Here is a 56,104-nt window from a genome sequence, read left to right as displayed (position 1 = left end):
CGCCGCAGGGTTTCGGCGGCCTGCAGGTAGCCGCCGGGCTGGTCTTCCGGCGGCCAGTCGGTGGTGTCGCCGTTGCCGGCCAGTGCGACGGCCGCGCCGATGGAGTATTTCAGGTCCGGGTAGCCTTTGAAGCCGAGTTTCTGGCTGAACTTGACCACGCTGGACTGGCTGATGCCCAGGGCATTGGCCAGTTGCTGGGAGGAGTAGTCGCGCAGCAGGTGGGCGTTGTCGAGGATGAAGTCGGCGATGCGCCGTTCGATGGCCGACATCTGTTCGCGTTCTGAGCGGATTTTCAGCAGGGGTGGCATGGGCGGGCTGTCGGTTGTCCGGTGGCGACTCTAAGGGATTGTGGTGGTTTGTGGTGGGCTGGGTGGCGCGGGGGCACAGTTGCAGATGCTACTGCTGTTGCTCCAGCTCCCTCCCTTGCGCAACGCGCAGGGGAGGGCGGGGGAGGGGTGCAGTTGCTGTGGCATTTGCATCTGCTTCGGCTCTTGCTCCACCGGGTTCCCTTCCGCAGCGACGGAGCTGGCAGACAAGACCCCGAACGGGGCGACGCACACGGATGTGCGTCGTTTTTCGACGAGACAGGGATGTCTCGTCGAAAAATCCTGCCAGTGGAGTGAACCCACAATGCGCAGCATTGTGGGCGCGTAGGCAGGGTGTGCTTGACCAGCCATTCGGCTGTTGAAGAGCGCTTCTTTTGGTTAGCTTTTCTTTGCACAAGCAAAGAAAAGTAACTCGCTCCCCGTAGGGGAGAGAAAGCCCTTGCTCCTGATCTTGTGCTTTTCTTTGTGGAAAGTAGGGAGCAAAGGCAAGTGCAAAGGCTTTCGCCCCCCTTTGGGGCGCGAGCGCACCTTTCTTTGCTCGTGCAAAGAAACGTGGCCCAAAGAAAGCACGCCCTGCCTCCGCGCCCACGCCGCTGCGCGACATGGGTCCACTGCGCCGCCGGGATTTTTCGACGAGACATCCCTGTCTCGTCGAAAAACGACGTGCATCCATGCACGCCGCCCCTGCGGGGTCTTGTCCGTCGGCTCCGTCGCTGCGGAAGAGAACCCGGTGAGTCAAAGGCGGAAGCAACAGCAGAAGCAACAGCAGAAGCAACAGCAGAAGCTACAGCAGAAGCTACCCCTCCCCAGCCCGCCCGGCCCTCATGCACAGCCTTCGGGCGTTCATCGGACCGCACGCCAGTGGCGTGCAAACGGTCCTCTTCACCCCCTGCGCGTTGCGCAAGGGAGGGGGTGAAAGCGACAGCATTGCTGGGAGTATGAGTGCGAATCCGTGTCCGCGCTGCATTGCAAAACAAAACAGCACCTGCTTTGGCAGGTGCTGTTTCAGAGGTGCGGGCGTGCGTTGGGGCAGCGACAGCCACTGCATCTGCGCAGCGTGCTGTCGCCGGTGCGGTCACGGCTTGATCATCTCCAGCCCGCGTACCTCCACGATGCCCAAACCCGGTGCATCGGTGATGCTGATCTCCGATTCGTTGAAGATCACCCCGCCTTCTACCGGGTTGAACTGGCTCAGCGACGGGCCATCCAGATCCACCTTGCTGATCGCGCCGGACTTGGCCACCGCCAGGTGCACCGCCGCGGCCACGCTGATGCTGGACTCCAGCATGCAGCCGATCATGCACGGCACACCGTACAACGCGGCAATGTCGGCAATCTTGATCGCGTTGGAGATGCCGCCGGTCTTCATCAGCTTGATGTTGATGATGTCCGCTGCACCCTGCTGGATCAGGTCGAATACCTGGTGCGGGCTGAACACGCTTTCGTCCGCCATCACCGGCGTGTTGACCCGTTCGGTCACGTACTTCATGCCGGCGATGTCGGCGGCCTTCACCGGCTGCTCCAGCAGTTCCAGGATCACGCCGGAGTTTTCCAGCTCGCGCATCGCATAGACCGCCTGCTTGGCGGTCCAGCCCTGGTTGGCGTCCAGGCGCAGCAGGGCGCGGCCTTCGACGGCGGCGTGGATCGCCTTGACCCGCTCGATGTCCAGGCCGATGTCCTTGCCCACCTTGATCTTCAACGACTCAAAGCCGCGTTCCACCGCCGACAGCGAATCGGCCACCATCTTGTCGATGTAGTCCACGCTGATGGTGATGTCGGTGGTGATCACCGGGTCGCCGCCGCCGAGCATCTGGTACAGCGGTGCGCCGTGCAGCTGCGCCCACAGGTCGTAGACGGCGATTTCCACCGCTGCCTTGGCGCTGGTGTTGCGCTCCAGCGAGGACTGGATGAGCCCGCAGATGCGGTTGAGGTTGGCGATGTCTTCGCCAATCAAACGCGGTTTGATGAAGGTGTTGATGGCTTCAATGATCGAGCCGTGCGTGTCGCCGGTGATCACCGCTGTCGGCGGTGCTTCGCCGTAGCCGGTGTGGCCGCTGTCGGTGCGTATCAGCACCACCACGTCCTCCATGGTCTCCACGGTGCGCAGCGCGGTCTTGAACGGCGTTTTCAGGGGCACGCGGAGCATGCCCAGTTCGATGTCGGTGATCTTCATTTGGTGGCTTGTGGGCGGATGCGCTGGATGTTGGTCATGCGGTCGATGTAACGGTCGGTATCACTGGCCATCATCGGCTCCAGTGGCGTTACCGAGACACCATTGAGCGCGGCGTGCACACGCTTGCCGCCGGCGTCGAACCAGCTGCCGCCGGCGGTGTCATGGATCACCCAGGTCATGCCGTTGGCATCGCCGATGGCCATCATCACGTGGCCGGGGATATAGACCAGGTCGCCGACCTGCAGCTTGCCGATGGCGTCATCGCGCTGGGCCTTGCTGTCCTTGTCGCTGAAGGCGATGCGGTCCAGGGCCGGGCTCACCGCCTGCGCGCTGGTATTGCGCGGCAGCAGCACGCCGAAGCTGCGGTAGATCTCCGATACAAAGCCACTGCAGTCGCGGGTGTCGTAGGCGTGGCCCCAGCCGTAGCGCTCGCCGAGGAACTTGAAGGCCTGGGTGATGAGGTTGGCCTGGGTCAGCGGCAGGTAGTCGGCGGCGGTGTCCTGCGAGCGCGGCAACAGGGCCGGCACCAGCGCCAGGCTGCCGTCGTCGTTGCGCACCGGCAACTGGATGACATGGCTGGCGTGCGCCTGCTGGCCGTTGACCGGGGTCATTGCCGGCCAGTCGCTGAGTACCGGCACGCGCACGCCCATTTCCAGCTGCAGGTCCGACACGCGCGGTTCTTCCGGTGTGTATGCGGTGCGCGCGGTGGCGCCGGTGATCACCCGGTGCGCTGCTGCCTTGCCGTAGCCGAATACCTGCTCGGCGGTACCGACGCCGACGAAGCGTTTTTCCATCCACGCCGCATAGCGCTCGCTGCTGACGAACACCCACTTGCCGTCCGCGCTTTCATGCAGCACCGCCACCGCATCGCCCGGGAACAGTGCCGACTCCTGGAAGCGGTCGATGTCGGTGTCCCCCTGCGTGCTGAACACACGCAGCTCGGTGGGGAAGGCGCGCAACGCGGCGCGGTGCACCACCAGGCCGTACTGCAGGGGCCGGGTGGCGGGAATGCTGGCCAGCGCCAGGTTGTCGCTGATGGCCTTCAGCTGGGCAGCGCTGACCTGTTTGCCCTGCACGTCATACAGCGTGCGGGTGGGGGCGCGCGAGATGCCGTTGATCTGCTCCTGTACCAGGGCGCGGGGCAGGGTGGCCGGCAATGCACGCAGGTCGTGAATGGATTTGTCGAGCTGCCGCATGCGCGCGTTCTGCGCGTCGATGCCGGCACGGTCCAGGATCACCGCATCCGGGTTGGGCAGCTGCGCGATCCAGTGCTGCGCTGCGAGGAAACTGTCCTCCAGCCCGATGATGCCGGCATGGCTTGGTGGGACGCTGGTCACCGGCGGCGACAGCGCAAACACAGGCCCGCTGCACAGGGCCATGGCAAGAATCAGGGCCCGGGACAGCGGGGCAGAACGGCGGCGCTGGGACAGCGGCGGGATGGTGGTCATTGGAGCTCCCCTCTCAGATGCCATGGAATACTTATTCCTTTCGTCAGTGAAAGCAAGAATAAATTATTGACCCGCTACCGGGTGCGTGTTACACAGCGGTTACCCCACCCTGCACGTGGAAGTGTTGCCGTGGATTCAGCCGTTCGCCAAGTCCCCGTTTTGTCACGCCCCGCCCGCCGCTGGCTTGGCGGCATGCTGCTGTGCCTGGCCTCGGGCAGCAGCCTTGCCGCTGCCGTGGAGACGGTGGAGCAGGTCATCGGCCGCGTGGACGCCGGAGATTTTGCCGGTGCCCACGCCCAGCTTGAGCGTGCCCTGCAGCAACCGGGCATGGCCGATGCGCAGCGCCAGGCCTACCTGTTCGAGCAGGAGCGCATGCGCCGCATGCAGCTGGACTTCACCCTGGACCGCGCCCAGGCGATGGCGGCGGTGCGCCGCTACATTCCCGATCTGCGTGAGGACGAATTCGAGCGTTGGGACCAGGCCGGCCTGATCGAACACCTGGACATCGATGGCCAGCGGCGCTGGTTCAAGCGCGCACCGTCGAACCTGTTCCTGTTCAGTGACGAAGCCGCTGCCCGCCGTTCGCCGGACATCAAGCCCTCCGTGCAGGGGCCGTATGAAAGCCTGGCACCGCACCATGTGGAAGTGATTGATGCGGCGGCAGCCGGCGGTGGCAGCAGCCTGGTGCCGCGTCACCTGCGGGTCACGCAGTCGATCAAGGTCAAGGCCGATGCCGTGCCGGCCGGGGAAACCGTGCGCGCGTGGATTCCCTATCCGCGTGCCATTCCCGGCCAGCAGGACAACATCCGCTGGGTATCCAGCATGCCTGCCGGTGCACAGGTGGCACCGGAAGAAACGCTGCAGCGCACCGCCTACCTGGAGCGCAAGGCGGTTGCCGGCACCCCGACCGAATTTTCGGTGACCTATGAAGTGAGCGTGCATGCACGCCACATCGCCATCGACCCGGACAAGGTGCTGCCGACGCCCGCCGACCCGGCGCTGGCACCGTACCTGGCCGAGCGCGCGCCGCATGTGGTGTTCACCCCCGCCCTGCGTGAGTACTCGCGCAAGGTGGTGGGCAATGAAACCAACCCGTACCTGATCACCCGCAAGCTCTTCGCCGCGGTGGACCGCATTCCATGGGGCGGTGCACGCGAATATTCCACCATCAGCAACCTCTCCGATTACGCGCTGCACGCCGGTCACGCCGATTGCGGGCAGCAGACGTTGCTGTTGATCGCACTGCTGCGCTTGAACGGCATCCCGGCGCGTTGGCAGTCGGGCATGGTGTATTCGGACAACGCAGTGGGCTACAGCAACCTGCACGACTGGGGCGCGGTGTACCTGGCGCCCTACGGCTGGGTGCCGATGGATGTCACCACGGGCGCACTGGCCAGCGATGTGCCGGCACTGCGTGACTTTTACCTCGGTGGGCTGGATGCCTACCGCATCGCGTTCAACGATGACTACGCGCAACCACTGGTGCCGGCCAAGCAGCACTTCCGGTCGGAAACGGTGGATTCGCAACGCGGCGAAGTGGAGTGGGCAGGGGGCAACCTCTATTTCGACCAATGGGGCTACGACTTCCAGTGGCAGGTTCTGTCGCCGGCGAACAAATAACGAGCTGTATCGAGCGGTACTTCCAATATCTGCAGGAGAGAGCAGGGGATGAACAAGAGAATGTTGAAAAAGGCGGCGCTGTCCGTCGCATTGGGTGCGTGTCTGGGCATCATGGCGCCCAGCGTCATGGCGCAGAGCGCAACAGGTGCGATCGCAGGCCGTGCCACCAGCGGTGACCAGATCACCATCGTCAACAATGCAACCGGCCTGACCCGCACGGTCACGGTGGGCGCCGATGGTGCTTACCGCCTGAGCCAGCTGCCGGTGGGCGACTACAGCCTGCAGGTCAAGCGTGCCGGCGAATCCGACAAGGAACCGCTGGGCGTCAGCGTTTCACTCGGTGGCACCACCACCGTCAACCTGGGCGGGGGCACAGGTGGCGCGGTGACGTTGGATTCGGTGCAGGTGCGGGGCTCGCAGATCGTCAACCGGGTGGACGTCTATTCCACCGAGTCCTCGTTCAACGTCAACCGTGAAGAGCTGGCACGCATGCCGGTCGAGCAGTCGATGGATTCCGTTGCCCTGCTGGCGCCGGGCGTGGTCGGCGGCAATTCCAGCTTTGGCGGCATCAGCTTCGGTGGTTCTTCGGTGGCCGAGAACGCCATCTTCGTCAACGGCCTGAACGTCACCGACATCTACGACCGCCAGGGCTATTCGGCGCCGCCGTTTGCCTTCTTCAAGGAATTCCAGGTCAAGACCGGCGGCTATTCGGTGGAATTTGGCCGTTCCACCGGCGGTGTGATCAATGCTGTTACCCGCTCCGGCTCCAACGAGTTTGAAGGCGGCATGCAGGTTACCTTCGAGCCCAGCGCCTGGAAGTCGGCCGGCCGTGACCACTACCACCCGGGCAGCACCACCGATGGCCACTTCGCCAGCCGTGACAGCTCCTCGTTCACCAAGACCAATGTCTGGGGATCGGGCCCGATCATCAAGGACAAGCTGTTCTTGTTCGCGATGTACGAGAACCGCGATACCAACTCGCGCTATTCAAGTGGCCAGACCGCCTACAACTACGACGAGTCCAACGATGGCTTCTGGGGCGGCAAGCTGGATTGGAACATCACCGACAACCACACCCTGGAGCTGCTGGCCTTCTCCGATGATGGCGAGACCGAGACCGCCAAGCACAAGTACAACTGGGCCTCGGATGCAGTGGGAGACCTGACGGGCACCGGCACTGACGAAGGCGGCGGCACCAACTGGTCGGCTACCTATACGGGTCACTTTGGCCAGAATTTCACCGCCAAGGCGATGATCGGCCAGAACGAACGCAACGCCAATGAGCGCTCCGGTGGCGATGACGTATGTGATTTCATCACCAGCAACACCAGCGGCAAGAACAGCTACGCGCCTTACCTCAACGCGATGCCGAACAAGACGCTGGGCTGCTCGCCGAGCCGTAACGTCGTGGAGATGACCAATACCCGCGATGCGGCGCGCCTGGATTTTGAATGGGCCCTCGGCAACCACCTGATCCGCTTCGGTGCCGACCGCGAGGAGCTGACCACCGAGCAGATGTCGCGCTACTCCGGCAGCGGCACCATGTACACCGCCTACGTGCCGACCCCCGGCTCGGAAGTCTTCGGTGGCGCCGGTGTCTATATCCCGCCCAATGTCACGCAGATGCTGATGGCGCGCCGCAATGTGTCCGGCGGCAAGTTTGAAACCGTCGCGAACGCGTTTTACATCGAAGACCAGTGGAGCATCACCCCGAACCTGCTGGTCACCCTGGGCCTGCGTTCGGACAGCTTCAACAACAAGGTCGCCGACGGCAGCTCCTTCATCAAGCAGGACAACCTGATCGCGCCGCGTGTCGGGTTCTCCTGGGACATGAAGGGCGATGGCAGCACCAAGCTGTTCGGTAATGCCGGCCGCTACTACCTGCCGGTGTCCAACAACATCAACGTCAATTTTGCCGGTGGCCTGACCGACGAGTACCGCTACTACGCGCTGGATGGCTGGACCGAGCAGGTCAACCCGATCACCGGCAGCAAGTACATGGCACCGATCATCGGCCAGCAGATCGGGCCGACGGATACCAGCATGAACACCGGCTCGGGTGACCTGCGCCAGAGTGTTTCCAGGGACATCGACGCGGTATACCAGGACGAATTCATCCTGGGCTTCCAGGCGATGATCAACCCGGCATGGTCGTGGGGCGTGAATGCCACCTATCGCAAGATGGACCGTGCGATCGACGATATCCGCATCAACCACACGCCCTGCGGTCCGGTGGGCAAGAACCTGTGGGTCATCGGCAACGGCGGCGGTGACGTCACCATCTGGGGCGATCCCTCCATTGGCTGTGCCAACGAAGGTTGGATCACCATCGACACCTCCAAGGATGGTTACATCAAGGGTGGCAGCGGCGAAGTGGTGGGCTACAAGAAGCCCAAGCGCCGCTACAAGGCGGTGGAGTTCCAGATCGACCGCGCCTGGGACGACAAGTGGATGTTCAACGCGTCCTACCTGTGGTCCAAGAGCGAGGGCAACCTGGAAGGCCCGACCAACTCCGATACCAACTTCGGCTCGACCGGCATGGTGCAGTACTACGACCACCCGGCAGTGAACGAGCGCTATGGCGTGCTGTTCAATGACTTCCGTCATCAGTTCAAGTTCCGCGCCGGTTACCAGATCAACGAACAGTGGTCGGTGGGCTCGACCTTGCAGGTGCAGTCCGGTGGTCCGATCACCGCGTTCGGCGTGGTCTGGCCGGATGACAGCGTCGGCGCCGGTGGCTTTGCCTCGGAAGGCTCCGGTGGCGGTTCGGGTTGGCTGTGCGTTTCCAACTGCGACAAGCCGTGGAACGAGCGCGTGCTGGAGCCGACCGGACGTGGTGCGTTCGGTCGCCTGCCCTGGACCTGGAACATGGGGGCCAACGTGACCTGGCGTCTGCCGGTGGAGACGGTGGATCTGACGGCACGCCTGTCGGTCTACAACCTGTTCAACAGCCAGACGGTGATCAACGTGCACCAGCGCTACGAGGCAAACCCGGGCGAGAAGCGTGACACCTTCGGCACCGGCACGCGCTGGCAGTCGCCGCGTTACGCGCAGTTGGTCGTGACCTGGAACTTCTGATCGTGTGTTGAATGGACGGCCCGCTTCGGCGGGCCGTTCGCTTTTGTGGAGCGTGATGACGATGCGATTGAAATACCTGCTGGCCACCGCCGCCCTGTTGCTGGCAAACCCGGTGCTCGCTGCCGACGCCGACGATGCGCGAATGGACGCCTTGGTCGACCAGGCGGTGCAGCGCTACCAGCTGCCGGGGATCGCGGTGGGTGTGATCGCCGATGGCAAGGTGGTCCGTCGCATCAGCCGCGGTGAGTTGGCGGTGGGTGAGGGAACGCCGGTCAATGACGAGAGCCTGTTCAAGATTGCCTCCAACACCAAGGCGATGACCGCTGCGGTGCTTGCGCGGCTGGTGCAGGCGGGCACGTTGCGCTGGGATGATCCGGTGACCAGGCACCTGCCACAGTTCCGCATGTACGACCCGTGGGTGACGCGCAACATGCAGGTGCGTGACCTGTTGATCCACAACAGCGGTCTGGGATTGGGCGCCGGCGATCTGATGCTGTGGCCCGAACCGAATCACTTTGATCGCAACGACATCATCGCCGGGCTGGCACACCTGAAGCCGACCGGCAGCTTCCGTGCCGACTACGCCTACGACAACCTGCTGTATGTGGTGGCCGGTGAAGTGGCTGCCGCCGCGGCCGGCAAGCCGTATTCGGCGCTGGTGCGCCAGGAAATCTTCGAGCCGCTGGACATGCAGCGCTGCCAGGTGGGCGAATGGTCGCCGGCAGACGCTGGCAACATCGCCCGGCCGCACTACCGACAGGCCGGCAAGAACATTGCCGCCGCCCCGGACGCCGCGCGCGTGGATGATTTTCCGTCGATGGCCGCCGGCGGCATCCGCTGCAGCCTCAACGACATGCTGCGCTGGATGCAGGTGTTGCTCGATCCCGCGCAGGCCCCCGGCTGGCTCGACGCAACCCAGCGCCGCGCGCTGTGGACTGCGCACATGCCGATGCCGATCAGCCAACGCCTGCGCGAATGGGACAACGCGCATTTCCTTGCCTACGGTTACGGCTGGCGCCTGTCCGACATGGACGGACAGTGGAAGGTTGCGCACACCGGCACCTTGTCGGGCATGTACTCGTCGCTGGCCTTGCTACCCGACAGCCGCAACGGCGTGGTGATCCTGATCAATGGCGACGCCGAGGATGCACGCACCGCCCTGATGCAGGCCATGCTCAAGCGTTTCACTGCGCCAAAGGAAAATCACGATGTGCTGTATTACGCGCAGCGCATTGACGATGAAGCAGCGCAGCGTCGCTCCGCCGGCCATGTGCGTCCGGCCATGCCGGGCCGAACGCCGGTAACACTGGATGATGCTTCCGCTGCGCACGCCGGCATCTGGCGTGAAGCCTGGTTTGGCGAGGTGAGGCTGTGCCCGCAGGATGGTGCGCTGCGTTTCGCATCCACCAAGTCACCGCAGATGCGTGGACAAGTGATGCACAGCGCGCAGCGCTGGTTCGTCGCCTGGGACACGCAGGGCGGCGATGCCGAGGCCTGGCTGGAATTTTCCGGCGACGCGACGCACCCTGTCATGCGCATGCGCGCCATCGACCCGGAGATCGACTTCAGCTATGACTACCAGGATCTTGAATTCCAGCGTGTCGGCGATTGCCCGTAATACGCTGGCGGCCGTGACATTGGCAGTGGTTGCCGGCGCCGCGCCGGCGGTGGAGATATCGCCGGCCACCACGCCTGCCGATGCCAACATGGTGGATGTCACCACATTGGCACCGGGCTTTGCCTTGGACATGCGCTACGCCACCACGGACAACTTCACCGGGCGGGTGGTGCCCGGCTACGACGCGCCGCGCTGCTATCTGCTGCAGCCGGTGGCGCAGGCGCTGGCGCGGGTGCAGAACGGCCTGCGCGCACAGGGCTACAGCCTGCAGCTGTTTGACTGCTATCGCCCGGCACATTCGGTGAAATCGTTCGTGGCCTGGGCGCACGACCTGGGTGACCAGCAGGCCAAGGCGCGCTACTACCCGAATGTGGACAAGCGCCGCCTGCTGGATGGTTACATCGCCGAAACCTCGGGCCACAGCCGTGCGGCGACGGTGGACCTGGGGCTGCTGGATTGCCGTACCGGCACCTGTGTCGCGGTGGACATGGGGACCGGCTTCGACTTCTTCGACCCGGCCGCGCATACCGACAACCCGGACATCAGCCCGGAGCAGCGCAGTAACCGTCAACAGCTACTGGACGCCATGCAGGCCGAAGGCTTCGCCAACTATCCAATGGAATGGTGGCATTTCACCTTCAAGCCGGAACCGAGCCCGGATACGGCCTATGACTTCCCGGTGCGATGAGCGTGGCCGTGGCGGGTAGACTGCGCATCCCCGTCCTGCACACATCACACGCATGAATCTGGTTCTGCATTACGGCCTGCTGGGTTCACTGGAAGCGGCCCTGATTGCGCTGGCAATCGGCTTTGTGGTGTTCGCGTTGTGGTGGCAGGTGTGCAGGCGCACGGGCTTGTCCAACGGGCATGCCATTGCCTGGGCAAGCCTGGCCGCGGCAGCCATCGCCGCCGGCGTGGACACCTGGAACCTGTTCTATCTGGGAATGATGGGCCTGGAGTCGCCGTTGTACGTCCGCCTGGCGCTGGCCAGCATCCATGACCCGGACCAGTTGGGTACGCGCGTGGTGCTGGAGTTGATCGGTGTGGCGGTGGGTGTGGGCCTGGGTTGGTGGTTGTTCAGTTCGCGGCACGCGCCCGCTGACACCAACAACGGGCCATAAGCGCGGCCGTTGCCTGCTTGGGCACGATGGATGGAACACTCCAATCACTGTGTTACATCCGCTTCACGAGCGTCTAACCAGCGCGGTAACCGCATTTGTCCGCGCAGTGGTTAACACGGTGTTCCGGCGGGTTTTCAGGGGCAACACGGTTCAGTTGCCGCTTGTCAGGGTGGTGTCGTGCGGAGTTTCCGTACGTTTCCCCAAAAGACGAGGAACACCTGATGACCCTTCGTAATCGCACTTCGCTGTTCGCCCTGGTTGCCGTTGCAGGTTCGGTGCTGGCAATGCCGGCCATGGCCCAGGATGCACAGGATCAGGCGGCTGCCCAGGCGCAGCAGGAGCAGGCCAGCCAGGCCCAGGACGCAGCGGCCGCCAATGGCGGCGGGCAGACCTGGGACAGTGTGGACACCGATGGTGATGGCAGCATCAGCAAGGCCGAATCGCAGGCCAACGCCGGCCTGGCCCAGGTATTTGACGAGGCCGACGCCGACAAGGACGGCAAGCTGACCCAGGAGGAATACCGCGCCTACGCGGCCAAGCAGCAGAAGTAACGCGGTAGTTCTCGGCCGCTGACAGCCCCTCTGCCGCGTGCGGAAGAGGGGCTGGGCTGGGGGGAGTCGTTGGCCAACCGTAGGCTGGGATGAAATCCCGCAGAGCGGATCAAAGGCACCCCTCCCCAGCCCTCCCCTTGGCGTTGCCAAAGGGAGGGGGACAAGCGGCACAGCTCGGTTCTGCATGGATTACTCCCTCCCTTGCGCAACGCGCAGGGGAGGGTTGGGGAGGGGTCGCTTTTCAACCATGACCACCACCGCAAAAACCACTCCACAACAGGCACGCGTTATCCTGTGCGGCATGAACCCGAACACATCCCCTTCCGCCATCGGCCTGGTCGGCTTTGACGGCGATGACACGCTCTGGAAGAGCGAGGACTACTACCGCAAGGCCGAGCAGGAGTTCGAGGCCATCCTGGGCCACTACATCGACCTGCACGATGCGCAGACCGCGCAGCACCTGCTCAAGGTCGAGCGCCGCAACCTGGAAATCTTCGGCTACGGCGCCAAGGGCATGACCCTGTCGATGCTGGAGGCCGCCATCGAATTGACCGGCGAGAAGATCTCGGCGCATGACCTGCACCAGATCATCGAAATCGGCCGGCGCACCCTGCAGCACCCGGTGGACGTGATCGACGGCGTGCGCGAGGCGGTTGCGGCCATCGCGGCCGAGTACCCGGTGGTGCTGATCACCAAGGGCGACCTGTTCCACCAGGAGCAGAAGATCGAACGCTCGGGCCTGCGTGACCTGTTCCCGCGCATCGAGATCGTCTCGGAGAAGGATCCATCCACCTACGCGCGCGTACTGGCCGAGTTCAACCTGCCGGCCGAACGCTTTGTGATGGTTGGCAATTCGCTGCGTTCGGACATCGAGCCGGTGCTGGGCCTGGGCGGCTGGGGCGTGTACACGCCGTATGCCGTCACCTGGGCGCACGAAGCCGAGCACGGTGTGTCCGACGACGCACCGCGCCTGCACCACGCCGACACCGCACACCAGTGGCCGGAAGCAGTGCGTGCCATTGCCGCGCAGGCGGCGGGCAACTGACGATGGCGGCATCGCGCGCCCGGTGTTGCAGCGGGCAGTGGTCCATCCGCTGCGCGCTGCTGCTGGGCGCGTTGCTTGCCATGCCGTTGGCGGCACACGCACAGCAATCGGCACCGGCGGCAGTGCCCGCGGTTGACGAATACGCAGCGGGAACCGGCGATGCCTGGGTGGACCGGCAACTGGCGGACATCAACGCCTATGCCGCCCGGTATCCCGACGCCTTCATCGACGAACTCTCGCGCTATGCCGGCGCGCGGCCGGCCTATGTGCAGGCGCTGCTGGGCAACCATGGCTGGAAGCCGGGTGATGTCTACTTCGCCTGTTTCTGGGCGCATGTGACCCAGGCCTCCTGCCGCACACTGGTACGCGCCCGCTCCAGCCAGCCGGAGGCGGACTGGAAGACGGTCGTGGAAAGCCTGCAACCGCCACCGGAAAACCTGGATTGGCGGGCACTGCGGCATGCCATTGTTGCCAGCTACGACCACTGGGACCGCCCGATCACGCTGGATACGCTGCTCAGGCGCCAACTCGGCGACCGCGCGCAACGCGATGCGGCGGCCCGCAGGACGGAAGGGTAGCAGCGCCTTCAGGCGCGAGGCGGGCACGAACACCGTTCCCCGACCCTCCGCATTGCACACTGCTTTGCCAGCGGCGGCATTTCCCGCCTCGCGGCCGAGCCCGCTCCTACGGGTTACCGCTGCCGTGCAATCCGTAGCCCGGATATGTGCAAGTCCCCGGGGCTTGTGATTCAAAGCCCCGGCCGCGCCAGCATTGTCAGCTTCGCGGCCGAGGCCGCTCCTACGCCAATTGCTGCCCTGCAGATGGTCGGCGCGGGGCATTCCGGGCGAAAATGGCGCTTCCTTCGATTCAGTACCTGCGCACTTCGTCATGACTGCCGACCGTTTCGTTTCCGCCGACCACATCCGTAGCCTGTTCTCGCAGGCCATGTCGCATATGTACCGTACCGAGGTGCCGCTGTACGGCACGCTTGTGGAACTGGTGGGGGAGGTCAATGCCGCCGTGCTGGCGGCGCAGCCGGCGCTGGCCGAACAGATGCAACGCAGTGGTGAACGCGAGCGGCTGGATGTGGAGCGCCACGGCGCCATCCGCGTCGGCACCGCGCAGGAGCTGGCCACGCTCGGCCGCCTGTTCGCGGTGATGGGCATGCAGCCGGTGGGTTATTACGATTTGTCCGTTGCCGGTGTGCCGGTGCATTCCACTGCGTTCCGGCCGGTGGACGGGGAGTCGCTCAACCGCAACCCGTTCCGTGTGTTCACCTCGCTGCTGCGCCTTGAGTTGATCGAGAACGAAACCCTGCGCGCGCAGGCGGCAGATATTCTTTCCCGCCGCAACATCTTTACGCCCAGCGTGCTGCAGCTCATTGAACAGTGCGAGCGTGACGGCGGTCTGAGCGAGGACGACGCCTGGCGTTTCGTGGTCGAAGCGCTGGAAACCTTCCGTTGGCACAACGAAGCCACGGTGTCGCTGGATACCTACCACGCGCTGCATGGCGCGCATCGTCTGGTGGCCGACGTGGTCAGCTTCCGTGGCCCGCACATCAACCACCTCACGCCGCGCACGCTGGACATCGATGCCGCGCAGGCGCAGATGCATGCGCGCGGCCTGGCCGCCAAGGCCGTGATCGAAGGCCCGCCGCGCCGTGCCTGCCCGATCCTGCTGCGCCAGACCAGCTTCAAGGCGCTGGAGGAAATGGTGCACTTCCCCTCGCATGACGACAACGAAGCCGGCACCCATACCGCGCGCTTCGGCGAGATCGAACAGCGCGGCCTGGCACTGACGCCGAAGGGCCGCACCTTGTACGACACGCTGCTGGCGCAGGCGCGTGAGAGTGATGGCGCCGGCAGTACCGGCGGCGATTATGTGCAGCGCCTTGAACATGCATTTGCCGCGTTCCCGGACGAGCACGCCGTGCTTCGTCGCGAGGGGCTGGGTTACTACCGCTATGCACTGACCGATGCCGGCCGTGCACTGCCTGCCTCCGAGCGCAGCCTGCCGGCGGAAGTGCTGATCGAACGCGGCCTGGCAACGGCCGATCCGATCATCTACGAAGACTTCCTGCCGGTCAGCGCCGCCGGTATTTTCCAGTCCAACCTGGGCGGCGGCGAGCAGCGCGCCTACGCCGCGCGTGCCAACCGCGATGCGTTCGAGCAGGCGCTGGGTGCGCAGGTCAGCGACGAATTCGCGATCTACGAGCGCCTGCAGGCCGAATCACTGGCCAGCCTGCAGGCGTGAGCCACAGGCCGCGGGGCCGAGCTTATGCAGGACACGGGCGGAGGGTTATGCTCCGCCCATCCCGAGGCAAGGAGCTGGCCCATGCGGTTGCATACAGGTGTAGTGGTTGTGATGGCGGCAATGATGTTGGCCGCGTGTTCAAAGAAGGTGGCCGAAGCACCTGCGAACCACTACATGGTTGCGCCGCCATCGCCGCCGGCGCCCCCCGCACCGTTGTCGGCGCGGATGATGCGGGCACCGGCGCAGGGCCTGAATGCCATTGTCGTGACGGGCGCGCGCGTGGTGCCCGAGGTCAATACCGAGGTCTATGAACGGCCGGAGGACAATCCGGTCAAGCGCACCACCGAGCAGCCGGTTTCCACCTTCTCGGTGGATGTGGACACCGGCAGCTACAGCAATGTGCGGCGCATGCTTGAACGCGGCGTGCGGCCACCGGCCGATGCGGTGCGTGCCGAAGAGTTCATCAACTACTTCGACTACAACTACGCAGCGCCGGCCGACAAGGCCGTGCCGTTCCGCGTGCACACCGAGCTGGCCACCGCGCCGTGGGACGCGCGCAAGCAGGTGCTGATGATCGGCATCAAGGGTTACGAGCAGGCGCAGGACAGCCTGCCGCCGATGAACCTGGTGTTCCTGATCGACACCTCCGGCTCGATGTATTCGGAAGACAAACTGCCGCTGCTCAAGCGCGCGTTCGCGCAGTTGATTCCGCAGCTGCGCAAGCAGGACCGCGTCGCCATCGTGGCCTACGCCGGCTCGGCCGGGCTGGTGCTGGAGCCGACCAGCGGTGACCAGCGCGGCAAGATTCTCGCCGCCCTGGAGCAGCTGCAGGCCGGTGGCAGCACCAACGGCGGTGCGGGCATCGAACTGGCCTATGCCATGGCCAAGCAGTCGTTCGTGCCCGGTGGCGCCAACCGCGTGATCCTGGCAACCGATGGTGATTTCAACGTGGGCGTGGCCAATCGCCAGGCGCTGGAAACGCTGGTGGCCGACCAGCGCAAGAGCGGCGTGGCGCTGACCACGCTGGGCTTTGGCACCGGCAACTACAACGATGCGATGGCCGAGCGCCTGGCCGATGTTGGCGATGGCAACCACGCCTATATCGACAGCCTGTCCGAAGCGCGCCGCGTGCTGGTGCGCGAGATGGGCAGCACCTTGTTCACCATTGCCCGCGACGTGAAGATCCAGGTCGAGTTCAACCCGGCGCGTGTGTCCGAGTACCGCTTGATCGGCTATGAAAACCGCGTGCTCAACAACGAGGATTTTGCCAACGACAAGGTGGATGCCGGCGATATCGGCCCGGGCCACGAAGTCACCGCGTTGTATGAAATCGTGCCGGTCGGCAGTGGTGCCGAGCAGTTGCCGGCATTGCGCTACGCGGAAAAGCCCGCCGCCACCACGGCCCACGGCGATGAAGTGGCCGAGGTGCGTTTGCGCTACAAGCTGCCGGACAAGGACAGCAGCGAACTCATTACCCGCCCGATCCTGGCCAGCAGCCTTCAGGCCACGCCCAGCCAGTCGCTGCGTTTTGCCTCGGCCGTGGCCGGCTTTGCCGACGCCCTACGCGGCGGTGAGCGCATGCCGCGCTGGAGTTGGGAGCAGATCGAAGCCACTGCACGCCAGGCGCGTGGCGAGGATGCCGAAGGCGAGCGTGCACAGTTCATCCAGTTGCTGCGCGCGGGCCAGGCCTTGATCGAAACGCCGAAAGCGGCCGGCAACGCCGCTGATTGAAGGCGGCAGGGACTGGAACCCTTCGTTCAACGGAGCGCGTGGTGATGCAAAGTGTGTTGCGCAGAAGGGTTGCGTGGGTGCTGCTGGCCGCGGTGTGTGTGTGGGCTGCGTTGCCAGCTGCCGCCGCGCCCGGGCAGTTGCTCAGTGCCAAACCCATGAGTGATGCACCTGCCGGCGCCCAGGCGTGGCGCATCCGTTACGAAACCACCGATGTCGACGGCGCGCGCACGCAGTCCAGCGGCGTGCTGGTGGTGCCCGATGGCGCAGCGCCGGCGGCCGGCCGCGACGTGGTGGCCTGGGCGCATGGCACGGTAGGCATCGCCTCCCGCTGTACGCCGATCCGCACACTGGATCAGATTCCCGGCCTTGCCGAGATGCTGGCGCGTGGTTGGGTGGTGGTTGCCACGGATTATCCCGGCCTGGGTACACGCGGCCCGCATGCGTATCTGGTGGGCGATGCGGCGGCAGCGGCCGTGCTCGATTCGGTGCGTGCGGCGCGCGGCTTTGCCCGGGCGCATGCCGGCAAGCGTTTCGTTGCCTGGGGCCACTCGCAAGGTGGCCATGCGGCGTTGTTCAGCGGTCGCCGTGCTGCGTCCTATGCACCGGAGCTGCAGCTGCTCGGCATTGCGGCGGTGTCGCCGCCCACCGACTTGGCCGAGAACATGAAACAGGCCGATGTCACCGTGCGCGCGATGCTCACCGCCTTTACCGCTGAAAGCTGGTCGAAGGTCTACGACGCGGATATATCGACCATTGCCGACCGCACCACGCGCGGTGTCATCGAACGCGCGACCAACGCCTGCGAAGGCGACCGCATGTCGGCGGGGGCATTGCTGCGCGTGCTGCGTCTGCGGTTGCGGCTGGGCAGCCTGGACCTGAGTGGACGCGCGCCCTGGGATGGTCTGATGGCGCGCAACTCCTTGCATGCGCTGGATGCCGACAGCCCGCCCGTGCTCGTCGTCCAGTCCGACACTGACACGCTGGTGACGCCAACGGTGACGCGCGGCTTCTTTGAGCGTAGTTGCCAGCACGGGGCCACGGCGCGCTATCTGTCATTGCCCGATACCGGCCACGCAACCACGGCCATCGCATCGGCTGACGATGTGCTTGGCTGGATCACGCAGCGCTTTGCCGGCCAGCCCGCGCCCAGCGATTGCCCGGCCCCGCGCTGAGCACACCTGCCGCTGCAGTTGCACGGTCTGCGGGCCAGCGTTACAACGGGCGCCGTCGGGACGTGTGTCCCTGCGGAGTGCAACCATGTCGCTCGCGTTCTACGGTCATCCGTTTTCCTCGTACACGCAGAAGGTGCTGATTGCGCTGTACGAGAACGACATCCCCTTCGAGTTCCGTTGCCTGGGCCCGGAAACACCCGAGCATGCCGCCGAATGGCTGCGGCGCTGGCCCGTGGGCAAGTTTCCGTTGTTGCTGGATGGCGACCACGCGGTGGTGGAGACCAGCATCATCATTGAATACCTGCAGCACACCCGGCCCGGTGCGGTGCGTCTGTTGCCCGATGACACGCGGCAGGCGCTGGAGGTGCGTTTCCTCGACCGCTTCTTCGACCTGCATGTGATGAGCCCGGTACAACACGCGGTAGGCGGCGCCTTGACTGGCGATGCGGACAAGGCGCGTGATGCACTGGCACATGCGCGCGACAAGCTGGAGCTGGGCTACGCCTGGGCCGAGACGCAATTGCCGGGCCGCCACTGGGCCTGTGGCGATGCATTCACCCTGGCCGATTGCGCCGCCGCGCCGTCGTTGTTCTATGCCGACTGGGTGCACCGCATCGGCGAGGACTATCCGTTGCTGCGTGCGTACCGGGCACGGCTGCTGACGCGGCCTTCCTTCGCGCGTGCGGTGGAAGAGGCGCGCCCCTATCGGCCCTTGTTTCCGCTGGGCGCGCCCGACCGCGATTGATGCCGCCGTCGCGGCCTACTTCGTCAGTTCCAGCAGCGGTGCAAAGCCGCCGTAGATCAGGCGCTTGCCATCAAACGGCATGGGGTTGTTGGCCGGATCCATGCGCGGGTCTTCCATCATCTTCTGCATGCCGGCGTCGCGGGTGGCCTTGTCGGGCCATTCGATCCACGAGAACACCACGGTTTCGTCCTCCTTGGCCAGCACCGAGCGGAAGAAGTCGGTGAGTTGGCCGTGGGGTACGTCATCTCCCCAGCACTCCACCACGCGCAGCGCGCCGAACTCGATGAACAGCGCATCGCCGGTGCGCGCGTGTTCGATGAATCTTTCCTTGTTGGCCGTGGGCACGGCCGCGATGAAACCATCGACATACGACATGGGCGAACCTCGGGCAATGGCAGCCACAGTGGCCGCCTTCATGTCCACGGCGGCATGCGCCGGGAACGGCCACCATCGCTCGGGGCACGTTGTGAAAGTGTGGAGTCGGCGCGAAGGCCGGGTGTTACCGATGCCGGCGGACAGATTCAGGTTTGGCCGATGACCTATCATTGGCCGCACACACACGTATGCAAGGAGGCCGTATGGCAGTTGTGAGCAAGTATCGGTTGGCGGTGTTGACGGCCGCATGCCTGGCGTTGAGCGCCTGTGGTGGCACTGCGCCGACGACTGACACCGCCGCTGCGCCGCAGGCCGGGCCTGCGGAAGCAGCGCCGGCACCCGCGCCCGCGGCGAACAACATCGTCAGTGTGCCGGCATCGACGACACCGGCAGCTACCACGCATGCCTGCATGATCGCCGGTGAATTCGTACTCATGGGGACCACCATCCGTTCGCGTGACTGCGTGCAGACCGCCGCCAATTCCACCGAGGCGGACCTGCGCCGTCTCTGTGAAGGGCTGGCACAGACCTCGGCGCAGATGGGTGGCAAGGCCGGCGAGGTCACGTACATGGACAGTTGCCCCTCACCGTCGCAGGGCAGTTGCACAAAGGTGTTTGGTGGCGGGTTCGACGGCTACTACTACGAGCGCACGCCGGAAGACCTGGCGAACCTGCCGGCCAGCTGTGCGCACGGCGGCGGCACCTGGAACGCAGGCTGATACCTGGGCAGGCAGGTCAGCTGGGCTGCAGTTTGGCCCAGCGGCCACCTTGTTGCGGTTCAACTTCAAAGCGGGCCCATTGGCGCAGATCATCGGCGGTGGCATGGCCGATATTGCCGATGCCATCGCCCGCCACCACGGCGTAGACCATCCGCTGCGGGGCCGGCCCCTCCAGCGCCGGCGTCAGCGACACGCGGCGCACGCTCCACGCGCGGCCCAGGCGGCCATTGCTGTAATAGCGCCCGGCCTCGATCAAGGCTGGGTGCAATGCATCGCGCTCGGCATGTTGCTTGGCCAGTTCCAGCAACTCGGTGAGGTTGTCCTCGGTGATGTCCACGAACGAGTTGAGCTGGCTGATGGCGGCATGGAAGTCCTCCTGGGTGAGGTCAACGCTGCGCTGTGCCGATGCCACTGGTGTGCTGGGTTGCCGCCGCCGGTGCAGGTGTACCGGGTAACGCCGCCAGGCGAAGCAGGCGTTGAACAGCACCGCAGCCAACAGAATGGCAGCCACGTTGATCGCCACCGGCGTCAGCAGGTACTGGTATCCCAGCGCATGTACCTCGCTGCCGCTGATCACCGCCGCCAGTGCGGTGGCACCGCCGGGCGGATGGATGCAGCGCAGGTAATGCATGGCGCCGACGGCAAGGCCCACCGCCAGCGCGCCGGTCCAGGCCTGGTCCGGCGCCAGTTTCTGGCAGCTCACACCGATGAAGGCGGAAACCAGGTGGCCGGCCATCACCGACCACGGCTGTGACAACGCGCCATGTGGCACTGCAAACACCAATACCGCCGAAGCGCCCATCGAGGCCAGCAGGATCGCGCCGCCCGGTGAGCCGCCGAAACCGTGCGGGAAGCACCAGTGCGCCAACTGGTAGACCACGGTGATGCCGATCAACGCGCCCAGTGCCGATATCCACTTCTCACCGTGATTGGTCTGGTTGCGCTCGATGCTCAACCAGTTGCGCAGTGACTGCAGGGGCGGGGAGAGGGGCTTCATCAGCACGGGTGCGGGCGGGGGGCGTCATTTTGCCGGGGTTGCCGGCCAACGTAACGTACCCATGCAGGCCAATCGGCACTGCGTTGATGCCGATGTGTTTGCTTGATATGCCACCGATGGATAAGCCGCTCCCGGGCCAGCCGTGGGCGGGTACCATGCCCGGCGACTGTTTCAGATGGATGCACCTGGCGATGATTCCTGGCCCGCTCATTTCATGGCAACTGCTGGTGCTGGTTTTCCTGCTGCCGCTGCTGGGCGGGCTGTTGACCGCTTCGCTGGTGCTGTACGCGCTGCACTTCTTCCTGCGCAAGCGCGGCAGTGCCAAGGCATTCTTCAGCTGGAAGATCCGCATCCTGTGCGTGCTGGCGGTGCTGTCCTGCGGCTGGATCGGCTATGTGTACTACGCATTCACGCAGATCGAGCGCGGCATTGCGATCGAGCAGTGGTACAAGGAAAGCCGCAGGCGCTTCGTGCTGGACCGGGATTTCCAGTACGGCGAGCTGCACGTTCCCGCAGGAACGCTGGTCAATCTTTACGATGCCTTCGACAACGGTGAGCCGCAGCGTGCATTGGGCCTGCGTGGGTTGGATGCCCTGCAGTTCCCACAGCCGGTGGAAGTGGCCGGCCTGTGGGTGAGTGCACTTGAAACGTCGCCGGGCCGTCTGACCTTGGCACGGGACCAGCGCGTGGGCCCGATGCATCACTACGATGCCGAGCAGAATGACTGGGTGCCCGATCCGTCACGCCCCTATGTGGACTGCAAGGCCGGCCAGAACGCCTGGTTCCACACGCCGCTGATCGACTATGACATCCAGGCGGAGTTTCTTACCGGGGAGCCCGATGGTGCCCAGGCACGCTTCAGGCCCTCGCAATGGCGCTTCACGCATTGCGAAAGCGACGGGGGGCCCTTGAAGGTGGAGCCGGCGTTCGCACAACCACCGCCGGACGGTGCAGGCCCGCCGGTGTTTCTGCCGGCGCCCGGCTGAGGCGTCGCGCAGCAGGGTCATGCTGCGGCGCCTGTTTTTTACGCAGATTTGATAGCACTGCGGCCGCATCGCCATCGTCGGTTTATGCGGGCTGGCGACATCATTTCCACAGGGACGCGCAGTGTGCGTGGCCACTCTGGAAACCTGATGAACACCTTTCAACCTTCCCGGCGCCTGTTGCGCCGTAGCAGCGTTCTGCTTGTCCTGCTGGCCGCTGCCGCCACCGGCACCGCCACCGCTCACGACATCAGCGGCAGTGCCGCCCTCACCAGCGACTATGTCTGGCGCGGCTCCAGCCAAAGCCACGGCGACGCCGCGGTGCAGGCCGGTTTCAAAGTCGCCACCGAAAGCGGCTTCTATGCGTCGGCCTGGGGTTCCAGTGTCGAGTTCGCACCTGACACCCATGCCAGCAGCGAGCTGGATTTCAGCGTGGGCTGGGGCCGGCAATTGAGCGAGGACTGGGCGCTGGACGCCAACGTGCTGCATTACCACTATCCGTCCACCACGGTCGATCTGAACTGGACCGAGCTCAACACCACGCTCACCTGGAAGCACAATTATTGGCTGTCGCTGGCCTGGTCGCCCGAAGCACTGGGCACCACCCAGGACGGCCTGTACAGCCAGCTCGGCGCGCGCGTGCCGGTCAACGAGCGTCTGCGGCTGGAGGCGATGGCCGGCTACTACACGCTGCAGGACGCGCCCGGCGGTGGTTATGCACACGGGCAGTTGAGCGCAATCTGGGCCATTGCCGCGCCGGTGGAACTGCGGCTCAGTGCGCATGCCACCGATCGCAATGCACGCGACCTGTTTGGCGAGGATTTCGCCGGCAGCCGCTGGGAAGTGGCGGTGCAGGGCGCGTTCTGAGCGTTGAATCCGCAGGCGGGCAGTGGCCTCAATGGTTGCCGTCCGCCTGCGATTGCGCACTGCGCCGGTAGTCGCGTTCCAGTTTCGGTAGTTGCGATCGTGCAAGGCCGGTGAGCGCGACATGCACACACGTCATGAGGAACAGCACCAGTGCATCAAAGCCGCTGCTGGCCAGCCACGACATCAACAGCAGCAGGAAGCTCAGCACGGCGATGGCATCAAAGAGCAGCCGGCTGAAGAAGCCCACGATCAACATCAGCATGAAGTAGAGCGCGGCGGGCAGGGCAAACATCGTTATCAGCAGTTCCATCAGCGCGTTGCTCACCGGGCAGGCAGCGCGTCATGCGCTGCGGAGGCCTGAAATTAGCGTGGCTGTGTGAACATTCGAGGGGGCTAATGTGAAGCGAATGGGAAGTGGTGACGGCGCTTCCATTGCCGGCACGGCGGCGTGGCGGGACGGCTGCTCGGGCTGCTAGTTTTAGCACTCGTCAGTTATCGGAAGAACCGTAAATGCGTGGAAAATCATCCTCGCGACGTGTGTGGATTGTCGTCCTGTTGCTGGTGATCGTGGCCGCCGCCTGGCTCTGGCAACAGCCCTTCGCGGTGGTGGCACGCGCCAGCTGGTCATTGATGCGGCTGCCTGCACCCACGGCGATCAGCGTGCCGGTGCAGGGCATACGCGCGCGCCAGATCGGCGATACCTTCGGTGCGCCGCGCGGCAGGGACCGACAGCACCACGGTGTCGACATTTTCGCCAAGCGTGGTACGCCGGTGCTGGCGGCCACGCAGGGCGTGGTGGCAACCGTGCGTGACAGCGGCCTGGGCGGCAAGCAGGTCTGGGTGATGGGCCCGGGCGGACAGCGGCATTACTACGCGCACCTGGAGGACTGGGCGCCGGGCCTGGCGATGGGAGATCTTGTGCAGCCGGGTGATGTGCTGGGCAGGGTTGGCGACAGTGGCAACGCCAAGGGCACACCGCCGCACCTGCACTACGGCATCTATGGCAGGGACGGGCCATTGGACCCGCTGCCGCTGATGCATGCAGGCACCCCCGGCAAGCGGTAAGGTACGGCCCCCAAGCCGCCCGTCAGCGGTGTGAATGATGAACGATGTTGATTGACTCCTTCGACCGTGAACATCTGTGGCACCCGTACAGCGCGCTTGGCAGCCCCGTGCCGGTGCTCAAGGTCGCGCGCGCCGATGGCGTGCTGCTGCAACTGGAAGACGGCCCGCAGCTGATCGACGGCATGGCCTCGTGGTGGTGCGCCATCCACGGTTACAACCACCCGGTGTTGAACCAGGCGGCCATCGACCAGCTCGGACGCATGTCGCATGTGATGTTTGGTGGGCTCACCCATGAGCCGGCCATTGCCCTGGGCAAGCTGCTGCTGGAGATCGTGCCCAAGCCGCTGGATGCGATCTTCTATGCCGACACCGGCTCGGTGTCGGTGGAAGTGGCGCTGAAGATGGCCATCCAGTACCAGGCCGCGCGCGGGCTGCCGCGCAAGAACAACATTGCCACCACGCGTTCGGGCTACCACGGCGATACCTGGAACGCGATGTCGGTGTGTGATCCGGTGACCGGCATGCATGGCCTGTTTGGTGCCTCGCTGCCGCAACGCTGTTTTGTGCCTGCGCCGCAGACACCGTTCGACGGCGAGTGGAACCCCGCCGACATCGCGCCGGTGGCGCAGTTGTTTGCCGAGCGCGGTGATGAACTGGCCGCCTTCATCATCGAGCCCGTCGTGCAGGGTGCCGGTGGCATGCGCTTCTACCACCCACAGTACCTGCGCGAACTTGCCCGGCTGTGCCGTGCGCATGAGGTGCTGCTGATCTGCGATGAGATTGCCACCGGCTTCGGCCGCAGCGGCCGCTTGTTCGCCTGCGAACATGCCGGCATCACTCCGGGCATTCTGTGCATCGGCAAGGCGCTGACCGGCGGCTACATGACGATGGCCGCGACCATCACCCGGCGCGACATCGCCGACGTGATCGCCTCCGGTGAGCCCGGTGTGTTCATGCACGGCCCGACCTTCATGGCCAACCCGCTGGCGTGCGCGGTGGCATTGGCATCCACGCAGTTGTTGTTGTCGCAGGATTGGCGCGGGCGCGTGGCGTCCATTGAGCGCGCGTTGCAGGACGGTCTGGCACCGGCCCGCGCACTGCCGCAGGTGGCCGACGTGCGCGTGCTTGGCGCGATTGGCGTGATTGAGTTGAAGGCACCGTTACGGCTGGAACGCATCCAGCAACGGATGCTGGAGCAGGGCATCTGGATCCGCCCGTTTGGCCGATTGGTGTATGTGATGCCGCCCTATGTGATCAGCGATGCACAGCTGCAGCAGTTGTGCGCTGGCATGGTCGCGCTGGTGGCCGGGCTGGAAGCAGAGGATATGCGGGCATGAACGGGCAGGTGATCTTCGTCAGCGGCATCGACACCGAGATCGGCAAGACCGTGGTGACCGGCTGGCTGGCGCGGCAATGGGCCGAGCAGGGCGAGGCTGTGATCACCCAGAAGCTGGTGCAGACCGGGTGCGTGGGCGCATCGGATGACATCCTGCTGCACCGTCGCATCATGGGCACGGGGTTGTTCGACGAAGACCGCGACGGCACGACCATGCCGGTGTTGTTTGCGTACCCGGCTTCACCGCATCTGGCCGCGCGCCTGGAAAAACGCGCGCTGGATTTCGCCGCCATCGAACAGGCGACGGCGCGGCTGTGCGCGCGCTATGAAAAAGTGTTGCTGGAAGGCGCCGGCGGCTTGATGGTGCCGTTGACCGAACAACTGCTGACGATTGATTACGTCGCACAGCACGGCTGGCCGTTGCTGCTGGTGACCTCCGGCCGATTGGGCAGCATCAACCACACGCTGCTGTCGCTGGAAGCGATCACCGCGCGCGGCATTCCATTGCATGGCGTGGCCTGGAACAGCCGTGACGACAGCAACGACGAAGTGATTGCGGCGGATAGCCGTGAGTTCATCCGCAGCCACGTGAAGCAGCGTTTCCCGGAAGCAAAGTGGTATGACGTGCCGCAGATGGATTTAGGATAGAGCTTTGGAGTCCCTCTCCCCTTGCGGGAGAGGGATTGGGGAGAGGGGGCGGCCGAAGCCGTGGATTTCTACGATCTTCTCGATTGATTTGAAGAGCAGAGCATCGCTCTTGCTCCTGCTGTCGTAGGCCAGAAGCAACCCCTCTCCCCAACCCCTCTCCCGCAAGGGGAGATGGGCTCGGATCGCGTCAATTTGAAGCAGTTTTTGCAACTGCAGCTTTAAAGCCCCTCTCCCCTCGCGGGGTGAAAGGAGCAGCTTGCGAACCACTGGTTCGCTGCTCCTTGAACGACCTTGCGCCGGCGCAAGGGCCGGGGCGCGGAGCGGGGGTTGGGGAGAGGGGGCGCCTTATCGCTACTTCTTCAACCGATAAGCCAACACGTAATCCCCCGCCTTGGTCCCGATGGAGCCATGCCCGCCGGCGACCAGCACCACCATCTGCTCGCCCTGGCTGTTGAGGTAGGTCATCGGTGTGGCCTGCCCGCCGGCGGGAATGCGCACGTCCCACAGCACCTTGCCGGTGGCCAGGTCATAGGCGCGGAAGTTGTTGTCGGTGGCCGCGCTCATGAAGGCCACGCCGCTGGCGGTCAGCAACGGGCCGCCGATGCCCGGTACGCCGATGCGGATGGGCAGCGGCAGCGGTGAGAGATCGCGGATGGTGCCGTTGCGGTGCTGGTAGGCGATCTTGCCGGTGCGCAGGTCCGCTGCGGCCACCGTGCCCCACGGTGGCACATGGCAGGGCACGCCCAGCGGTGACATGAAGGGCGTCATTTCCACGGCATAGTCGGCGCCCTTGTTCTCGTTCAGACCGTGCTCGCCCTTGTTCATTTCGCGGCCGCGGATTTCCTGCTTCGGCACCAGCCGCGAGACGAAGGCCAGGTAGGTCGGCATGCCGAACATCACCTGTCGGCGTGGATCGACCGCCACGCTGCCCCAGTTGAAGGTGCCGAAGTTGCCCGGGTAGATGATGCTGCCCTGCACGGTGGGTGGGGTGTAGCGGCCGTCGTAGCGCAGCGAGCGGAACTGGATGCGGCACAGCATCTGGTCGACCAGGCTGGCGCCCCACATGTCCGCTTCGCGCAGTGGCCTGGGCTCGAAACTCAGGGCCGAGTACGGCTGCGTGGGCGCGGCGCGCTGCCCGGGGATGTCCACATGCTGCGAAGCCGGGCGCTCGTTGACCGGCAGCAGCGCGCTGCCATCGCGGCGGTCCAGGACGTACACATCGCCTTGCTTGGTCGGCTGCACCAGCGCAGGCGTCCGCCCCTGCGGCAGATCAAGGTCCACCAGCACTGGCTGCGCGGGCGTGTCCATGTCCCACAGGTCGTGATGCACGAACTGGTGTACCCAGCGCGGCTGGCCGGTGGCAAGGTCCAGCGCCACCACCGATGAGGCGTACTTTTCTTCAGCGGGCGAGCGGTACATGCCCAACTGGTCCGGGGTGCGGTTGCCCATCGGGAAGTACGCCAGGCCCAGCGCTTCGTCGGCACTGGCCACCGCCCAGCTGTTTGGCGAGCTGGCGGTGTAGGTCTGCGTGGGGTCGTTCGGATCCAGCGGCGCGGTCTGCGTGGGGTTGCCCGAATCCCAGTTCCACACCAGTGCGCCGGTGCGCACGTCGTAGGCGCGGATCACGCCGGAAGGCGAGTTGACCGCATAGTTGTCGTTGACCGCGCCGGCCACGATCACCTTGCCGCCGGCCACCAGCGGCGGTGAGGTGGAGTAGTAATGGCCGGCCTGCTTGAACGGCATGTTGTGCAGCAGGTCCAGCACGCCGTTGTTGCCGAAGCCGGGGCAGTGCTGCCCGGTCTGCGCGTCCAATGCGTGCAGCTTGGCATCGGCGCTGGGCAGGAACACCCGCGCGCTGCAGGCGCCGGCGGCAGCTGTTGCAGCAGGCGACGGTGGATCAACGAAGTACGACAGGCCGCGGCAGGTCTGGTGCTGCCGTTGCGGCTCCATGCCGGCCGCCGGATCAAAGCGCCAGCGTTCCTTGCCGGTGTCGGCATCCAGGGCGATGGCCAGGCTGTGCGGTGTGCACAGGTACAGCGTGTTGCCGATCTTCAGCGGCGTGGCTTCATAGGTGGTTTCGCCCACATCCTCGGGCAGGCGCATGTCGCCGGTGCGCATTTGCCAGGCCAGTTCCAGCTGCCCGGCGTTGGCCGGGGTGATCTGCGCCAGCGGCGAAAAACGCTGGCCGTAGTCACTGCGGCCGTAGGCATGCCATTCGCCCGCGGGCGGGGCGTCATCACCCAGTGAGGCATCTGCGTTGACGATGTCCATCGGCAACTGGCCGTTGATCTCATGCAGGTGCCGGGGGATGCCGGCAAACGCCACCGCGGCCACCAGCAGTGCGCACAGCAGCGCCGGCCAGCCGGCCGGGCCGGTGTACCCGTGTGGGCTGGAGCGGCGCGCGGCGGGCAATGCGATCAGCAGGCCCAGCAGCGCCGGCACGCCCAGCCGCGTGGCCAGCGGCCACCAGTACAACCCTGCTTCCCACAACGACCAGCCCAGCAGTACCAGCAACCAGCCGGCGTACAGCCAGGTGGACCAGCGGCGGTGCCGCCACAGGCCCCAGGCGACCGCCAGCAGCACCGCGCCGCTGAACAGATAGAACGGGCTGCCGTGCAGGGTCAGCAAGCGTGTTCCGCCGATGCCCAGGATCAGCCCGAACAGTGTGATGAGAAGCAGTGTGAGTATTCGCATGGCGCACTCCGGCGACCTTGACCTGCCGCCATGGTGCGCTGCGGCCTGTATGCGCGATGTCATCTCGGCGGCGTCCGCCAACTGCCCGTAGAATCGTCATCCTGTCCTCCGGGGAACCGCCATGAGCATTCTGGGCTTCATCAAGAAGGAACTGATCGAGATCATCGAATGGACCGATGACTCGCGTGACACGCTGTCCTACCGCTGGCCGGATGACGACCGCCAGATCAAGAACGGCGCGCAGTTGATCGTGCGTGAATCGCAGACCGTGCAGTTCGTGGCCGCCGGCCAGTACGCCGATCTGTTTGGCCCGGGCAAGCACACCCTCAGCACCCAGAACATTCCGGTGCTGTCCACCATCCTGGGCTGGAAGTACGGCTTTGAATCGCCGTTCAAGTGCGATGTCTATTACCTCAACACGCGCCTGTTCACCGGCAACAAGTGGGGCACCGCCAACCCGGTGATGATGCGCGACGCCGATTTCGGCGTGGTGCGCCTGCGTGCATTCGGCACCTACGATTTCCGCATCGTCGATCCGCCCAAATTCCTCAAGGAAGTGGCCGGCACCGACCAGAATTTCCGTCTGGACGAATTCGCCGACACCATGCGTTCGCGCATCGTCAGCGTGTTCACCGAAGCCCTGGCCAAGGCCGGTGTGCCGGCGCTGGATGTGGCCACGCGCTACTCCGAGCTGGGCGAGGCGCTGTTGCCGATCATCAACCCGGCCATGACCGGCAAGTACGGCATCGAGATCACCAGCTTCGTGCTGGAGAACGTGTCGGTGCCGCCGGAAGTGGAACAGGCCATCGACAAGCGTTCCAGCATGGGCGTGATCGGCAACCTCAACGATTACGTCAAATACCAGATGGGCCACGGCATGGGCGAGGGCGGCGAAGGCGCCGCTGCCGCTGCGGTGCCGGCGCAGATGGCGATGGGCTTTGGCATGGCCCAGGAAATGATGCGCAGCATGCAGACGGGCGCCCCGGCCGCCGCAGCCGCAGGTGGCCCGCCGCCGTTGCCGGCCGCCGCCGATGCCGCCGCCACGCTGGATGTGTTGACCCCGGAACAGGCCGCGCAGGCGCTGTCGGTGTCGGTGGAAGACGTCATGGCCGCCATCGCCGCGGGCGATCTGAAAGCCCGAAAGATCGGCAACGCCACCCGCATCTCGCGCTCGGCACTTGAAGAGTTCCTGCGCGGCTGATGGGCAAAGTGACGGTCGGTAAGCATCCCTGCCCGGAATGCGGCGGGGATCTGCAATGGAATGCCGCCAAGCAGGCGCTGGCCTGCCCGTACTGCGGCACCATCGTGCCGCTGTCGGAGGCCGCCGAAGGCGTGGGCGACGGCAGCACCGGCGTGGTCGAGCAGGATCTGCTTGAAGCGCTGGCGCGGATGCAGAAACAGGACGCCCAACCGCCGCCGTTGCCGCCCGCCGAAGATGCCAAAAACGGTGCGCTGGGCATGCTGCAGAGCATGGCCGGCACACCGCCGTCGCAGCGTGGCTACGGTGCGCAGCCGCGCGAGGTGCAATGCCAGAGTTGCCACGCCATTTCGGTATTCGTCGATGGCAAGGTGGCCGACCGCTGCGAGTTTTGCGGTTCGCCGTCGATCATCGCCCATGAATCCCTGGGCGATGCCATCACCCCGCAGAGCCTGTTGCCGTTCCGCATCAGTGACGGCCAGGTGCGTGATGCCATCCGCCGCTGGTATGGCAGCCGCTGGTTCGCGCCCAACCGGCTCAGGACCGCCGCGCTGACCGACACGCTCAAGGGCATGTACCTGCCGTACTGGACGTTCGACGCGAATGTGGCCGCGCGCTGGACCGCCGAGGCCGGCTATCACTATTACGTCACCGTCAGTTACCGCGATTCGCAGGGCAACACGCAGACCCGGCAGGAGCAGCGCACGCGCTGGGAGCCCGCCGCCGGTTCCCTGCAGCACTTCTTCGATGACGAGCTGGTGCCGGGCACGGTGGGCGTGCACCCGGAACTGCTGCAGAAGATCGGCAGCTTCCCCACCACCAGCGATCTGAAGCCGTATTCGCCCGAGTTCGTGCGTGGCTGGACGGTGGAGCGCTACCAGGTGGATCTGCGCCAGGCTGCAGGGCAGGGCGAAGCGCAGATGCAGGCGCAGACCCGTGCGCTGTGCGCCGAGCAGGTGCCCGGGGACACACATCGCAACCTGCAGGTGCAGGCCGATTACCGCAACCGTACCTTCAAGCACATCCTGGTGCCGGTGTGGTTGGTGAGCTACACCTACGGCTCGCGCACCTTCCAGGTGCTGGGCAACGGCTATACGGGGCAGATTGCCGGTGAGCGGCCCTACAGCGCGTGGAAAATCTTCTTCGCGGTGCTGGCCGGCGTGCTGGCGGTGCTGGTGTTGCTGTACGTGCTGGGCATGGCGCAATAGGCCGCCTGTTCAGGCCCGCAGCTTGAATCCTGCACCGCAACCCTCATATGGTGCAGGTTCAAATGGAATAAGAGGGAGGCTCATGGAAGCCAACACGACTGGAAGGGTCCAGTGCAACAAGTGCAAGGCCGTGTACGAACCGGCAATCAAGGTACTGGAGCGGGTATGCCCGCAGTGCCTTTCGATGAAGACGGTCCTGCTGCAAGCCAGCCAACAGCCGCGCAGCGCCAACGCCGCCGGCTGAAGCACGCACCACATCCAACGCACGAGGCCAGGCTTTGCCTGGCCTTTTTTGTGGGCGGCGCCCAGCGCGCTGATGTGGTCGGCGCGGTTTCCGGCAAGCGGCAGTGGTTGTGGAAACCAGGAACATCGGTGCGCCGGCATGTTCCGGTATCCCGTCACGCAGGCAGTCCAAAGCCTTGCCTGGCAAGGCCCGCATCCCATTGCGGTTGCATCACCGCGCAGGGCACAGCAGCCGATGACGCGCCCTATTGATTTGGATCAGGGCGACACCGACGGGGCCGGCCGAGAATGCGTCAGCTTCAAACAAAAAAGATGCAATGGGAAAGTTCTCAAAAGTTCTGCTGGTGATGGTGGCCGGCGCGGCGGCGGCCTACGGAATCGCGCGCTCGACGCCGTTGTGGTTTGCTCCACCGCAGCGCGCCACGGTGGATATCAATGATCCGCAGTTGATCCAGCGCGGCGAGTATCTGTCGCGCGTCGCCGATTGCGCGGCCTGTCATACCGCACCGGGTGGCAAGCCCTACGCCGGTGGCCTGGGCATGCAGACGCCGATGGGGACGATCTATTCGACCAACATCACCCCGGACCGCAGCCAGGGCATCGGCAGCTACAGCTATGCCGATTTCGAGCGCGCGGTGCGCCGCGGCATCCGTGCCGATGGCCAGCCGCTGTATCCGGCCATGCCGTACGTGTCGTACATGATCAGCTCCGATGATGAGATCAAGGCGCTGTATGCGTACTTCATGTCCTCGGTGCAGCCGGTGGCGCAGGGCAATGCGGACGCCACCATCCCGTGGCCGGCGAGCATGCGCTGGCCGTTGTCGTATTGGCAGCTGATGTTCGCGCGGCCGCGCACGCATGCGCCTGATCCAGCGCTGGACGCCAGCGCGCAGCGCGGTGCGTACCTGGTGGAAGGCTTCGCCCATTGCGGTGCCTGCCACACGCCGCGTGGCCTGGCGTTCCAGGAAAAGGCGCTGGGTGATGATGCCGGCCGCCAGTTCCTGTCCGGCTCGGTGCTGGAGGGTTGGTACGCCAAGAATCTGCGCGACGAAGGCACCGGCCTTGCCTCATGGAGCGAGGATGAGATCGTGCAGTTCCTGCGTACCGGCCGTACCGATCGCTCGGCCGCATTCGGTGGCATGGCCGACGTGGTGGAGCACAGCACGCAGCACATGACCGCCGATGACCTGCAGGCGATGGCGCATTACCTCAAGCAGCTGCCGCCGCGCGAAGGCCATGCGCAGCAGTGGAAACCCAGGCAGGACCTCACCACCGAAGCACTGCGCAACGGCGACTACCGCGTGCCCGGTGCCTTGGCTTATTCGGAACATTGCCAGGCCTGTCACCGTGCCGACGGCAAGGGCGCGCCACGCATCTATCCGGCGCTGGCCGGCAACTCCATCGTGTTTGCCGATGACCCCAGTTCGCTGATCCAGGTGACGCTGGCCGGCGGTGCGACGCCGCATACACCGCACGACCGCATGGCCTTCACCATGCCCGGTTTCGCGCATGTCTCCAACCGCGAATTGGCACAGATCATGACCTTCATCCGCAACGGCTGGGGCAACCACGCCAGCGCGGTCAGCGCCGACGACATCGCGCGCATGCGCCGCGTGGTGGCTGACAAACCCGTGCATTACCTGCCGGAGGAGGCCGCGCAATGAACGCCAGACTGATGATTGCGGCCCTTGTCGTAGCCGTGGCCGGCAGCGCCGGTGCGGCGGCATGGTACGCGCACATGCATCCGAACCTGGACGCCCCGGCGCCGGCACCGATGGACATCCTGGACAAGCAGGGCACGGTGGTCGGCCAGTACCTGGCGCCCAGCGCCGAGGAGATTGCCGGGCTGGCCAATGCCGAGGCGGTAATGCTGGGCCGGCGCCTGCTCAGCGATACCGCGCGCCTGTTGCCGGACAACGTCGGCAACGGCCTGAACTGCAACTCCTGCCACATGGCGCAGGGCCGGGTGCCGCTGCGCAACCACTACATCAACACCGGCAGCACCTATCCGCGCTACATGCCGCGGCCGGGCAAGGAAATTGACCTGCCCGAGCGCATCAACGGCTGCTTCGTGCGCTCGATGAACGGCACCAAGCTGGCGGTGGAATCACCGGAAATGCAGGGCATGCTCGCCTACATGCGCTGGTTGGGCACCGGCGTGCCGCAGGGCGCACGCGTCGCGGGCAAGACCGAGGGGCCGATTGACAACACCCTGCTGCCGGACGCGGTGCGGGGCGAGGCGATCTACGCCGCGCAATGCGCCAGCTGCCACGGTGACAACGGCGAGGGCATGAAGGATCAGTTCAACGAATACATCTTCCCGCCGCTATGGGGCGATGACTCGTTCAACATCGGCGCCGGCATGGCCCGGCTGTACAAGGCCGCCGCGTTCGTCAAACACAACATGCCGCTGGGTGTGAACCGCGAGCCGCCGTACGGGCAGGGCGTGATGAGCGACCAGGATGCGGTGAATGTGTCCGAGTACTTCATCAAGCAGCCACGCCCGGATTTCGCCGGCAAGGCCAATGACTGGCCGCGCGACAAGAAACCCAAAGACGCCCGTTATTGAACGCATATCGCCAGCAAGGGCTGGCTCCAGGAGAGTAGTGATGCAGTTTGTTTCCCGTGGCCCGCTGGCCGCCGCGCTGGCCCTGGCGTGCATGCCGGCAATGGTGAACGCCGAGGAAGCCACACCGGCGACCAGGGTATCGGCGCAGATCTTCGTCAACGCCAGCCAGCTGGATCGTGATGGTGTGGAAACCGCCGACGAAGGCCTGGCGATGGACCTCAAGCGCACCTTCATCACCGTGGACCATCGCTTCAACGCGAACTGGTCGGCGCAGGTGACCACCGACGTGCAGTGGCTGCGCAACAGCGACGTCAGCGACCTGTGGTTGCGCCACGCCTATCTGCAGCGCAGCTTCGGCAAGGGCAGCTGGCTGCGGCTGGGCAACGCACCGACGCCGTGGATCGCACAGGAATCTGTGCGCGAAGGCTTCCGCTACGTGGATGCCGGCCTGATTGCCCGCACCAAGCTGGGCACGCCCGCCGACTACGGTGTGCATGGCCAGTACAGCCGCGGTGATTTCGTCTATGCCGCTTCGGTGGTGACCGGCGGTGGCTTCCAGAAGCCGCGCCTGGGCAATCGCGCCGACGTGGAAGCACGCGTGGGCTGGACCCCGGCCAAGGGCGTGGAGCTGGCGATGGGTGGCTATCGCGGCACCCGCGCACAGGATTCCGGCGGTCTGCCGCACGAGCACACCGCGCAGCGCTGGAACGCGATGGCCAGCTGGGTGGGTGAGCGCGCACGTGTGGGTGCGCAGTACGTCCGCGCCGAGGACTGGACCCGCATCACCAAGCCGGGCAGTGACGACCAGCGCGCCTGGTCGGCCTGGAGCAGCTACCAGTTCACCCCGCAATACGCCGTATTTGCCCGCTACGATGAAACCCGCATGAGCCTGGACATCGACCCGCGCACCCGCGAGCGCTATCACCAGGTGGGCGTGGAGTGGAAGCCGAACCGGCACCTGCGCCTGGCCATGGTCGGCAAGCGCGTGGAGCAGCAGACGGCGAAGAAGAAACTGGAAAGCCACGAAGCCGGGCTGTGGGCCCAGATCGCGTTCTAACGCAGCTTGAAACCCTGCTTAAAGCCTTGTTTTAAGCCTTGTTTTAAGCCCCTCTCCCGCATGCGGGAGAGGGGTTGGGGTGAGGGACGCTTTTGAGGTTGCTGACGACAAATGCGTCGCCACGCGCCGTGACGGCGAACCGCCAGCGGCGCTTCATGCGGTCCTTGGGACCAATCTGCTTCCCCCCGAAGCAGAAAGCAAAAGCACCCCTCCCCAGCCCTCCCCTTTGCCTGCGGCAAAAGGGAGGGGGCGAAGCCAGAGCTTCAGCCAAAGAAGCCGAAGCCTCACTCGCCCTGGTACTGCTTCTCTTCCACCAGCGCCGAACCGGCCACGCGGTTGATGTCGTTCTTCACCGCCACGCGCTCGCCGTTGGTGCCGTATACGCCACGCGCCAGGGTGATGAATTCCGCGCCGAAATCCTGCGCCGCTTCCTTGTCGCGAAGCTGGTCCTGGATCTCCCACATGCGTTCGTTGATGGCCTTGAGCGTGTCCTTGAGCGCGCCCAGCGTCGGCCGCGCGGCCTGCTGTTCAAGCCACAGCGGCCACAGCCCATCCAGCTCGGTGCGCACGTTGGCCAGCTTGGCGGCATCGGTGATGCGCTCGGCCTTGATCTCGAGGATGGTGATCTTGTCGATCAGTTCGCCAATCGATACCGGGGTCAGGATGGTCTGCACGTTGCGGCTGCCGTTTCAGGGATGGCGGCCATGATAGCGTCCCGGCAAAGGTTGCCAATGAACCTGTGTTGGCAAAGCCGTGCAGCCGTTGCGCACAATGCGCGCTGTTCACCACAGGGAAGTTGCCGATGTCGTTGCGTGCCTGTTTGAGTGCGGTTGCCTTGGCTGCCGCTGCGTTTTGTGCCACTGCCAGCCCGGCCTCGTCGCTGCAGGGCGCGTGGCAACTGCAGTCCGGGGAGTTCATCGACAAGCAGGGCAGGCCGGTGGCCTACGCCAGCCAGAAGCTGGCCGGCACCAAACTGCTGGCCGATGGCCGCTTTGCCTTCACCACCACCAGCGACGGCAGGTTCTGGGCCGGCGGCTCGGGCACTTATCGTGTTGGAGACGGGCGTTATGTGGAAACGCCGCTGATGGCGTCCTACCCGCTGGAAAACGGCGGCAGCTATGAATTCCGCTACACGCTGGAGGGCGATGTGTGGACGCTGGAGCGCTGGGAGGGCGAGCGGCGCGTGGAGCGTGAGGTCTGGAGGCGTGCACCGGCCCCATGAACCCTTGAGCGGCAGTGGCATGCGGGCTGCAACTCCTGGCAGCCCGTTTCAAGCTTGCCGTCAGTGCGCGGTGGAGCGCGAGAACACGTTGATGACCACCACGCCGGCGCAGATCAAACCGATGCCGATCAGCGCCGCAAGATCCAGTTTCTGCTTGAACACGAACAGGCCGATCAGCGAAATCAGCACGATGCCGACCCCCGACCAGATGGCATATGCAATGCCGGTGGGTACCGTCTTCATCACCATCGACAACAACCAGAAGCACACGCCATAGCCCACCAGCGCACCGAGCGTTGGCCACAGGCGGCTCATGCCGTCGGAGGCTTTCAGCAGCGAGGTGGCAAGGACTTCCAGGGCGATGGCGCAGGCCAGCAATGCGTAAGCGTTCATGGGTGTTGAGCAGATCGTAACGGCGCGACATGCGCGGCATGGATTCTACGTTGCAGGGCAGGCCGGCAAGGCCGGGTGAGGCTTCTGGCGGGTGCGTCATGGCCGCGGCCATCGGCAGCTTCACGATGGGCTTCCATTAGTGCCAGACTCGGCCCTTCACCCGACATCCATCTGCTGATGACCTCTTACGAGTTGCTACAGATGTTCGTGTTGTTGCTCGTCGCCCATGCATTGGCCGACTACCCGCTGCAGGGTGAATTCCTGGCCAGGGCAAAGAGCCGCTTTGAACCTGTGCCGGGGGTGCCGTGGTACCAGGCACTGGGCGCGCATGCGGTGATCCATGGCGGCGCGGTGGCGTGGATCACCGGCAGCCTGGTGCTGGGCGGGCTGGAGGTGATCTGCCACATGCTGATCGACGACCTCAAATGCAGCCATCGCATCAGCTACAACGTCGACCAGCTGCTGCATGTGGCGTGCAAGGTGGTCTGGCTGGCGGCGGTCGTGCTGTTTCCGTTCCTGCCCTGAGAGCCGTTCGGCCGCATCCGGCCATGGTTCAGGCGCTTGGTTTACCCTTGGCAGCCCTGAACCCCGCTCCCGCCGCCGCCTACCCGGCCGCCGCGCACGATCCAGCACCCATGATTTCCTCGCCAGCCGCCAGCCGCTTTGATGCCTCGCTACGCCTTTCCGTTGCCCCGATGATGGATTGGACGGACCGGCATTGCCGTGTGTTTCATCGCATCCTGGCGCCGGGCGCGCGGCTGTACACCGAAATGGTGCACGCCAATGCCGTGATCCACGGCGACCGTGAGCGCCTGCTGGGTTTCGATGCTGCCGAGCAGCCGCTCGCGCTGCAGTTGGGGGGCAGTGATCCTGCGGCGCTGGCGCAGGCCGCGCGCATTGCCGCCGACTGGGGCTACGACGAGGTCAACCTCAACTGCGGTTGCCCTTCCGATCGCGTGCAGGCCGGTCGCTTTGGTGCCTGTCTGATGCGCGAGCCGACGCTGGTGGCCGAGTGCGTCGCGGCGATGGTCGCGGCGGTGGATATCCCGGTGACGGTCAAATGCCGGCTGGGCGTGGACGAGGACAACGATTACGACCTGTTCGCCGCCTTTGTTGACCAGCAGGTGCAGGCCGGCGCCTCGATGGTGGTGGTGCATGCCCGCAACGCCTGGCTCAAGGGGCTCTCGCCCAAGGAAAACCGGGAAATCCCGCCGCTGCGCTACGACTGGGCCTACCGCCTGAAGCAGGAACGGCCCGCATTGCCGGTGGTGCTCAACGGCGGCATTGCCACGGTGCCGGCCGCGCAGGCGCACCTGCAGCATGTGGACGGTGTGATGCTCGGGCGCGCGGCGTACCACGATCCCTATGTCCTGCATGCGCTGGAAGCTGCTCAGACCGGCATGGCCTTGCGCTCGCGCGAAGCGTTGCTGACCCAGATGCGGCCGTATATCGAGGCACGGCTGGAGGCCGGGTTGGCGCTCAAGCACATCACCCGGCATCTGCTTGGCCTGTTCCATGGGCAGCCGGGCGGGCGGGCTTTCCGCCAGATCCTGAGCGAAGGGGCGCACCGTCCGGGTGCCGGCTGGGCCTTGCTGGAGCAGGCGCTGCAGGTCACGCGCGTGCAGGCCGCACGGGTCGCCTGAACGGGCCGGCCGTCGGCTGCCCTGGAGCTGAACAGCCCCGGACACCACGGTGAGGCAGCAGACAGGCGGGTGGAAGCCCTCTGGATGCGCACGATTGTCCGTACATATTGCTGAACAGGGCGAGGGGTGAAGGGCGGAGTTCAGATCGGATTCACCCCTAAAAATCAAGAATTTGCCTTGATTTCGCTGGGGCCGGCGTCGAATTTGAACGGCGGCTTTTACGAATTTTGAACGTTGCCTCGCAGTCCGCTAGGATCACTCCCATGCATCCGCTTCAGCATCGCCGTCTACACCTCGCTCTTGTCGCCACGTTGATCGTGAGCGGGCCGGGCGTGGTCGTAGCCGCAGCCCAGCAGCAGGCCCCGCAACACCGCCCGCAGGAAATCGCGCGCGGGCCGGAGGCCGGTGCAGAGCACAGGATGCGCCAGGAGCATGGTCGTTCGTTGTCCGACGCGGTACGCCGCGTGCAGCGCGAAACCGGCGGCCGCATCCTGGGCGCCGAGCGCGTGCCGTATGACGGCCGGGACATCAATCGGGTCAAATACATGGATGACCGGGGACGTGTGCGTTACATGGACGATCCTCAGCCCAGCCGCTCAGGTCCGCGTGGCCCCCGGGCAGAGTTGCCACCACGCGGCGATAACTCCTGAACAGCGATAGTTGTTCCGCGTTCCGCATACAAACGCCGGCACACAGCCGGCCCAAGTTACTAGGGAGAGTTCATGCGTATCCTTCTGGTTGAAGACGAAGCCCCGCTGCGGGAAACCCTTGCAGCCCGCCTGAAGCGCGAAGGTTTCGCAGTGGATGCGGCGCAGGATGGCGAGGAAGGCCTGTACATGGGCCGCGAAGTGCCGTTCGACGTGGGCATCATTGATCTGGGCCTGCCCAAGATGTCGGGCATGGAGCTGATCAAGGCGCTGCGCGACGAAGGCAAGAAGTTCCCGGTGCTGATCCTGACCGCGCGTTCGAGCTGGCAGGACAAGGTCGAGGGCCTGAAGCAGGGCGCCGATGACTACCTGGTCAAGCCGTTCCATGTGGAAGAGCTGCTGGCCCGCGTCAACGCGCTGCTGCGCCGTGCCGCCGGCTGGTCCAAGCCGACGCTGGAATGCGGCCCGGTGGCACTGGACCTCGCTGCGCAGACGGTGAGCGTGGCCGGCAGCAATGTCGACCTGACCAGCTACGAGTACAAGGTGCTGGAATACCTGATGATGCATGCCGGTGAACTGGTCTCCAAGGCCGACCTCACCGAACACATCTATCAGCAGGATTTCGACCGCGACTCGAACGTGCTGGAAGTCTTCATCGGCCGCCTGCGCAAGAAGCTCGATCCGGACGGCGAACTCAAGCCGATCGAAACCGTGCGTGGCCGCGGTTACCGTTTCGCGATTCCGCGCAACGAAGGCTGAGCCCCGCAGGGGCGGTGCGTCATGTCGAGCCGTCAGTGGCTATTGAAGCGTTGGCGGCCTCGCTCCCTGCAGGCACGCCAGCTGCTGGCTGCCTCCGTGGGCCTGGTGGCGTTTCTGGCATTGGCCGGTTACGCGCTCAACGCGATGTTCGTCGACACCGCGCGTGCCAATCTCAGTGAACGCCTGAAAAACTATGCCACCGCCTATGCCGGTGGCATCGACTTCACCCGCGACCGCTCGCTGTACATCCGCGAGCAACCGCCGGATCCCCGTTTCGACATCCCTGGCAGTGGCCTGTACCTGCAGGTGGTGATGCCCGGTGGCTACGGCAATTCCATGTCCGCCGAAGGGCCGATGCTGCCTGACGTCAGCGGCCACATGCTCAAGCCGAACGAAGAAGTCTTTGAAGGCCCGCTGCCGATCACCCAGATCGACGGTGCACAGGGCGAGGTTTATCGCTACGGCATGGGCCTGATCTGGGGCGGCGATGGCGCGCCCGAAGCCGAGTTCCCGTACACCATCTATGTACTGGAGGATTCACGCGCCTTGGGCAAGCAGTTGAAGGTGTTCCGTGGTGCGGTGTGGTTCTGGCTGGGTGTCACCGGCTTGATCCTGCTGCTGCTGCAGACCCTGGTGCTGCAGTGGAGCCTGCGCCCGCTCAAGCGTGTGATCAACGAGTTGACCAAAGTGCAGCGCGGCGAGCGCGAGCGCATGAGTGAAATGCATCCGCGCGAGCTGGAGCCGTTGACCGAAAGCATCAATGCCTTCATCGAGAGCGAGCGCGAAAACCTGGAGCGCCAACGCAACACGTTGGCCGATCTGGCGCACAGCCTGAAGACACCATTGGCAGTGCTGCGCACGCAATTGGACAGCGGTAGCAGCAACGAACAGGAACTGCGCGAGGAAGTTGACGTGCAGTTGCAGCGCATGAACAACCTGGTGTCGTACCAGCTGGCGCGTGCGGCTTCTTCGGGCCATAAGCTGTTTTCCGCGCCGGTGCCGATCGAGGCCAGCGCCGAGGAAATCGTGCGCGGCCTGGAGAAGGTGTATGCAAGCAAGGGCGTGCTGTGTGAGTTCGACCTGGAGCCGGGCGTGAACTTCTACGGTGAGCCGGGCGACCTGCAGGAGCTGCTGGGCAATCTGTTGGAAAACGCCTTCAAGTGGGCCAACCGCCGCGTGTTGCTGACCGCCAAGCCGATTGCCGGCACGGCCGGACGCCGCGCGGGCCTGGTGCTGGCGGTGGATGATGATGGCCCCGGCATTGCCGAGGACAACATCGCAAAGGTGCTGCAGCGTGGCGTGCGTGGCGACGAGCGCGTGCAGGGCCATGGCATTGGTCTTTCGATCGTGCAGGACCTGATCAAGGCCTACCGTGGCGAGCTGCAGGTCAAGCGTTCAACCGAACTGGGTGGCGCACGTTTTGAAGTGACCTTGCCGCCGGGCATCTGAAGCCGGCGGTGGATGGCGACGCGCGATGCTCGGATGAAGCTTCCTCGGTAATGCCTTGGCCGAGCATGGCTCGGCTCTACTCTTCTTTGCTGTACTTTTTCCGGCAATCAGCGCGTTGAAAGCACCCCTCCCCAGCCCTCCCCTTCGCTGCGCGAAAGGGAGGGAGCGAAAGCGGTGCAATGACGACATTGGCCATCTGTGCGGCCGCACGATCTGCCCCCTCCCTTTCGCGCAGCGAAGGGGAGGGTTGGGGAGGGGTGCAGTTGCTGTTGTTCCAACGTCAACTGACGCCACGCCAGTCACTTCCCCGTTGCCAAAGCCCCATACAGCCGCCGCAGATGCGCGGCGACCACCGGCATTTCCTGTTCCAGCAGGGCCGGTGCGGAGAAGTGGTATTCACTGACCACTGCAAAGAATTCTTCCGGCGCTTCGGCGGCATAGGGGTCCAGGGCGGTCTCCTGGCCGGCATCGACCTGCGCACAGAACTGGTCGTAGTGCTGCTGGAAATCGCGCGCCCATTGGCGTTGCCATTCGCGCGGCAGCGGCGGCGTGCCGTCCATCGCGCCGTCGAGCGCATCGAGCTTGTGCGCCATTTCATGCACGGCCACGCAGAAGCCCGCATGCGGGTCGGCGATATCGGCCTGCACATCGGCCCACGACAGGATCAATGGGCCGCTGTCCCAAGACTCGCCGATCAGCTCGTCGTCCCACTCGTGCAGCACGCCCGCGGCGTCGACATGACTGCGCTGCACGCGGAACGCATCCGGATAGACCACCAGCTCCGACCACCCGTGCAGGCCTTCGCGGCCGAACTCCATCAACGGCAGGCAACACAACGCAGCCAGCAGCATGCGCTGACCTTCGTCCAGGGTCAGGCCGGCGACGGGGGTGATGGTTTTGCGTTGCAGGAACAGCGCGGTGAGTTCGCGCAGGCGGAGTTCCTGCGTTGGCGACAGGGCCTGCAGCCACGGGCAACAACGGCAGGTATCGCGCCAGAGCGTTTCATCAAGCGAGGGCGGGGTGCGCTGCCACCAGCGCAACAACGACTGGATCAGCGGAACATCCCGGGCAACATGCGGTGCCAGCGCGGTGCGCGCAGGCGCGGAATGATGTCGTCATCGCTGCCGCCGCCGGTGGTCTGGGTGGGCTTGGGCTTGTTGGCCGGCGGCGCTGCCGGGGTGGAGTTGGCAATGTTCACCGAAGCGGCGGGGACCGCCACACGCTCCACTTCGCCAGGGGCATAGCTGCAACCGCTCCGGCCGGCGCCGTCGAGCGCTTCTGTAGCCTGCGCTGCAACCGGCACCAGCAACAGGATCAGGCAATGAGCGAGGTGGCGCATCGTCAACATCCGGGGGCAGGTGAGTTCCCGATTCTAGCCTGCTTTTTTGCCTGAATTGGATGACCGGCTGGGCGCCCCCGGGGGCATGACGCATAATTTCGCCGTCTGTTGTGAGGAAGCTGCCTGTGGATGACCGCCAATTGCTGGCCAAGCTGGGCGCCGGTGCGTTGTCCGGTGACGCCTTGGCGCGTGAGCTGGGTTTGACCCGGGCCGCGGTATGGAAGCGTATACAAGGGCTGCGCGCGGCCGGCGTGGAGATTGAAGGCCGCGCGGGCGATGGCTACCGCCTGGCGCAGCCACTGGAACTGCTGGACCCGGCGGTGATCCGTTCGGGTCTGCAGGCGGATGTGTATCTTCTGCTGGCTGGCCTGGATATTGGCTGGTCACTGGCCTCCACCAACACCGATTTGCTGCAACGCAACGCACCTTTGCGCGGCGTCGAGGTTTTGTTGGCCGAACGCCAGACCGGAGGCCGTGGCCGTCGTGGCCGGCACTGGGCCTCGCCGCTGGCCGCCCACATTTATCTGTCGCTGTCGCGGGCATTCGCCGGTGGCTTGTCGCGGATGGGCGGGCTGAGCCTGGCGATGGGCGTGGCCGTGGTGGAGGCGCTGCATGCCCAGGGTTTCCAGGATGTCGGGTTGAAATGGCCCAACGATGTGGTGATCGAAGGCCGCAAGCTTGGCGGGCTGCTGGTGGAAGGTGGGGGCGAGTTCGCCGGCCCGGCGCGGGTGGTAATCGGGCTGGGTTTGAACGTGCGCATGCCAGCGGCCGCTGCCACGGACATCACCCAGCCCTGGACCGACCTGGATTCGCTCGCCGGCCGTCGGGTGTCACGCAATGCCGTGGTCAGTGCGCTGCTGTCGGCGTTGCTGCCGGCGCTGGAACAGTTTGATCAGGACGGCCTTGCCCCGTTCCTGCCACGTTACGCATCCATGGATGTGCTGCACGGCCGTGCGGTGCGCGTGGAAGAAGGGGGCGTGATGCATGACGGTATTGCCTGCGGGCTGGCTGAAGACGGTGCGCTCAAGGTACGCATCGATGGGCGCGAAACCCGCTTCCATGCGGGCGAAGTCAGTGTGAGGGCGGCATGAGCGATTGGCTGTTTGACCTGGGCAATTCGCGCTTCAAGTTTGCGCCGTTGCAGGGCACCGCTGCCGGCAACGTGCAGGCCTGGGCGCACGGCGCCGAGACCATGACCGCCAGTGCGTTGGAAGCGCTGCCGCAGGGGGACACCGCGTGGGTGGCCAGCGTCGCCGCACCGGCACTGACTGAAGACGTGATGCGCGTACTGCGCGGGCGTTTTGCACAGGTACGGATGGCACGCACGTTGCCGCACTGCGCCGGAGTGACGGTTGCCTACGCACAGCCTGGAAAATTCGGTGTGGATCGCTTCCTGGGCCTGCTTGCCGCAGTGCCGGCGCAACGGCCCGTGCTGGTGGTGGGCGTGGGCACGGCCCTGACCATCGACCTGATGGACGGCGAGGGCAGGCATCGCGGTGGCCGCATCGGCGCATCGCCCACGGTGATGCGCGAAGCCCTGCACGCCCGCGCGGTGCAGTTGCCGGCAACTGGCGGCGACTATGCCGAGTTCGCCAACGACACCGCCGATGCACTGGCGTCAGGTTGCGATGGTGCGGCGGTCGCATTGGTCGAACGCAGCCTCCGCCAGGCGGCCGAACTGCTCGGCATCGCGCCGGCGCTGGTGCTGCATGGCGGTGGTGCCGCGCCGCTGCTGCCGTTGTTGCCGCAGGCCGAGCACCGGCCGGCGCTGGTGCTCGATGGCCTCGCGCGCTGGGCGGTGCACCATTGCAACGAGGAACGGTAGGATCACGCCATGCTGACCCGCTTCCTGATCGTCGTCCTTGCCGTCCTGAACGTAGGCGTTGCCCTGTGGTGGATGACATCCCGCCCCGCCGAGCCGGCGGCACCGGCTGCTGCCGAGCCGGGCGTGGCCACCCTGGAGTTGCTGCGGCCCTCGCCAGACACGCCGGCAACGGTGCCCGCTGCCGCATCGGTGGCGGCGCCCGAGCCGCCGCTGGCCGCGGTGGAAGCCAGCCCCAGGAACAACACCACCGCTGCAGCGGCCCAGGAAGCCACGCCCCCACCTCCCATCGCTGCCGAAGTCGCCCCGACGACACCGCCGGAGCAGTGCAGCAGCCTGGGGCCGTATGCCGACCAGGCCGCTGCCCAGGCCGCACTTGCCGCGTTGGGTGGGGAGGTAAAACGGCAGCGCCTGCGCGAAGTGCCAGGCAAGGCGGCCAGCAGCTATCGGGTGATGATCCCGCCGGCCGCCTCGCGTGAGGAAGCGCAGGCCACGGCCAAACGCATCGTCGATGCAGGATTCAGCGACTACTTCATCGTCGCCCAGGGCGAAGAGGCCCACGCCGTGGCGCTGGGCCAGTACCGCAACCGCGAAGGCGCCGAGCGTCGGCTGTCCACGCTGGTGGCGGCGGGCTTCCCGGCCAAGCTGGTCACGAACGGCACCGAGGGCCCAGCCAGCTGGTGGCTGGACGTGGCCAGCAGCGCCGCCCCGGCCACGTTGAAGCAACGTGCCAGCGCCACGCAACAACAATCGCTGAATTGCGCGCGTCTGCGCTAGAATGGCGCCCGCATCGCGCAGCAGCCCCGGGCCCGATGCCGGCGAACCCCAGGTTCGGTCACAGCTCCATGCCGCTTTAGCTCAGTTGGTAGAGCAACTGTCTTGTAAACAGTAGGTCATCCGTTCGATTCGGATAAGCGGCACCAGACCCCCGTTTTAGACTCTCCCCGTAGTTCCCCGTATCGGTGGGCACACGGAAAGGCACACAATTGATCCATGGCATCCATCCGACACCAGGGCAATCGGTATCGCGCTTTCGTCAAAGTTGACGGCCGTCGCGCGACCGAGGTTTTCGATACGAAGCGCGCGGCGCTCGCATGGTCACAAGAGCAAGAGGCTCAGCTTTCCGGTGCCCAGCTCCCAGACAAGACCTTCGGCGATGCCTGCAGAAAGTACTCCGAAGAGGTGACCGAATCGAAGCGCGGCGGCCGATGGGATCGCACCGCAACCTGTCCAGCCTCTTGATCTACTACCGAGCGTCGGTTGCCGAGCTCGCTAAGCGGCTCGGCTGATCTTCGCTTCATCGTCTGCCAACGAACAACATCGGCCCCTCGCCATAGCCGCTTCGCGCCGAGGAACATCGGCTTCGGGAAGCTGCTTCGAACTGCGATTCGTTCCAAGAAAGCGCGCCGGTTCACTTTTCCCGCGCGAGTGGTCAAACCGAGTATGAAGGCGCATGCGTCCGCATTTAGCCATTCTGCATCGCGCGCCATTGCGGCCAGGGTTGAGATATCGGTCTGCTCGTTCTCACCTGTCACGATGAAAGTCTCCTTGGCTTGCTGCATTGATCTGCCATGGCGTCCAAGCGGGCTACCGACGCGGCCTAGCCGGCACGGATTGGGGTGTGGTGGTGCTGGCATTGCAGGGGCGCCGCCGGGCTGCATCGTGCCGGAGTACAGCCGGACGAAGGGCGGCACTATCGATCCGGCACTGGCCGCCCGGTTGGCGATCTACGGCGCGGCGTCGAATACCTGGAACGCGGAGAACGTGAGCGGCCGGTACTTCTCGGGACACCTGGAATTTGAGGAGGTGCCGGGGTAAGTGGCACCATCGTCCCTCCAATGGAAAGGGAGGGAATATGGGTTGGATTCTATTTTTGATCGCCTTGATAGGGCTGATCGCGGTCTACTATGCAAAGAAGCAGGAGTTGGCGAGAGCACGAGAGGCGGCAGCCAAGGCGGAATCCGAACATGCGAGTGCCGTGAATGAATTGCAGGCAAGGAACGCCGAATTGACCGAGGAGAACCGCAGCCTGTCGCCATTCAAGGAGATTAGAGATGCGGTAGTGGAAGCTGCGCGAATCAGAGGGGAGGCCGAGAAGGCGGCAAGGATCGCAACTGGGCAAGCCAATGTTTTGCGTAACCTGGCAGAAAGCGAGGCCAGCGAGATCAAGCGAAAGGCGCAGGTGGAGGCAGCTGACTTGCGCAAGGATGCTCTCGCTAGCAATGCTGATGCTCGGCGAAAGGCAGAGCATCTAATTGAAGATTCCAATAGTCGAGCCGCTCGACTGATTCAAGATGCTGAGGTGAGGGCGCAAGAGATTGCAGGGGATGCTTACCGCGCATTAAACCAAGCCGAGCAGCTAGAACAGACCGCAACAGCTATGCGGAATGTGATTGAAGGCTATGGAGATAGGTACCTGAAGCCAACGTACAGCCAGTTGGACCAGTTGGCCGATGACTATGGGTTTGATGAGGCAGGTAAAGAGCTTAAGCGGGCTCGGGCCAATAGCCAGAGCATGGTTAATGCCGGGCGTGCCGCATCATGCGATTACGTGGAACAGCATCGACGCGAGACGGCCATCAGGTTTGTTTTGGACGCCTTCAATGGCAAGGTGGACACAATCCTTGGGCGCGTGAAATCTGACAACGCCGGAACGCTTGAGCAGCAGATCCGCGACGCGTGCTCTCTGGTGAATCACAACGGGAGTGCGTTCAGGGGCGCGAGGATAACGCCTGAATATCTCGGGAGCCGGCTGGATGAACTGAAATGGGCCACTGTCGCTGTCGCTCTCAAGGAGAGAGACAAGGAAGAGCAACGGCGTATTCGGGAGCAAATTCGAGAAGAGGAGCGCGCCCGCCGGGAAATTGAGCGCGCCCTGCGTGACGCGGCCAAGGAAGAGGACACGCTGCAAAAGGCAATGGCGAAGGTGCAGACCCAAGTTGAGAAGGCAAGTGAAGAACAGAGGGCATCCTTCGAGGCGAAGCTTGAAGAGCTTCGATTGAGGCTGGCCGAAGCCGAGGCCAGAAATCAGCGCGCACTTTCAATGGCCCAGCAGACGAAGGCAGGCCACGTCTATGTGATATCGAACATCGGCTCTTTCGGAGAGCATGTGTTCAAGGTGGGAATGACTCGCCGACTGGAGCCCAGTGACCGTATTCGCGAACTAGGGGATGCCAGTGTGCCGTTCCCATTCGATGTTCACGCGATGATCTGGGCCGACGATGCCCCTGCCCTTGAGCACGCACTTCACAAGAAGTTCCTGACCGAACAGGTCAACAAGGTAAATCCTCGCAAGGAGTTCTTCAGAATTCCAATTTCTGAGTTGAAGCAGGCGGTGGAGGAGCATGGTCTGCAGGCAACATGGACGCTTTCATCGGAGGCGAGTCAGTACCGGGAAACCCTCGCAATTGAGAGGGCGTTGACCGAAGAGGGCTCCGATGCGCAAGCGTGGATTCGCCATCAGCTCGATGTGGAGCGTGAGGAATTAGTCGTAGAGATAGAGGATGAGCTCTAGGCAGCTGGGAATATAGATCAGGCAATTAGGTCTGTGGCTGCTAATCCAAGCGCCGCCAAGGTGCCATATACAAAGAACCTGGGGTCTGACAGTGAGTTCTTTTTCGCATGGCCCCGCGACTCAGGCCTGCGGCTTCAAATGGCTTCGGTGCACAGATCGACGCATCGGCGTTCTGCATCGTTGCTCCTAACGGAAAAACGATCACAAGCCTTAGCGTCGACGGGAAAGAGAGTGATCTAGCACCCGGTCAGCAACTCAATGCACAGAACCCCGCTCCGGCGGGGTTTCTTATTACCAGAGGAAAACGAATGTCCCTCTACACCCTCACCGTTGACCTTTGCGTTACCCATGGCATGGTGGCTCCTTTCACGTAAATAATCAGGCTGCGTATGCGATGGGCTTCAAGCTTGATCTGGGGTTACACCCATAGCCCTAGTCCGTATGGAATAGCTGCGTACCCGTCATGGCGCCGAGTAACGGTGTTTACGGCTGCGAAATCCAAGAAAATGGCGTGTTGATCACTTATGGCACGCATGCCGGGGCGGCTGAATATCGGGTATTTGAGCGCCGGCTCTGGTAACAACTGTGCAAACAGGAAGGATCTCAGAGTTCCGATGGGATGTCTCATCTTTCGCTATGGCGGGCATCACATCCAGCGTGCTGAGTAGGTCGACAGGTCTTCAAGTAAGTATCGGCATGGGCAGACACCAGCAGCCTTGGGTAGGTCTGCCTGCCGAGTGCCCACCTGGTTGCCATCTGACTTGAGTTTGGTTGTCATCGGATAGGGCGGTAAAACTGCCCGCCCTGCACGGTATCGTAATGATTTTGCGGCGCGCTGTCGGTAAGAAAATACCTGTCTAAGCTGCTGCTTTCATTGCTCAGACGAAATAGCGTGTAGGCAGTAGGTTATCCGTTCGATTGGGATAAGCCCATGGCGTCCAGGCAAGTCCAGAATTCATACCAGGCCCGCAGAAATGCGGGCTTTTTTGTGCGTCTTGATCGAAGAAGCTCCGAAGCCGGGTAGTGCAGCGGCTTGCGGCGCCACGCGCTGGGGAAACAGGTTGCGCCTTGATCGGATGTGCGCCTTGGGCTGGGCCAGGCAGCGGCTGTAGCCGCTTCGATGTGGCGCCTGCGTGTTGTCAGGGTTGATGGCATTTGTGAGCAGGGGCTGCCCGGCCATCTGCCCCAGTTGATAGGCTATCGCCGCAATCAATGGTTGGCGATGACGGCCGGTTACCGGCGGCCATGCGCCGTGGACAGGGTCGGAGTCTTTCGTGTCGGTACGGCGCGGCAGGGCACCGATTGGGAATGGCGTAGCGACTGTGGCAAGTCCAATCTTGCCGACATCGTGACCACAGGAATGAGACATGAGCTTTGCGCGCACAGCGATTTTTGGCGGATTTTTGTTGGCAGGAGCACTGAGTGCGGACGCGCAGGCGCAATCGGCCAGGGCAGATGGACCACTGCGGGCAGCCGCCACGGCAGAACAGCCGGCCGTGATCGAAACCCTGCGTGATCTGGTGACGGTGGAGTCAGGCTCCACCGATCATGAGGGCGTCGCCACGCTGATGGCTTATCTGGACAAGCGGCTGCGCGCGCTGGATGCGAAGGTGGATCGAATTGCATCGGCGACCGGCGGTCCGGACCTGGTGCGTGGCGTCTTTTCCGGCGATGGCACATTGAAGGTGATGCTGATCGCGCATGCCGACACCGTTTACGACCGCGGCATCCTGGCCAAGGAGCCGTTCCACCAGAAGGGCAACCTGCTGTACGGCCCCGGCATTGCCGATGACAAGGGTGGGATCGCGGTGATCCTGCATGGTTTGGCCTTGCTCAAGGCGCGTGGCTGGAACGACTACGCGACGGTAACCGTGGTGTTCAACCCGGACGAGGAAATCGGTTCTCCCGGCTCCGGTGAAACGATTGCCACGCTGGCGGCGCAGCACGACGTGGTGTTGTCCTTTGAGCCGTCTCCGGCCAAAGCCGTGATCGAAAGCGAAGGCATTCTGCTGAGCGCGGCCGGCACCTCACAGGTGCGCATGACAGTGCAGGGCCTGTCCGCGCATGCGGGTGCCGCACCGGAGCAGGGCCGCAACGCGTTGGTGGAACTGGCACATCAGATCCTGCAGACCAAGGACGTTGCAGCCGCTGTTCCGGGTGCACAACTCAATTGGACGACCGCCAATGCGGGTACGGCACGCAACCAGATTCCTGAACGTGCCGAAGCCGGTGGTGATGTGCGGGTGATGCAGGCCGACAGCAACGCGAACCTGCTGGCTGCGCTGCAGGCCAAGGTCAAAGAGAGCCAGGCGGTGCCCGATACCACCACCACGGTGACGCTGGAACCCCTGCGTCCGATCTACGTGGCGGGCGAACGCGGGCGTGCCCTGGCGGACATGGCACAGGAGATCTACGGCGAACTGGACGGGCGCAAGCTGCTGATGCATCCCACCACGAACGGCGGCACGGATGCCGGCTTTGCGGGACGCTCGGGCCACGCTGCGGTGCTGGAAGGATTGGGACTTGCGGGCTGGGGCTATCACGCACGCAATGAGTACATCGAAATAGATTCCATCCCGCCGCGTCTGTACCTGCTCTCGCGGATGCTCATTGAACTGGGGAAGCAAGCGCCACGTTGATTTGAGTGGTCAGTGCGGAAAGCGCTTGTATGGCTTGACGCATGGCCCCCAGGCAAATTCAGCCTTCAAGAAGCCCGCAGAAATGCGGGCTTCTTGCTGCGCATCCGGCGTTCTTGAACCGCCACAGGTAACGGCGTTGCAGTACTTCGGCGCTCCGCGGCCAGGCGGCTTGCCCGCCGGTTGCCGGCCCTGTTCAGTCACCGGACGCTGCTGCACCGCCGCAAGGCGGATGCAGCCGCGCTGGCTAAACTGTTTTCATTTGCAACGGAGGTGGTATGGCCGGGTTTCGTCCTGTTTCATTGATTGGGGTGCCTACTGACGTGGGTGCCGGGCATCGCGGTGCCAGCCTCGGGCCGGAGGCACTGCGCGTGGCCGGTTTGCCGGAAGCACTGGTGGCGCGTGGTGTGGATGTGCGCGACACCGGCAATCTGTCCGGGCCGCGCAACCCGTGGACCGGGCCGGAGCAGGGTTATCGCCATCTGGATGAAGTCGTCGCTTGGAACCACGCGCTGATGGAAGCCACCTACGCGGAACTGAGTGATGGCCGCATGCCGATCATGCTTGGCGGCGACCATTGCCTGGGCATCGGCTCGATCACCGCCGTGGCGCGCTGGTGCCGTGAGCAGGGCAAGCAGTTGCGCGTGCTGTGGCTGGACGCGCACTCGGATTTCAATACCTCCGATGTCACCCCGTCGGGCAACATCCATGGCATGCCGGTGGCCTGCCTGTGCGGCCTGGGCCCGGACGTGCTGACGCGGCTCGGCGGTGATGCGCCTGCCATCTCGCCCAGCCAGGTGCACCAGATCGGCATCCGCTCGGTGGACCCGGAAGAAAAACGGCTGATCAAGCATCACCAGGTCGATGTCTATGACATGCGCCACATCGACGAAGCCGGCATGAAGCGCACCATGGAGGCCGCGCTGGAGGGCATTGATGCCAACACGCACCTGCATGTCAGTTTTGACGTGGATTTCCTCGACCCCAGCATCGCGCCGGGCGTGGGCACCACCGTGCCGGGCGGGGTGAACTACCGCGAAGCGCAGCTGGTGATGGAGATGATTGCCGACACCGGCCTGATGGGCTCGCTGGACATCGTTGAGCTGAACCCACTGCTGGATCACCAGAACCGCACCGCCGAGCTGGCGGTGGATCTGGTGGAGAGCCTGTTCGGCAAATCCACGCTGATGCGCGATTGATGGCGCAGACGCCAGGCTGAACGCCAACGGGTGGAATTCACGCGCGCTGCACGTCCAAGTCGCCAGATTCGTCTTCACACGCGGCACGTCGGTTCCGGTAGCGGAGCCGGCGGTTGCCAAGCCAGACAACGGAGACGCCTGATGAAGCGAATACTTGCTATGGCCCTGCTGGGCATGTTCTCGGTGGGAATGCTCAGTGGTTGCAACACCATGGCCGGTGCCGGCAAGGACATGCAGAAGGCCGGCGAAAAGGTTGAAGACAAGGCCAAGGACTGCAGCGACGGCAAGTGCTGATGATCATCGCGGCTCCGCCGGAGCCGTGTCATGCGTGAACCACCCAGGAGAAAAACATGAAGCGTTTGGTTTCCTTGATGCTGCTGTCGCTGTTCTCGGTCGCCGTGCTGGCCGGTTGCAACACCATTGCCGGTGCCGGCAAGGATGTGCAGAAGGCCGGTGAGAAGGTGGAGGATGCCGCCAAGAAGTGACGCGCTCTCGGCGGAACCAGGGAAAAGGCCGGCATTGCCGGCCTTTTTCGTTCTCCGCGAGGTTGTGGTGTGCGCTGAATCTGAAGCGCCATTCAAGATCGTCAGCATGGCTGCAACGCTTTGTGGACCATCTGCCAACACCCCCGGCGGCATGCTGGCCCCACGCGATCCACGCGTTCCCGAAAGGAGAAAGCAGATGAACAAAGACATCATTTCCGGCAAGTGGAGCCAGCTCAAGGGCAAGGCGCAGGCCAAGTGGGGCGACCTGACCGACGATGATTTCAAGGTGGCCGAAGGCAATGCCGAATACCTGTCCGGACGCCTGCAGGAGCGCTATGGCTGGGCCAAGGAGCGTGCCGAAACCGAGGTGCGTAATTTCCAGGATGCCTTGAAGAAGGACTATCCGGACTTCCACTGAGCATGCCGGGCGGCATGAACGATGGGCCGCAGCGATGCGGCCCATCGTGTGTTCGCTGTCCTAGCGCATGCGCGGCGGGTCGGGCACGAAGCCGCCGGGAAATGCCTGCGGCGGCGGATGGCTGCCCGGGCGCGTGCGCGGGATGACGCCCATTGCCAGCAGCCGCGAACGTGCGTCGTAGCGCACTTCGCTGACCTGCGCCGGTGTGCGGCTGGCGCGTTCAAAGCGCGTTGAGGACGAATGCGACCACTCGCGCTCGCCATGGCCGGTGCCCAGGCGCTGGCGGCTTTCCGCCTTGCCGTAGGCCGAGGCGACCCCGGCGTCGGCGGCGCGGTTGCTGGCGCTGGATTCGGCCTGTGGCGTCGCTGCGCGCGGCATCGGGTAGGGCGTGGGCTGCGGGCGCACGTCATACATCGGGCGGCGCAGTTCGTTGAACACCGCCATGCCGATCACCCCGACATTGGCCGGGCGCCCGGTGCGGCTGGCGTAGCTGTCGCCATGGTCGGTGAACACGAACTGCGCGACTTCGGCATTGGATTTGCGCCAGCCGGTGATCTCGCTGCTCTGCCAGGGCTCCAGCACATAGCCGGACTGGTCCGGGGAGGCGGTTTGGCCGGTGATGGCGTTGACCCCGTCCACCGACAGCACCACCAGCACGCGCTGCCCGCTGCGGTTCTCCAGGCGCACGCTGTAGCGGTGCCCGGGCGTGCCGGCGACCCACTGCTGGCCGCGATGCGGGTACCGGGGCAGCTGCTGGTCGTCGTCACGGTCGATGATGGACAGCACCACCGGCCCGTCCAGCGGCGGTGGCATGGGCCGGAACCCGCACAGGGCAAGGACCAACAACACACTGGCGATGAAACGGTACATGGCAGGCTCCTGGCCGGGGGACAGTGCAATCAACGGCCCGGCGCGGCCAGCGGGGTTGGGGCTTGGGGGGTTACACTGGGCCGGTTCATTCTTCCGTCACGTTTTTGTTCATGACTACCCGCGTCCTCACCGGCATCAAGCCCTCCGGCACCCCGCACATCGGCAACTACCTGGGCGCGATCCGCCCGGCCATCGCCGCCAGCCGTGCCGCCGACACCGAAAGCTTCTTCTTCCTGGCCGACCTGCACAGCCTGATCAACACCCAGGACCCGCTGCGTGTGCAGCGCTCGACCCTGGAGATTGCTGCCAGCTGGCTGGCCGCCGGGCTGGAGCCGGACAAGGTGTGGTTCTACCGGCAGAGCGACATCCCGGAAATCACCGAGCTGACCTGGTACCTGACCACCGTGGCCAGCAAGGGCATCCTCAACCGTGCCCACGCCTACAAGGCCGCGGTGGACAAGAACCGCGAGGAAGGCATCGACGAGGATTCCGGCGTCACCGCCGGCCTGTTCATGTACCCGGTACTGATGGCCGCCGACATCCTGGTGTTTGGCGCCAACAAGGTGCCGGTGGGGCGTGACCAGATCCAGCACATCGAGATGGCACGCGATTTCGGCCAGCGCTTCAACCACGTCTACGGCAAGGACTACTTCGTGCTGCCTGAAGCGGTGATCGACGAAGCGGTGGCCACCTTGCCGGGCCTGGACGGCCGCAAGATGAGCAAGAGCTACGACAACGTGATTCCGCTGTTCGCCCCGCGCGAGGAGCTGAAGAAGCTGGTGTTCTCGGTGCTCACCGATTCGCGTGCACCGGGCGAACCCAAGAGCACCGAGGGCTCGGCGCTGTTCCAGATGTACCAGGCCTTTGCCAGCGCCGGGCAGACCGCCGCGTTTGCCCAGGCCTTCGCCGATGGCATCGCCTGGGGCGAGGCCAAGCAGCAGGTGTTCGAGCGCATGGATGCCGAGCTGGCGCCGCTGCGTGAGCGCTACAACGCACTGATGGCCGAGCCGGAGAAGATCGAGGCGCTGCTGCGCGAACGTGGCCAGCAGTTGCGCGAGCAGTTCGCCATCCCGCTGCTGAAGCAGCTGCGTGAGGCGGTGGGCCTGCGTGATCTGTCCAACATCGGCCCGGCACAGAAAACTGCAGCCGTTGCCAAGGCCGCGTTGCCGCTGTTCAAGCAGTACCGCGAAAAGGATGGCCGCTTCTACTTCAAGCTGCTCGATGGCGAAGGTGAACTGCTGATCCAGAGCGAGGGCTTTGATTCACCGCGCGATGCCGGCCAGCTGATCGCCGTGCTCAAGCAGGCCGAGCAGGGCGATGCGCTGCAGAGCGAGCTGTTCAAAATCGAGGGCGAAGTGGAGCCGGTGCTGGCGGCATTGCAGGCACTGCGCGAGGCCGCAGCCAAGGATTGACCCGTCACCTGGAAGGAGCACGTCGATGGCCTGGTTGTCGTTGTTGTTGTTCCTGCCGTGGTTTGCGCTGATGGGCGCGTTGTACTGGTGGTTTCCCCGCCAACCACGGCATCGCGCCCGTACGCTGTTTGACGTGGGCATGCTGGTGCTGGCCCTGCTGGTCAGCATCGGCCTGATGCACTGGGGTTACCGCGTCGGCGCGGCCGAAGTGGCCGATGGGCTGTGGAAGCAGATCATGGCGGTGCTGTACGCCTATGGCGGCTTCCTGGCGGTGATGGTGCTGGCCCTGCTGCTGCGCCCGCGCGTGCTGCGGTACTGACCCCACGCGCCTGCGACCAAGGTTCAATGTGAGCGGCGCGGTGCGGCTGGCAGGATCGAAGGCTGTCCATCCGGGAGCTGCGCCGATGACCGTTGCACATGGCATCCACACCATCGACACCGCGTTCCAGCGCGACCACTTCGATGCGGCCTATCTCATCGTGCAGGACGGGCACGGCGCCTTCGTCGATTGCGGCACCAGCCATTCACTGCCCAATCTGCTGGCCTGCGTGCAGCAGGCCGGCCTGCAACCGGCCGACATCGATTGGTTGATCGTCACGCACGTGCATCTGGACCACGCTGGCGGTGCCGGCGCGTTGATGCAGCACCTGCCCAACGCAAAACTGGTGGTACACCCGTGCGGTGCGCCGCACATGATCGACCCGACGCGGCTGATTGCCGGCGCAACCGCCGTATACGGCGAAGCGGAAATCGCGCGCAGCTACGGGCAGATCGTGCCGGTGCCGGCCGAGCGCGTGGTGGTGGCCGAGGATGGTCACCGTGTTTCCCTGGCCGGGCGCGAACTGGTGTGCATCGACACGCCGGGGCATGCCCGCCACCACTTCTGCGTGTGGGACGAAGCCAGCCGCAGCTGGTTCACCGGCGATACGTTCGGGCTGTCCTATCGCGAACTCGATGGCGATGCGGGCGCCTTCATCATCCCTACGTCATCGCCGGTGCAGTTCGAACCCGATGCGCTGCACGCATCCATCGACCGTTTGATGGCGCGTAACCCGCAGGCGATGTACCTCACCCATTACGGCCGCGTCGAAGACACCGCGCGCCTGGCCGGTGACCTGCACGAGCAGATTGATGCGATGGTGGCCATCGCCCGCCAATGTGCCGCGCTGCCGGAGCGGCATCGCGTCCTGGTCGAAGCATTGAGCGCGCTGTATGTGGCGCGTGCGCGCAGGCACGACAGTGCATTGGCCGATGCCGAGGTTCTGCGCGTGCTGGCGATGGATATCGAACTCAACGCGCAGGGGCTGGAATGCTGGCTGGACCGGGATACGCGCTGAGATTTCTGATTCTTGCTTTGTAACTGAGGGTTGGGGCTTTGGTGCGAGTTGTTGTTGGAACAGGAGCTTTACCCCTCCCCCGCCCTCCCCTTCGCTGCGCGAAAGGGAGGGGGCAACAG

General features: G+C 64.6%; 55 protein-coding genes and 1 tRNA gene (1 of these 56 cut by a window edge). 42 read left to right on the top strand and 14 right to left on the bottom strand.

The window, feature by feature from the left end; translation table 11 throughout:
- From ACVOLO_RS12900 to ACVOLO_RS12890, 3 genes are all read right to left on the bottom strand, one after another.
- Positions 1-308 carry the 5' end (the start) of a MurR/RpiR family transcriptional regulator gene (locus tag ACVOLO_RS12900; RefSeq protein WP_481570711.1) on the bottom strand. The gene continues 541 nt to the left of window position 1, outside the view, so only the first 308 of its 849 coding nucleotides appear in the window; the start codon lies at positions 306-308; its stop codon lies off the left edge, out of view.
- A 1,093-nt stretch (positions 309-1,401) separates the two neighbouring features.
- Positions 1,402-2,499, bottom strand: coding sequence for a dipeptide epimerase (locus ACVOLO_RS12895; RefSeq protein ID WP_481570710.1), 1,098 nt, complete (start codon positions 2,497-2,499; stop codon positions 1,402-1,404).
- Positions 2,496-3,947 carry a C40 family peptidase gene (locus ACVOLO_RS12890; RefSeq protein ID WP_481570709.1) on the bottom strand — a complete coding sequence of 484 codons (1,452 nt, stop codon included), beginning with the start codon at positions 3,945-3,947 and terminating at the stop codon, positions 2,496-2,498. Before ACVOLO_RS12890 ends, ACVOLO_RS12895 begins: the two co-directional genes overlap by 4 nt.
- Positions 3,948-4,076: 129 nt before the next feature.
- On the opposite strand from ACVOLO_RS12890, the gene ACVOLO_RS12885 reads away from it, so the two are divergent.
- The 12 genes from ACVOLO_RS12885 to ACVOLO_RS12830 all read left to right on the top strand — a co-directional run bounded on the left by ACVOLO_RS12885 (position 4,077) and on the right by ACVOLO_RS12830 (position 18,881).
- A complete protein-coding gene (locus ACVOLO_RS12885) occupies positions 4,077-5,567 on the top strand; it encodes a transglutaminase-like domain-containing protein (protein WP_481570708.1) in 1,491 nt (496 codons plus the stop codon).
- 48 nt (positions 5,568-5,615) lie between these two features.
- Entirely contained in the window at positions 5,616-8,645 is a 3,030-nt protein-coding gene (locus ACVOLO_RS12880) for a TonB-dependent receptor (protein WP_481570707.1), read from the top strand.
- Positions 8,646-8,700: 55 nt separating this feature from the next.
- Positions 8,701-10,263, top strand: a complete 1,563-nt coding sequence (locus ACVOLO_RS12875) for a serine hydrolase domain-containing protein (RefSeq protein ID WP_481570706.1) — start codon at positions 8,701-8,703, stop codon at positions 10,261-10,263.
- Entirely contained in the window at positions 10,217-10,951 is a 735-nt protein-coding gene (locus ACVOLO_RS12870; RefSeq protein ID WP_481570705.1) for a M15 family metallopeptidase, read from the top strand. Before ACVOLO_RS12875 ends, ACVOLO_RS12870 begins: the two co-directional genes overlap by 47 nt.
- Positions 10,952-11,003: 52 nt before the next feature.
- Entirely contained in the window at positions 11,004-11,384 is a 381-nt protein-coding gene (locus ACVOLO_RS12865; protein WP_481570704.1) for a hypothetical protein, read from the top strand.
- Positions 11,385-11,605: 221 nt separating this feature from the next.
- Positions 11,606-11,935: an EF-hand domain-containing protein gene (locus ACVOLO_RS12860; protein WP_481570703.1), complete on the top strand. Its 330-nt coding sequence runs from the start codon at positions 11,606-11,608 to the stop codon at positions 11,933-11,935.
- 301 nt (positions 11,936-12,236) lie between these two features.
- Positions 12,237-12,980: an HAD family hydrolase gene (locus ACVOLO_RS12855; protein WP_481570717.1), complete on the top strand. Its 744-nt coding sequence runs from the start codon at positions 12,237-12,239 to the stop codon at positions 12,978-12,980.
- Positions 12,981-12,982: 2 nt separating this feature from the next.
- Positions 12,983-13,558 carry a hypothetical protein gene (locus ACVOLO_RS12850; protein ID WP_481570702.1) on the top strand — a complete coding sequence of 192 codons (576 nt, stop codon included), beginning with the start codon at positions 12,983-12,985 and terminating at the stop codon, positions 13,556-13,558.
- Positions 13,559-13,868: 310 nt separating this feature from the next.
- Complete coding sequence (hglS, locus tag ACVOLO_RS12845; RefSeq protein WP_481570701.1) at positions 13,869-15,233, top strand: 2-oxoadipate dioxygenase/decarboxylase HglS; 1,365 nt, start codon at positions 13,869-13,871, stop codon at positions 15,231-15,233.
- A gap of 81 nt (positions 15,234-15,314) precedes the next feature.
- Positions 15,315-16,964, top strand: coding sequence for a vWA domain-containing protein (locus ACVOLO_RS12840; RefSeq protein ID WP_481570700.1), 1,650 nt, complete (start codon positions 15,315-15,317; stop codon positions 16,962-16,964).
- Between the two features lie 44 nt (positions 16,965-17,008).
- Positions 17,009-18,136: an alpha/beta fold hydrolase gene (locus ACVOLO_RS12835; RefSeq protein ID WP_481570699.1), complete on the top strand. Its 1,128-nt coding sequence runs from the start codon at positions 17,009-17,011 to the stop codon at positions 18,134-18,136.
- 85 nt (positions 18,137-18,221) lie between these two features.
- On the top strand, positions 18,222-18,881 hold the full coding sequence (locus ACVOLO_RS12830) for a glutathione S-transferase family protein (protein ID WP_481570698.1): 660 nt from the start codon (positions 18,222-18,224) through the stop codon (positions 18,879-18,881).
- Positions 18,882-18,896: 15 nt separating this feature from the next.
- Here ACVOLO_RS12830 and ACVOLO_RS12825 read toward each other — a convergent pair whose 3' ends face one another.
- The gene (locus ACVOLO_RS12825) at positions 18,897-19,256 is read right to left on the bottom strand and encodes a DUF1428 domain-containing protein (protein ID WP_481570716.1); all 360 of its coding nucleotides are present in this window, start codon (positions 19,254-19,256) and stop codon (positions 18,897-18,899) included.
- Positions 19,257-19,459: 203 nt separating this feature from the next.
- Here ACVOLO_RS12825 and ACVOLO_RS12820 point away from each other — a divergent pair, with 203 nt between their 5' ends.
- Entirely contained in the window at positions 19,460-19,975 is a 516-nt protein-coding gene (locus ACVOLO_RS12820; RefSeq protein WP_481570697.1) for a hypothetical protein, read from the top strand.
- Positions 19,976-19,991: 16 nt separating this feature from the next.
- Here the strand turns inward: ACVOLO_RS12820 and ACVOLO_RS12815 are convergent, their stop codons facing one another.
- Positions 19,992-20,972 (bottom strand): HPP family protein, encoded by a 981-nt coding sequence (locus ACVOLO_RS12815; RefSeq protein WP_481570696.1) that lies wholly within the window; start codon positions 20,970-20,972, stop codon positions 19,992-19,994.
- A 116-nt stretch (positions 20,973-21,088) separates the two neighbouring features.
- Between ACVOLO_RS12815 and ACVOLO_RS12810 the strand changes: the two genes are divergently transcribed.
- Positions 21,089-21,958 carry a hypothetical protein gene (locus tag ACVOLO_RS12810; RefSeq protein WP_481570695.1) on the top strand — a complete coding sequence of 290 codons (870 nt, stop codon included), beginning with the start codon at positions 21,089-21,091 and terminating at the stop codon, positions 21,956-21,958.
- Positions 21,959-22,105: 147 nt separating this feature from the next.
- Positions 22,106-22,822, top strand: a complete 717-nt coding sequence (locus ACVOLO_RS12805; protein WP_481570694.1) for a TorF family putative porin — start codon at positions 22,106-22,108, stop codon at positions 22,820-22,822.
- A 28-nt stretch (positions 22,823-22,850) separates the two neighbouring features.
- Here the strand turns inward: ACVOLO_RS12805 and ACVOLO_RS12800 are convergent, their stop codons facing one another.
- Positions 22,851-23,132, bottom strand: coding sequence for a hypothetical protein (locus tag ACVOLO_RS12800; protein WP_481570693.1), 282 nt, complete (start codon positions 23,130-23,132; stop codon positions 22,851-22,853).
- 200 nt (positions 23,133-23,332) lie between these two features.
- Between ACVOLO_RS12800 and ACVOLO_RS12795 the strand changes: the two genes are divergently transcribed.
- Genes ACVOLO_RS12795 through bioD form a run of 3 tightly spaced genes read left to right on the top strand, consistent with a single transcriptional unit; the run spans position 23,333 to position 25,871 of the window.
- A complete protein-coding gene (locus ACVOLO_RS12795) occupies positions 23,333-23,887 on the top strand; it encodes a M23 family metallopeptidase (RefSeq protein WP_481570692.1) in 555 nt (184 codons plus the stop codon).
- 44 nt (positions 23,888-23,931) lie between these two features.
- A complete protein-coding gene (gene bioA, locus ACVOLO_RS12790) occupies positions 23,932-25,224 on the top strand; it encodes an adenosylmethionine--8-amino-7-oxononanoate transaminase (RefSeq protein ID WP_481570691.1) in 1,293 nt (430 codons plus the stop codon).
- Positions 25,221-25,871: a dethiobiotin synthase gene (gene bioD / locus ACVOLO_RS12785; protein WP_481570690.1), complete on the top strand. Its 651-nt coding sequence runs from the start codon at positions 25,221-25,223 to the stop codon at positions 25,869-25,871. Before bioA ends, bioD begins: the two co-directional genes overlap by 4 nt.
- Positions 25,872-26,222: 351 nt before the next feature.
- Here the strand turns inward: bioD and ACVOLO_RS12780 are convergent, their stop codons facing one another.
- Positions 26,223-28,565 (bottom strand): membrane-bound PQQ-dependent dehydrogenase, glucose/quinate/shikimate family, encoded by a 2,343-nt coding sequence (locus ACVOLO_RS12780; RefSeq protein ID WP_481570689.1) that lies wholly within the window; start codon positions 28,563-28,565, stop codon positions 26,223-26,225.
- 121 nt (positions 28,566-28,686) lie between these two features.
- On the opposite strand from ACVOLO_RS12780, the gene ACVOLO_RS12775 reads away from it, so the two are divergent.
- The 5 genes from ACVOLO_RS12775 to ACVOLO_RS12755 all read left to right on the top strand — a co-directional run bounded on the left by ACVOLO_RS12775 (position 28,687) and on the right by ACVOLO_RS12755 (position 34,840).
- Positions 28,687-29,766, top strand: coding sequence for an SPFH domain-containing protein (locus ACVOLO_RS12775; protein ID WP_481570688.1), 1,080 nt, complete (start codon positions 28,687-28,689; stop codon positions 29,764-29,766).
- Entirely contained in the window at positions 29,766-30,971 is a 1,206-nt protein-coding gene (locus tag ACVOLO_RS12770; RefSeq protein ID WP_481570687.1) for a hypothetical protein, read from the top strand. Before ACVOLO_RS12775 ends, ACVOLO_RS12770 begins: the two co-directional genes overlap by 1 nt.
- Positions 30,972-31,531: 560 nt before the next feature.
- Entirely contained in the window at positions 31,532-32,878 is a 1,347-nt protein-coding gene (locus ACVOLO_RS12765) for a c-type cytochrome (RefSeq protein ID WP_481570686.1), read from the top strand.
- Positions 32,875-33,783 (top strand): c-type cytochrome, encoded by a 909-nt coding sequence (locus ACVOLO_RS12760; protein ID WP_481570685.1) that lies wholly within the window; start codon positions 32,875-32,877, stop codon positions 33,781-33,783. Before ACVOLO_RS12765 ends, ACVOLO_RS12760 begins: the two co-directional genes overlap by 4 nt.
- A 40-nt stretch (positions 33,784-33,823) precedes the next feature.
- Entirely contained in the window at positions 33,824-34,840 is a 1,017-nt protein-coding gene (locus ACVOLO_RS12755; protein WP_481570684.1) for a hypothetical protein, read from the top strand.
- Between the two features lie 284 nt (positions 34,841-35,124).
- Here ACVOLO_RS12755 and ACVOLO_RS12750 read toward each other — a convergent pair whose 3' ends face one another.
- Positions 35,125-35,514: a DUF6165 family protein gene (locus ACVOLO_RS12750; RefSeq protein WP_481570683.1), complete on the bottom strand. Its 390-nt coding sequence runs from the start codon at positions 35,512-35,514 to the stop codon at positions 35,125-35,127.
- A 128-nt stretch (positions 35,515-35,642) separates the two neighbouring features.
- Here ACVOLO_RS12750 and ACVOLO_RS12745 point away from each other — a divergent pair, with 128 nt between their 5' ends.
- Complete coding sequence (locus tag ACVOLO_RS12745; RefSeq protein ID WP_481570682.1) at positions 35,643-36,062, top strand: hypothetical protein; 420 nt, start codon at positions 35,643-35,645, stop codon at positions 36,060-36,062.
- Between the two features lie 60 nt (positions 36,063-36,122).
- On the opposite strand, the gene ACVOLO_RS12740 is transcribed toward ACVOLO_RS12745, so the two are convergent.
- The gene (locus ACVOLO_RS12740) at positions 36,123-36,455 is read right to left on the bottom strand and encodes an SMR family transporter (protein WP_481570681.1); all 333 of its coding nucleotides are present in this window, start codon (positions 36,453-36,455) and stop codon (positions 36,123-36,125) included.
- Positions 36,456-36,632: 177 nt separating this feature from the next.
- Here ACVOLO_RS12740 and ACVOLO_RS12735 point away from each other — a divergent pair, with 177 nt between their 5' ends.
- The 5 genes from ACVOLO_RS12735 to ACVOLO_RS12715 all read left to right on the top strand — a co-directional run bounded on the left by ACVOLO_RS12735 (position 36,633) and on the right by ACVOLO_RS12715 (position 40,953).
- A complete protein-coding gene (locus ACVOLO_RS12735; RefSeq protein ID WP_481570680.1) occupies positions 36,633-36,980 on the top strand; it encodes a DUF3307 domain-containing protein in 348 nt (115 codons plus the stop codon).
- Positions 36,981-37,090: 110 nt separating this feature from the next.
- A complete protein-coding gene (dusA, locus tag ACVOLO_RS12730; protein ID WP_481570679.1) occupies positions 37,091-38,098 on the top strand; it encodes a tRNA dihydrouridine(20/20a) synthase DusA in 1,008 nt (335 codons plus the stop codon).
- 263 nt (positions 38,099-38,361) lie between these two features.
- A complete protein-coding gene (locus tag ACVOLO_RS12725) occupies positions 38,362-38,748 on the top strand; it encodes a PepSY domain-containing protein (RefSeq protein WP_481570678.1) in 387 nt (128 codons plus the stop codon).
- Positions 38,749-38,820: 72 nt separating this feature from the next.
- Entirely contained in the window at positions 38,821-39,504 is a 684-nt protein-coding gene (locus ACVOLO_RS12720) for a response regulator transcription factor (RefSeq protein WP_004136763.1), read from the top strand.
- Between the two features lie 21 nt (positions 39,505-39,525).
- A complete protein-coding gene (locus ACVOLO_RS12715; protein WP_481570677.1) occupies positions 39,526-40,953 on the top strand; it encodes an ATP-binding protein in 1,428 nt (475 codons plus the stop codon).
- A gap of 299 nt (positions 40,954-41,252) precedes the next feature.
- Here ACVOLO_RS12715 and ACVOLO_RS12710 read toward each other — a convergent pair whose 3' ends face one another.
- Entirely contained in the window at positions 41,253-41,996 is a 744-nt protein-coding gene (locus ACVOLO_RS12710) for a M90 family metallopeptidase (protein WP_481570676.1), read from the bottom strand.
- Positions 41,997-42,004: 8 nt separating this feature from the next.
- A complete protein-coding gene (locus ACVOLO_RS12705; RefSeq protein WP_481570675.1) occupies positions 42,005-42,301 on the bottom strand; it encodes a hypothetical protein in 297 nt (98 codons plus the stop codon).
- Between the two features lie 116 nt (positions 42,302-42,417).
- Between ACVOLO_RS12705 and birA the strand changes: the two genes are divergently transcribed.
- The 4 genes from birA to ACVOLO_RS12685 all read left to right on the top strand — a co-directional run bounded on the left by birA (position 42,418) and on the right by ACVOLO_RS12685 (position 45,037).
- Positions 42,418-43,383, top strand: a complete 966-nt coding sequence (birA, locus tag ACVOLO_RS12700) for a bifunctional biotin--[acetyl-CoA-carboxylase] ligase/biotin operon repressor BirA (protein WP_481570674.1) — start codon at positions 42,418-42,420, stop codon at positions 43,381-43,383.
- Positions 43,380-44,117: a type III pantothenate kinase gene (locus ACVOLO_RS12695; protein ID WP_481570673.1), complete on the top strand. Its 738-nt coding sequence runs from the start codon at positions 43,380-43,382 to the stop codon at positions 44,115-44,117. The genes birA and ACVOLO_RS12695 overlap by 4 nt, the downstream gene beginning before the upstream one ends.
- 9 nt (positions 44,118-44,126) lie before the next feature.
- Positions 44,127-44,891: an SPOR domain-containing protein gene (locus tag ACVOLO_RS12690; RefSeq protein ID WP_481570672.1), complete on the top strand. Its 765-nt coding sequence runs from the start codon at positions 44,127-44,129 to the stop codon at positions 44,889-44,891.
- 70 nt (positions 44,892-44,961) lie between these two features.
- A tRNA-Thr gene (locus ACVOLO_RS12685) sits at positions 44,962-45,037 on the top strand.
- Between the two features lie 192 nt (positions 45,038-45,229).
- Here the strand turns inward: ACVOLO_RS12685 and ACVOLO_RS12680 are convergent.
- Positions 45,230-45,676 (bottom strand): hypothetical protein, encoded by a 447-nt coding sequence (locus ACVOLO_RS12680; RefSeq protein WP_481570671.1) that lies wholly within the window; start codon positions 45,674-45,676, stop codon positions 45,230-45,232.
- A 293-nt stretch (positions 45,677-45,969) separates the two neighbouring features.
- Here ACVOLO_RS12680 and ACVOLO_RS12675 point away from each other — a divergent pair, with 293 nt between their 5' ends.
- Positions 45,970-47,628, top strand: a complete 1,659-nt coding sequence (locus ACVOLO_RS12675) for an SNIPE associated domain-containing protein (RefSeq protein WP_481570670.1) — start codon at positions 45,970-45,972, stop codon at positions 47,626-47,628.
- Positions 47,629-48,583: 955 nt separating this feature from the next.
- On the opposite strand, the gene ACVOLO_RS12670 is transcribed toward ACVOLO_RS12675, so the two are convergent.
- Positions 48,584-48,997, bottom strand: coding sequence for a hypothetical protein (locus ACVOLO_RS12670; RefSeq protein WP_481570669.1), 414 nt, complete (start codon positions 48,995-48,997; stop codon positions 48,584-48,586).
- Here ACVOLO_RS12670 and ACVOLO_RS12665 point away from each other — a divergent pair.
- The 5 genes from ACVOLO_RS12665 (at position 48,996) to ACVOLO_RS12645 (ending at position 52,366) form a co-directional block, all read left to right on the top strand.
- Positions 48,996-50,267, top strand: a complete 1,272-nt coding sequence (locus tag ACVOLO_RS12665; RefSeq protein ID WP_481570668.1) for a glutamate carboxypeptidase — start codon at positions 48,996-48,998, stop codon at positions 50,265-50,267. The two genes, ACVOLO_RS12670 and ACVOLO_RS12665, sit on opposite strands and share 2 nt — an antisense overlap.
- Before the next feature lie 275 nt (positions 50,268-50,542).
- Positions 50,543-51,463 carry an arginase gene (gene rocF, locus ACVOLO_RS12660; protein ID WP_481570667.1) on the top strand — a complete coding sequence of 307 codons (921 nt, stop codon included), beginning with the start codon at positions 50,543-50,545 and terminating at the stop codon, positions 51,461-51,463.
- 141 nt (positions 51,464-51,604) lie between these two features.
- Positions 51,605-51,757, top strand: a complete 153-nt coding sequence (locus ACVOLO_RS12655) for an entericidin A/B family lipoprotein (RefSeq protein ID WP_481570666.1) — start codon at positions 51,605-51,607, stop codon at positions 51,755-51,757.
- A gap of 56 nt (positions 51,758-51,813) precedes the next feature.
- Entirely contained in the window at positions 51,814-51,948 is a 135-nt protein-coding gene (locus ACVOLO_RS12650; protein WP_481570665.1) for an entericidin A/B family lipoprotein, read from the top strand.
- 196 nt (positions 51,949-52,144) lie between these two features.
- On the top strand, positions 52,145-52,366 hold the full coding sequence (locus ACVOLO_RS12645; RefSeq protein WP_481570664.1) for a CsbD family protein: 222 nt from the start codon (positions 52,145-52,147) through the stop codon (positions 52,364-52,366).
- 60 nt (positions 52,367-52,426) lie between these two features.
- Here the strand turns inward: ACVOLO_RS12645 and ACVOLO_RS12640 are convergent, their stop codons facing one another.
- Positions 52,427-53,236 (bottom strand): hypothetical protein, encoded by an 810-nt coding sequence (locus ACVOLO_RS12640; protein WP_481570663.1) that lies wholly within the window; start codon positions 53,234-53,236, stop codon positions 52,427-52,429.
- Between the two features lie 110 nt (positions 53,237-53,346).
- Between ACVOLO_RS12640 and ACVOLO_RS12635 the strand changes: the two genes are divergently transcribed.
- From ACVOLO_RS12635 to ACVOLO_RS12625, 3 genes are all read left to right on the top strand, one after another.
- Entirely contained in the window at positions 53,347-54,648 is a 1,302-nt protein-coding gene (locus tag ACVOLO_RS12635) for a tryptophan--tRNA ligase (protein ID WP_481570662.1), read from the top strand.
- Positions 54,649-54,673: 25 nt separating this feature from the next.
- Positions 54,674-54,967, top strand: a complete 294-nt coding sequence (locus ACVOLO_RS12630; RefSeq protein ID WP_481570661.1) for a hypothetical protein — start codon at positions 54,674-54,676, stop codon at positions 54,965-54,967.
- An 85-nt stretch (positions 54,968-55,052) separates the two neighbouring features.
- Positions 55,053-55,985 carry an MBL fold metallo-hydrolase gene (locus tag ACVOLO_RS12625; protein ID WP_481570660.1) on the top strand — a complete coding sequence of 311 codons (933 nt, stop codon included), beginning with the start codon at positions 55,053-55,055 and terminating at the stop codon, positions 55,983-55,985.
- The last annotated feature ends 119 nt before the right edge of the window (positions 55,986-56,104 follow it).

The organism is Stenotrophomonas sp. STEN056 (assembly GCF_056759635.1).
The sequence above is the reverse complement of the archived record's forward strand: the minus strand, read 5'-3'. Positions and strand labels throughout refer to the sequence as shown.

Coding starts and splice junctions, on each gene's coding strand:
- ACVOLO_RS12895 (WP_481570710.1), bottom strand. CDS start 2,499: ATGAAGATCACCGACATCGAACTGGGCATGCTCCGCGTGCCCCTGAAA.
- ACVOLO_RS12890 (WP_481570709.1), bottom strand. CDS start 3,947: ATGACCACCATCCCGCCGCTGTCCCAGCGCCGCCGTTCTGCCCCGCTG.
- ACVOLO_RS12880 (WP_481570707.1), top strand. CDS start 5,616: ATGAACAAGAGAATGTTGAAAAAGGCGGCGCTGTCCGTCGCATTGGGT.
- ACVOLO_RS12875 (WP_481570706.1), top strand. CDS start 8,701: ATGACGATGCGATTGAAATACCTGCTGGCCACCGCCGCCCTGTTGCTG.
- ACVOLO_RS12870 (WP_481570705.1), top strand. CDS start 10,217: ATGACTACCAGGATCTTGAATTCCAGCGTGTCGGCGATTGCCCGTAAT.
- ACVOLO_RS12865 (WP_481570704.1), top strand. CDS start 11,004: ATGAATCTGGTTCTGCATTACGGCCTGCTGGGTTCACTGGAAGCGGCC.
- ACVOLO_RS12860 (WP_481570703.1), top strand. CDS start 11,606: ATGACCCTTCGTAATCGCACTTCGCTGTTCGCCCTGGTTGCCGTTGCA.
- ACVOLO_RS12855 (WP_481570717.1), top strand. CDS start 12,237: ATGAACCCGAACACATCCCCTTCCGCCATCGGCCTGGTCGGCTTTGAC.
- ACVOLO_RS12850 (WP_481570702.1), top strand. CDS start 12,983: ATGGCGGCATCGCGCGCCCGGTGTTGCAGCGGGCAGTGGTCCATCCGC.
- hglS (WP_481570701.1), top strand. CDS start 13,869: ATGACTGCCGACCGTTTCGTTTCCGCCGACCACATCCGTAGCCTGTTC.
- ACVOLO_RS12840 (WP_481570700.1), top strand. CDS start 15,315: ATGCGGTTGCATACAGGTGTAGTGGTTGTGATGGCGGCAATGATGTTG.
- ACVOLO_RS12835 (WP_481570699.1), top strand. CDS start 17,009: ATGCAAAGTGTGTTGCGCAGAAGGGTTGCGTGGGTGCTGCTGGCCGCG.
- ACVOLO_RS12830 (WP_481570698.1), top strand. CDS start 18,222: ATGTCGCTCGCGTTCTACGGTCATCCGTTTTCCTCGTACACGCAGAAG.
- ACVOLO_RS12825 (WP_481570716.1), bottom strand. CDS start 19,256: ATGTCGTATGTCGATGGTTTCATCGCGGCCGTGCCCACGGCCAACAAG.
- ACVOLO_RS12820 (WP_481570697.1), top strand. CDS start 19,460: ATGGCAGTTGTGAGCAAGTATCGGTTGGCGGTGTTGACGGCCGCATGC.
- ACVOLO_RS12815 (WP_481570696.1), bottom strand. CDS start 20,972: ATGAAGCCCCTCTCCCCGCCCCTGCAGTCACTGCGCAACTGGTTGAGC.
- ACVOLO_RS12810 (WP_481570695.1), top strand. CDS start 21,089: ATGGATAAGCCGCTCCCGGGCCAGCCGTGGGCGGGTACCATGCCCGGC.
- ACVOLO_RS12805 (WP_481570694.1), top strand. CDS start 22,106: ATGAACACCTTTCAACCTTCCCGGCGCCTGTTGCGCCGTAGCAGCGTT.
- ACVOLO_RS12800 (WP_481570693.1), bottom strand. CDS start 23,132: ATGGAACTGCTGATAACGATGTTTGCCCTGCCCGCCGCGCTCTACTTC.
- ACVOLO_RS12795 (WP_481570692.1), top strand. CDS start 23,333: ATGCGTGGAAAATCATCCTCGCGACGTGTGTGGATTGTCGTCCTGTTG.
- bioA (WP_481570691.1), top strand. CDS start 23,932: ATGTTGATTGACTCCTTCGACCGTGAACATCTGTGGCACCCGTACAGC.
- bioD (WP_481570690.1), top strand. CDS start 25,221: ATGAACGGGCAGGTGATCTTCGTCAGCGGCATCGACACCGAGATCGGC.
- ACVOLO_RS12780 (WP_481570689.1), bottom strand. CDS start 28,565: ATGCGAATACTCACACTGCTTCTCATCACACTGTTCGGGCTGATCCTG.
- ACVOLO_RS12775 (WP_481570688.1), top strand. CDS start 28,687: ATGAGCATTCTGGGCTTCATCAAGAAGGAACTGATCGAGATCATCGAA.
- ACVOLO_RS12770 (WP_481570687.1), top strand. CDS start 29,766: ATGGGCAAAGTGACGGTCGGTAAGCATCCCTGCCCGGAATGCGGCGGG.
- ACVOLO_RS12765 (WP_481570686.1), top strand. CDS start 31,532: ATGGGAAAGTTCTCAAAAGTTCTGCTGGTGATGGTGGCCGGCGCGGCG.
- ACVOLO_RS12760 (WP_481570685.1), top strand. CDS start 32,875: ATGAACGCCAGACTGATGATTGCGGCCCTTGTCGTAGCCGTGGCCGGC.
- ACVOLO_RS12755 (WP_481570684.1), top strand. CDS start 33,824: ATGCAGTTTGTTTCCCGTGGCCCGCTGGCCGCCGCGCTGGCCCTGGCG.
- ACVOLO_RS12745 (WP_481570682.1), top strand. CDS start 35,643: ATGTCGTTGCGTGCCTGTTTGAGTGCGGTTGCCTTGGCTGCCGCTGCG.
- ACVOLO_RS12740 (WP_481570681.1), bottom strand. CDS start 36,455: ATGAACGCTTACGCATTGCTGGCCTGCGCCATCGCCCTGGAAGTCCTT.
- ACVOLO_RS12735 (WP_481570680.1), top strand. CDS start 36,633: ATGACCTCTTACGAGTTGCTACAGATGTTCGTGTTGTTGCTCGTCGCC.
- dusA (WP_481570679.1), top strand. CDS start 37,091: ATGATTTCCTCGCCAGCCGCCAGCCGCTTTGATGCCTCGCTACGCCTT.
- ACVOLO_RS12725 (WP_481570678.1), top strand. CDS start 38,362: ATGCATCCGCTTCAGCATCGCCGTCTACACCTCGCTCTTGTCGCCACG.
- ACVOLO_RS12720 (WP_004136763.1), top strand. CDS start 38,821: ATGCGTATCCTTCTGGTTGAAGACGAAGCCCCGCTGCGGGAAACCCTT.
- ACVOLO_RS12715 (WP_481570677.1), top strand. CDS start 39,526: ATGTCGAGCCGTCAGTGGCTATTGAAGCGTTGGCGGCCTCGCTCCCTG.
- ACVOLO_RS12705 (WP_481570675.1), bottom strand. CDS start 42,301: ATGTTGACGATGCGCCACCTCGCTCATTGCCTGATCCTGTTGCTGGTG.
- ACVOLO_RS12695 (WP_481570673.1), top strand. CDS start 43,380: ATGAGCGATTGGCTGTTTGACCTGGGCAATTCGCGCTTCAAGTTTGCG.
- ACVOLO_RS12690 (WP_481570672.1), top strand. CDS start 44,127: ATGCTGACCCGCTTCCTGATCGTCGTCCTTGCCGTCCTGAACGTAGGC.
- ACVOLO_RS12680 (WP_481570671.1), bottom strand. CDS start 45,676: ATGCAGCAAGCCAAGGAGACTTTCATCGTGACAGGTGAGAACGAGCAG.
- ACVOLO_RS12675 (WP_481570670.1), top strand. CDS start 45,970: ATGGGTTGGATTCTATTTTTGATCGCCTTGATAGGGCTGATCGCGGTC.
- ACVOLO_RS12665 (WP_481570668.1), top strand. CDS start 48,996: ATGAGCTTTGCGCGCACAGCGATTTTTGGCGGATTTTTGTTGGCAGGA.
- ACVOLO_RS12670 (WP_481570669.1), bottom strand. CDS start 48,997: ATGTCTCATTCCTGTGGTCACGATGTCGGCAAGATTGGACTTGCCACA.
- rocF (WP_481570667.1), top strand. CDS start 50,543: ATGGCCGGGTTTCGTCCTGTTTCATTGATTGGGGTGCCTACTGACGTG.
- ACVOLO_RS12655 (WP_481570666.1), top strand. CDS start 51,605: ATGAAGCGAATACTTGCTATGGCCCTGCTGGGCATGTTCTCGGTGGGA.
- ACVOLO_RS12650 (WP_481570665.1), top strand. CDS start 51,814: ATGAAGCGTTTGGTTTCCTTGATGCTGCTGTCGCTGTTCTCGGTCGCC.
- ACVOLO_RS12645 (WP_481570664.1), top strand. CDS start 52,145: ATGAACAAAGACATCATTTCCGGCAAGTGGAGCCAGCTCAAGGGCAAG.
- ACVOLO_RS12640 (WP_481570663.1), bottom strand. CDS start 53,236: ATGTACCGTTTCATCGCCAGTGTGTTGTTGGTCCTTGCCCTGTGCGGG.
- ACVOLO_RS12635 (WP_481570662.1), top strand. CDS start 53,347: ATGACTACCCGCGTCCTCACCGGCATCAAGCCCTCCGGCACCCCGCAC.
- ACVOLO_RS12630 (WP_481570661.1), top strand. CDS start 54,674: ATGGCCTGGTTGTCGTTGTTGTTGTTCCTGCCGTGGTTTGCGCTGATG.
- ACVOLO_RS12625 (WP_481570660.1), top strand. CDS start 55,053: ATGACCGTTGCACATGGCATCCACACCATCGACACCGCGTTCCAGCGC.